General features: G+C 70.9%; 49 protein-coding genes (2 of these 49 only partly in view). 29 read left to right on the top strand and 20 right to left on the bottom strand.

The features are described from left to right. A protein-coding gene (locus OG959_RS07960) for an Lhr family helicase (RefSeq protein ID WP_326657495.1) crosses the window boundary here: on the bottom strand, positions 1-1,354 show its start. Its footprint begins 3,311 nt before the window's first position; 1,354 of the gene's 4,665 nt are visible here — the first part of the coding sequence; it begins with the start codon at positions 1,352-1,354; its stop codon lies beyond the left edge, outside the window. A gap of 144 nt (positions 1,355-1,498) precedes the next feature. Here OG959_RS07960 and OG959_RS07955 point away from each other — a divergent pair, with 144 nt between their 5' ends. From OG959_RS07955 to OG959_RS07945, 3 genes are read left to right on the top strand one after another with little or no spacing between them, the layout of a single operon-like run. Further along, positions 1,499-2,362 (top strand): AraC family transcriptional regulator, encoded by an 864-nt coding sequence (locus OG959_RS07955; RefSeq protein WP_326657494.1) that lies wholly within the window; start codon positions 1,499-1,501, stop codon positions 2,360-2,362. Positions 2,363-2,372: 10 nt separating this feature from the next. After that, positions 2,373-3,239: an AzlC family ABC transporter permease gene (locus OG959_RS07950; protein ID WP_326657493.1), complete on the top strand. Its 867-nt coding sequence runs from the start codon at positions 2,373-2,375 to the stop codon at positions 3,237-3,239. Next, positions 3,236-3,541 (top strand): AzlD domain-containing protein, encoded by a 306-nt coding sequence (locus tag OG959_RS07945; protein WP_326657492.1) that lies wholly within the window; start codon positions 3,236-3,238, stop codon positions 3,539-3,541. The genes OG959_RS07950 and OG959_RS07945 overlap by 4 nt, the downstream gene beginning before the upstream one ends. 121 nt (positions 3,542-3,662) lie before the next feature. Here the strand turns inward: OG959_RS07945 and OG959_RS07940 are convergent, their stop codons facing one another. Next, entirely contained in the window at positions 3,663-5,024 is a 1,362-nt protein-coding gene (locus OG959_RS07940; protein ID WP_326657491.1) for an MFS transporter, read from the bottom strand. Then, entirely contained in the window at positions 5,021-6,421 is a 1,401-nt protein-coding gene (locus OG959_RS07935) for an alkyl sulfatase dimerization domain-containing protein (RefSeq protein WP_326657490.1), read from the bottom strand. Before OG959_RS07935 ends, OG959_RS07940 begins: the two co-directional genes overlap by 4 nt. 150 nt (positions 6,422-6,571) lie before the next feature. Here OG959_RS07935 and OG959_RS07930 point away from each other — a divergent pair, with 150 nt between their 5' ends. After that, entirely contained in the window at positions 6,572-7,804 is a 1,233-nt protein-coding gene (locus OG959_RS07930) for a PucR family transcriptional regulator (RefSeq protein ID WP_326657489.1), read from the top strand. 45 nt (positions 7,805-7,849) lie between these two features. On the opposite strand, the gene OG959_RS07925 is transcribed toward OG959_RS07930, so the two are convergent. Then, positions 7,850-8,764 carry a hypothetical protein gene (locus OG959_RS07925; protein ID WP_326657488.1) on the bottom strand — a complete coding sequence of 305 codons (915 nt, stop codon included), beginning with the start codon at positions 8,762-8,764 and terminating at the stop codon, positions 7,850-7,852. Between the two features lie 79 nt (positions 8,765-8,843). Between OG959_RS07925 and OG959_RS07920 the strand changes: the two genes are divergently transcribed. The 4 genes from OG959_RS07920 (at position 8,844) to recX (ending at position 12,614) form a co-directional block, all read left to right on the top strand. Then, positions 8,844-9,038: a DUF3046 domain-containing protein gene (locus OG959_RS07920; protein ID WP_326657487.1), complete on the top strand. Its 195-nt coding sequence runs from the start codon at positions 8,844-8,846 to the stop codon at positions 9,036-9,038. Between the two features lie 184 nt (positions 9,039-9,222). Further along, a complete protein-coding gene (locus OG959_RS07915; RefSeq protein ID WP_326666272.1) occupies positions 9,223-10,410 on the top strand; it encodes an AI-2E family transporter in 1,188 nt (395 codons plus the stop codon). A 299-nt stretch (positions 10,411-10,709) separates the two neighbouring features. After that, the gene (recA, locus tag OG959_RS07910) at positions 10,710-11,843 is read left to right on the top strand and encodes a recombinase RecA (protein WP_326657486.1); all 1,134 of its coding nucleotides are present in this window, start codon (positions 10,710-10,712) and stop codon (positions 11,841-11,843) included. Positions 11,844-11,846: 3 nt separating this feature from the next. Beyond that, positions 11,847-12,614 carry a recombination regulator RecX gene (gene recX, locus OG959_RS07905; RefSeq protein WP_326657484.1) on the top strand — a complete coding sequence of 256 codons (768 nt, stop codon included), beginning with the start codon at positions 11,847-11,849 and terminating at the stop codon, positions 12,612-12,614. 198 nt (positions 12,615-12,812) lie between these two features. Here the strand turns inward: recX and OG959_RS07900 are convergent, their stop codons facing one another. Continuing rightward, complete coding sequence (locus tag OG959_RS07900) at positions 12,813-13,454, bottom strand: DUF6197 family protein (protein WP_326657483.1); 642 nt, start codon at positions 13,452-13,454, stop codon at positions 12,813-12,815. Positions 13,455-13,895: 441 nt separating this feature from the next. Here OG959_RS07900 and OG959_RS07895 point away from each other — a divergent pair, with 441 nt between their 5' ends. After that, complete coding sequence (locus OG959_RS07895) at positions 13,896-14,594, top strand: ArsR/SmtB family transcription factor (protein ID WP_326657482.1); 699 nt, start codon at positions 13,896-13,898, stop codon at positions 14,592-14,594. Then, complete coding sequence (locus tag OG959_RS07890) at positions 14,591-17,191, top strand: FtsX-like permease family protein (RefSeq protein ID WP_326657481.1); 2,601 nt, start codon at positions 14,591-14,593, stop codon at positions 17,189-17,191. The genes OG959_RS07895 and OG959_RS07890 overlap by 4 nt, the downstream gene beginning before the upstream one ends. Before the next feature lie 67 nt (positions 17,192-17,258). Here OG959_RS07890 and OG959_RS07885 read toward each other — a convergent pair whose 3' ends face one another. The 8 genes from OG959_RS07885 to OG959_RS07850 all read right to left on the bottom strand — a co-directional run bounded on the left by OG959_RS07885 (position 17,259) and on the right by OG959_RS07850 (position 23,595). After that, a complete protein-coding gene (locus OG959_RS07885) occupies positions 17,259-17,666 on the bottom strand; it encodes a rhodanese-like domain-containing protein (RefSeq protein ID WP_326657480.1) in 408 nt (135 codons plus the stop codon). After that, positions 17,663-18,175 (bottom strand): cysteine dioxygenase, encoded by a 513-nt coding sequence (locus tag OG959_RS07880; protein ID WP_326657479.1) that lies wholly within the window; start codon positions 18,173-18,175, stop codon positions 17,663-17,665. The genes OG959_RS07885 and OG959_RS07880 overlap by 4 nt, the downstream gene beginning before the upstream one ends. Positions 18,176-18,274: 99 nt before the next feature. Then, entirely contained in the window at positions 18,275-18,361 is an 87-nt protein-coding gene (locus OG959_RS07875) for a putative leader peptide (RefSeq protein ID WP_311307652.1), read from the bottom strand. Positions 18,362-18,393: 32 nt separating this feature from the next. Next, positions 18,394-20,007 (bottom strand): FAD-dependent monooxygenase, encoded by a 1,614-nt coding sequence (locus OG959_RS07870; protein WP_326657478.1) that lies wholly within the window; start codon positions 20,005-20,007, stop codon positions 18,394-18,396. A gap of 239 nt (positions 20,008-20,246) precedes the next feature. After that, positions 20,247-21,158 carry an amino acid ABC transporter permease gene (locus tag OG959_RS07865; RefSeq protein ID WP_326657477.1) on the bottom strand — a complete coding sequence of 304 codons (912 nt, stop codon included), beginning with the start codon at positions 21,156-21,158 and terminating at the stop codon, positions 20,247-20,249. Then, positions 21,155-21,820: an amino acid ABC transporter permease gene (locus tag OG959_RS07860; RefSeq protein ID WP_326657476.1), complete on the bottom strand. Its 666-nt coding sequence runs from the start codon at positions 21,818-21,820 to the stop codon at positions 21,155-21,157. The genes OG959_RS07865 and OG959_RS07860 overlap by 4 nt, the downstream gene beginning before the upstream one ends. 74 nt (positions 21,821-21,894) lie before the next feature. Continuing rightward, positions 21,895-22,737: a glutamate ABC transporter substrate-binding protein gene (locus OG959_RS07855; protein WP_326657474.1), complete on the bottom strand. Its 843-nt coding sequence runs from the start codon at positions 22,735-22,737 to the stop codon at positions 21,895-21,897. Between the two features lie 69 nt (positions 22,738-22,806). Beyond that, positions 22,807-23,595: an amino acid ABC transporter ATP-binding protein gene (locus tag OG959_RS07850; protein WP_326657473.1), complete on the bottom strand. Its 789-nt coding sequence runs from the start codon at positions 23,593-23,595 to the stop codon at positions 22,807-22,809. Positions 23,596-23,914: 319 nt separating this feature from the next. Here OG959_RS07850 and OG959_RS07845 point away from each other — a divergent pair, with 319 nt between their 5' ends. Both OG959_RS07845 and OG959_RS07840 read left to right on the top strand, forming a co-directional pair. Continuing rightward, complete coding sequence (locus OG959_RS07845) at positions 23,915-24,607, top strand: response regulator transcription factor (protein ID WP_326657471.1); 693 nt, start codon at positions 23,915-23,917, stop codon at positions 24,605-24,607. A gap of 16 nt (positions 24,608-24,623) precedes the next feature. Next, positions 24,624-26,018: a sensor histidine kinase gene (locus tag OG959_RS07840; protein ID WP_326657470.1), complete on the top strand. Its 1,395-nt coding sequence runs from the start codon at positions 24,624-24,626 to the stop codon at positions 26,016-26,018. 25 nt (positions 26,019-26,043) lie between these two features. Here OG959_RS07840 and OG959_RS07835 read toward each other — a convergent pair whose 3' ends face one another. Continuing rightward, positions 26,044-27,042 carry a TAXI family TRAP transporter solute-binding subunit gene (locus OG959_RS07835; RefSeq protein WP_326657468.1) on the bottom strand — a complete coding sequence of 333 codons (999 nt, stop codon included), beginning with the start codon at positions 27,040-27,042 and terminating at the stop codon, positions 26,044-26,046. A gap of 135 nt (positions 27,043-27,177) precedes the next feature. Here OG959_RS07835 and miaB point away from each other — a divergent pair, with 135 nt between their 5' ends. Continuing rightward, positions 27,178-28,698: a tRNA (N6-isopentenyl adenosine(37)-C2)-methylthiotransferase MiaB gene (gene miaB / locus OG959_RS07830; protein WP_326657467.1), complete on the top strand. Its 1,521-nt coding sequence runs from the start codon at positions 27,178-27,180 to the stop codon at positions 28,696-28,698. 96 nt (positions 28,699-28,794) lie between these two features. Continuing rightward, positions 28,795-29,514 carry a class III extradiol dioxygenase subunit B-like domain-containing protein gene (locus OG959_RS07825; RefSeq protein ID WP_326657466.1) on the top strand — a complete coding sequence of 240 codons (720 nt, stop codon included), beginning with the start codon at positions 28,795-28,797 and terminating at the stop codon, positions 29,512-29,514. 81 nt (positions 29,515-29,595) lie between these two features. Here OG959_RS07825 and OG959_RS07820 read toward each other — a convergent pair whose 3' ends face one another. After that, on the bottom strand, positions 29,596-29,856 hold the full coding sequence (locus OG959_RS07820) for an antitoxin (RefSeq protein WP_326657465.1): 261 nt from the start codon (positions 29,854-29,856) through the stop codon (positions 29,596-29,598). A 238-nt stretch (positions 29,857-30,094) separates the two neighbouring features. Here OG959_RS07820 and miaA point away from each other — a divergent pair, with 238 nt between their 5' ends. The 6 genes from miaA (at position 30,095) to hflX (ending at position 38,112) form a co-directional block, all read left to right on the top strand. After that, complete coding sequence (gene miaA / locus OG959_RS07815) at positions 30,095-31,033, top strand: tRNA (adenosine(37)-N6)-dimethylallyltransferase MiaA (protein ID WP_326657464.1); 939 nt, start codon at positions 30,095-30,097, stop codon at positions 31,031-31,033. 107 nt (positions 31,034-31,140) lie between these two features. Further along, entirely contained in the window at positions 31,141-31,581 is a 441-nt protein-coding gene (locus OG959_RS07810) for a hypothetical protein (protein WP_326657463.1), read from the top strand. Between the two features lie 76 nt (positions 31,582-31,657). Beyond that, positions 31,658-32,545: a diaminopimelate epimerase gene (gene dapF / locus OG959_RS07805; RefSeq protein WP_326657461.1), complete on the top strand. Its 888-nt coding sequence runs from the start codon at positions 31,658-31,660 to the stop codon at positions 32,543-32,545. A 171-nt stretch (positions 32,546-32,716) separates the two neighbouring features. Further along, entirely contained in the window at positions 32,717-34,870 is a 2,154-nt protein-coding gene (locus tag OG959_RS07800) for a RelA/SpoT family protein (RefSeq protein WP_326657460.1), read from the top strand. Positions 34,871-34,994: 124 nt separating this feature from the next. Beyond that, positions 34,995-36,458, top strand: a complete 1,464-nt coding sequence (locus tag OG959_RS07795; RefSeq protein ID WP_326657459.1) for a M1 family metallopeptidase — start codon at positions 34,995-34,997, stop codon at positions 36,456-36,458. A gap of 133 nt (positions 36,459-36,591) precedes the next feature. Then, on the top strand, positions 36,592-38,112 hold the full coding sequence (hflX, locus tag OG959_RS07790; protein WP_148021314.1) for a GTPase HflX: 1,521 nt from the start codon (positions 36,592-36,594) through the stop codon (positions 38,110-38,112). Positions 38,113-38,185: 73 nt separating this feature from the next. Here the strand turns inward: hflX and OG959_RS07785 are convergent, their stop codons facing one another. After that, a complete protein-coding gene (locus OG959_RS07785; protein WP_326657458.1) occupies positions 38,186-39,358 on the bottom strand; it encodes a trypsin-like serine peptidase in 1,173 nt (390 codons plus the stop codon). Positions 39,359-39,609: 251 nt separating this feature from the next. After that, positions 39,610-40,839 (bottom strand): trypsin-like serine peptidase, encoded by a 1,230-nt coding sequence (locus OG959_RS07780; RefSeq protein WP_326657457.1) that lies wholly within the window; start codon positions 40,837-40,839, stop codon positions 39,610-39,612. Positions 40,840-41,200: 361 nt separating this feature from the next. Between OG959_RS07780 and OG959_RS07775 the strand changes: the two genes are divergently transcribed. The 5 genes from OG959_RS07775 to OG959_RS07755 all read left to right on the top strand — a co-directional run bounded on the left by OG959_RS07775 (position 41,201) and on the right by OG959_RS07755 (position 49,281). Beyond that, positions 41,201-42,580: a diaminobutyrate--2-oxoglutarate transaminase family protein gene (locus tag OG959_RS07775; RefSeq protein WP_326657456.1), complete on the top strand. Its 1,380-nt coding sequence runs from the start codon at positions 41,201-41,203 to the stop codon at positions 42,578-42,580. Between the two features lie 29 nt (positions 42,581-42,609). Then, positions 42,610-44,502 (top strand): IucA/IucC family protein, encoded by a 1,893-nt coding sequence (locus OG959_RS07770; protein ID WP_326657455.1) that lies wholly within the window; start codon positions 42,610-42,612, stop codon positions 44,500-44,502. Between the two features lie 76 nt (positions 44,503-44,578). Beyond that, positions 44,579-45,286: a GNAT family N-acetyltransferase gene (locus tag OG959_RS07765; protein ID WP_326657454.1), complete on the top strand. Its 708-nt coding sequence runs from the start codon at positions 44,579-44,581 to the stop codon at positions 45,284-45,286. Between the two features lie 60 nt (positions 45,287-45,346). Then, on the top strand, positions 45,347-47,260 hold the full coding sequence (locus OG959_RS07760) for an IucA/IucC family protein (protein ID WP_326657453.1): 1,914 nt from the start codon (positions 45,347-45,349) through the stop codon (positions 47,258-47,260). 50 nt (positions 47,261-47,310) lie between these two features. Beyond that, positions 47,311-49,281 (top strand): ATP-dependent DNA helicase, encoded by a 1,971-nt coding sequence (locus tag OG959_RS07755; protein WP_326657451.1) that lies wholly within the window; start codon positions 47,311-47,313, stop codon positions 49,279-49,281. A gap of 82 nt (positions 49,282-49,363) precedes the next feature. Here the strand turns inward: OG959_RS07755 and lexA are convergent, their stop codons facing one another. Next, entirely contained in the window at positions 49,364-50,158 is a 795-nt protein-coding gene (lexA, locus tag OG959_RS07750) for a transcriptional repressor LexA (protein WP_326657450.1), read from the bottom strand. Positions 50,159-50,737: 579 nt separating this feature from the next. On the opposite strand from lexA, the gene nrdR reads away from it, so the two are divergent. Together nrdR and OG959_RS07740 are read left to right on the top strand one after the other, a co-directional pair. After that, complete coding sequence (gene nrdR, locus OG959_RS07745; RefSeq protein ID WP_148021323.1) at positions 50,738-51,250, top strand: transcriptional regulator NrdR; 513 nt, start codon at positions 50,738-50,740, stop codon at positions 51,248-51,250. Between the two features lie 165 nt (positions 51,251-51,415). Then, the gene (locus OG959_RS07740) at positions 51,416-54,322 is read left to right on the top strand and encodes a vitamin B12-dependent ribonucleotide reductase (protein ID WP_326657449.1); all 2,907 of its coding nucleotides are present in this window, start codon (positions 51,416-51,418) and stop codon (positions 54,320-54,322) included. Positions 54,323-54,435: 113 nt separating this feature from the next. On the opposite strand, the gene OG959_RS07735 is transcribed toward OG959_RS07740, so the two are convergent. Continuing rightward, the gene (locus OG959_RS07735) at positions 54,436-54,972 is read right to left on the bottom strand and encodes a TerD family protein (RefSeq protein ID WP_326657447.1); all 537 of its coding nucleotides are present in this window, start codon (positions 54,970-54,972) and stop codon (positions 54,436-54,438) included. A gap of 141 nt (positions 54,973-55,113) precedes the next feature. Then, positions 55,114-56,070: a DUF1152 domain-containing protein gene (locus tag OG959_RS07730; RefSeq protein WP_326657446.1), complete on the bottom strand. Its 957-nt coding sequence runs from the start codon at positions 56,068-56,070 to the stop codon at positions 55,114-55,116. 90 nt (positions 56,071-56,160) lie between these two features. Between OG959_RS07730 and OG959_RS07725 the strand changes: the two genes are divergently transcribed. Next, positions 56,161-56,766, top strand: a complete 606-nt coding sequence (locus OG959_RS07725) for a YdbC family protein (RefSeq protein WP_326657444.1) — start codon at positions 56,161-56,163, stop codon at positions 56,764-56,766. Positions 56,767-57,022: 256 nt separating this feature from the next. After that, positions 57,023-57,671: the 5' portion of a histidine phosphatase family protein gene (locus tag OG959_RS07720; RefSeq protein ID WP_326657443.1), read on the top strand. Its footprint extends 11 nt past the window's final position; the window shows 649 of its 660 coding nt (coding positions 1-649); it begins with the start codon at positions 57,023-57,025; its stop codon lies off the right edge, out of view.

Raw genomic sequence — 57,671 nt, 5'->3', positions numbered from 1 at the left:
GGGCCAGCACGTCCAGCGGATTGGAAGGGACCCGCAGCGCCTCGATGGATCCTTCACGCATGCGTTCGGTGACCACGGCCGCCTGCACCAGGTCGCCCCGGTACTTCGGGAAGACGACCCCGGTGGAGACCGCACCGACCTGATGCCCGGCACGGCCGACCCGCTGGAGTCCGGACGCGACCGACGGCGGCGACTCGACCTGGATGACCAGGTCGACCGCCCCCATGTCGATCCCCAGCTCCAGGCTGGAGGTGGCGACCACCGCGGGCAGCCGGCCCGCCTTGAGGTCCTCCTCCACCTGCGCGCGCTGCTCCTTGGAGACCGATCCGTGATGGGCCCGGGCGAGGAGCGGGGGCGCGCCCTTCGCCGCGCCGGACTCCGCCATGATCTCGGCGGGGGAGTGGGCCTCGGGCATCGTCTCGCCCGTGGCCCGTTCGTACGCGATCTCGTTGAGCCGGTTGCAGAGCCGCTCGGCGAGACGGCGGGAGTTGGCGAAGACGATCGTGGAGCGGTGGGCCTGGACGAGATCGGCGATCCGCTCCTCCACATGGGGCCAGATCGACGGCTTGTCCGTCTGGCCGGAGTCCGGGTCGGTGGCGGGGGAGCCGCCGAGCTCACCCAGATCCTCGACCGGCACGACCACCGACAGATCGAACTGCTTGGTGGACGGCGGCTGGACGATCTCCACCTTCCGCAACGGTGAGAGGAAACGCGCGACCTCGTCGACCGGGCGAACGGTGGCCGACAGACCGATGCGCCTGGCCGGGCGGGGCAGCAGCTCGTCGAGCCGCTCGAGCGACACGGCGAGATGGGCGCCCCGCTTGGTGCCCGCGACCGCGTGCACCTCGTCGAGGATCACCGTCTCGATTCCGGCCAGTGCCTCCCGCGCCGAGGACGTCAGCATCAGGAAGAGGGACTCGGGTGTGGTGATCAGGATGTCCGGCGGCCTCGTCGCCATCGAACGGCGCTCGGCGGGCGGGGTGTCGCCGGAGCGGATGCCCACGCGCACCTCGGGCTCGGGCAGCCCCAGGCGCGCCGATTCCTGGCGGATGCCGGTCAGCGGCGAGCGGAGATTGCGCTCCACGTCGACGGCGAGCGCCTTGAGCGGTGATACGTACAACACACGGCAGCGCTTCTTCGGCTCGGCGGGCGGCGGGACCGCGGTCAGCTGGTCCAGGGCGGCGAGGAAGGCGGCCAGGGTCTTTCCCGACCCGGTCGGCGCGACGACCAGGACGTCCGACCCCTCGCCGATCGCCCGCCAGGCGCCTTCCTGCGCGGCTGTCGGCGCGCTGAAGGCCCCCGTGAACCAGCTGCGGGTCGCGGGGGAGAACGCATCGAGTGCGGAGCCGGTCATGTCCCCCATCGTGCACCCCGCCACTGACAACGGCCCCGGAAACGGCCCCGCCAGGTCGCGGCCCCGCCCGCGGACGAGGCCGCGACGGCCGGGCCTGCCATCGCGCCGAGGCAGCAGCAGCCCGCGAGCTGCGAGAATTCGAGCATGGCAGGAGCGACGGGACCGGCGGAATGGGCGAGGCACTGGCAGTACGCCGAGCTGCCCGACCTCGACCTGCTGCGCGCCCGCTACATCCGCCACACCTTCCCGCGCCACAGCCACGAGGGCTACGTGTTCGGCGCCGTCACCCAGGGTGTCGAGGACGTCGAGCTGCCCGACGGCACCGTCCACGCGGGCCCCGGCTCCGTCGTCATGATCAATCCAGAGGTGCCGCACACCGCGAGGGCCGGTGTTCCCGAGGGCTGGGTGTACGCCACGCTCTACCCGTCCGCCCAGGCGGTCAACGCCATCGCGGCCGACACGACGAACCTGCGCGGCACCGTCGGCTTCACGGAGACCAGCGTGGCCGATCCCTACGCGGCGCGGCTCATCGGCGAGGTCCACCGGGCAGCGGAGGAGGGCAGCGCGCTGGCGGCGGACAGCGTGTTGCGGGTCCTGGTCACGCGTCTGCTCACCCGGCACGGCAGCGTCCTGCCCGCCCCGGAGCCCCGGGCGGCCGGCGCGCGGGACGCGGCGCGGGCCCGTGCCGTACTGGAGAGCAGGATGTCGCAGCCGCCCACCCTGGAGGCACTGGCCACCGAACTGGGCACGAGCCCGTTCGCCCTGCTCCGGGCCTTCAAGAAGCAGTACGGGATGCCGCCGCACACCTGGCTCACCGACGCGCGCGTCCGGCGTGCGCGACGGATGCTCGACGCTGGCACCGCTCCCGCCGCGGCTGCCGCCGCGGTCGGCTTCACCGACCAGCCGCATCTCAACCGTCATTTCACCCGGATCGTGGGGGTGCCACCCGGCGCCTACCAGCGGGAACGTGCAAGAACGTACAAGACCGGCCCCGGAGTGCCCGGGTAGCGTCCCGGGCGTGGCAGAACAGACAGCACCCCCTCAGACCGTCACCGGCCCGCCCGGCGGCAGTGCGATCACCGCCGAGGCCAAACCGGACGCGGCCGTCGTACGTGACGCACTCGGCGTCGGCATAGCCGTCGGCCTCTCCGGCTTCGCGTTCGGCGTCACCTCGGCCGGGGCCGGACTGAGCCTGCTGCAGACCTGCGTGCTGAGCCTCCTCGTCTTCACCGGCGCCTCCCAGTTCGCCCTGGTGGGCGCCCTTGCCGCCGGCGGCAACCCGTACACCGCAGCCGCCGGTGCCTTCTTCCTCGGCGTACGCAATTCCTTCTACGGCCTGCGGCTGTCGCAACTGCTCGCGCTGCCGCGTGCCCTGCGTCCCCTCGCGGCCCAGTGGGTCATCGACGAGACGACTGCCGTGACGCTGCCCCAGCCCACCCGGCGGGCCGCCCGGATCGGTTTCACCGTCACCGGACTCACGCTCTACGTGCTGTGGAACCTCACCACGCTGGTCGGCGCGCTCGGCGCGAAGGCGCTCGGCGACACCGCCGCCTGGGGGCTGGACGCGGCGAGCCCTGCCGTTTTCCTCGCCCTGCTCGCGCCGATGCTGAAGAGCACGACGGAGCGGGTCACCGCCGCACTCGCCGTCGTGCTGGCGCTCGGCCTGCTGCCCGTTCTGCCCGGAGGGGTGCCCGTACTGCTGGCCGCTCTCGCGGCGCCGGCCGTCCTCTTCCTGAGGGGGCGCGGCAGGGACGGGCTGACGGGGCGTGGCAAGGACGGAACCCCGGATGAACCGGCCGGGGTGGCCGGGCAGGGGCAGGAAACGGAGATGGCGTCCGCGAGGACCGGGTCGTCGCGCACCATCACGCAGGAGGACGGCCGATGAACGTCTGGATCGCCATCGCACTGACCGCCGTCGGCTGTTACCTCGCCAAGCTCCTGGGCCTTCTGGTGCCGGCAGACGCCCTGGAGCGCCCCGTCGTGCAGCGTCTGGCCGCGCTGCTTCCGGTGGCCCTGCTGGCTGCCCTGACCGCGCAGCAGGCCTTCGGCACCGGCCAGCACCTGGTGCTCGACGCCAGGGGAGCCGGGCTCGCCGCCGCTGCCCTCGCCCTCGTGCTGCGGGCGCCCTTCCTCGTTGTCGTGGGGGTGGCCGTGGCCGTCACCGCCGGAGTACGCGCACTCGGCTGACCGCGCCTGCGGCGGCGCGGGACGGGTAAGGGGCTCGGTCCATGGACCGAGCCCCTTACCCGTGGCCCTCTGCGGCCCCTTCCCTGTGGACTGTGGCCTGTGGCCTGTGGACGTATGCCTCTCAGTGCGCGGGCAACAGGCCTACCGCCGGCGCCTCGGGAACCTCCAGCCGCAGCGCGTCCTTCTCCGGCCGCAGGAAGCAGACGGCGAGCACACCGGCGACCGCGACCAGACCCGCCATCAGCAGGTACGCGGAGTGGTAACCCGCGGGCACCGATGCGGCCGCATCCACCATCCGGCCCGTGACCAGCGGGGACAGGACGCCTGCCAGGGCATAGACGAACGCCAGGGCACCCAGGGCCACCCCGCGCTGTCCGGCCGGGGTGATCCGCGCGACGGCCGTCTGCGACACCGTGAGGATCACGTTCGTCAGTGCCATCGGGCCGACCATCAGCGCGATCTTCACGCCGACCACGTCCACCTCCGCGAACGCGGCGATCGACACGGCGGCCACACACATCACCAGCCCTCCGCCGAGCCCCGCCGGCAGCCGGGGCACCGTTTCCTTCGACGAGGCACGCCGGGCGAGCAGACCATGGGCCAGCAGCACCACCGCGTTGCCCACCGCGGTCGCCGTGACCACGGCACCCGATTGCTTCAGGCTCAGGCCGGACACCTCGTGCAGATAGTCCGGCGCCCAGGTCAGCCCCGCCGAGAGCAGCCAGTAGGCGGCAAACGCCCCGAAGGCGGCCGTCAGCCAGGTGCCGGAGAGCAGCAGCCGCCGGTAGGGAACGGACGGAGCGATTGCGTCGGCGCCCGAAGTACCGGCATCCGAGGACCGCCGGACGAGCGGCGGGGCAAGAGGCCCCTCCTCGCCCCGGGCGTACCAGCACATCGCCCAGACCAGACCGACGAGTCCCACCGAACCGAAGGCCCAGCGCCACCCCCAGACGTCGATCACCACAGTGAGGAGCGGGGCGGACACGGCCACGCCGCCCGCCGCGCCGACCATCAGCACCGCGGTCGGCAGCGTCCGCTCCCGCTGCCCGAACCAGCCGTGCAGATGGTGCACCGCAACCGGCGCCGCCGGACCCTCCGCCGCCCCGAGCAGCACCCGGGTCGCCAGCAGCGTTCCGAAGCCCGCGGCGCCCAGCAGCATCGGCAGCTGCGCCGCCGACCACAGCAGCGCCATGCCGAGCAGCAGCACGGTCGTCCGGACGCGGCGGGTCAGGAAGGACACCCCGAGCGCGGCCAGGCTGAACAGGGCGAAGAACGCCGCCTGCGCCGTACCGAACTCACCACGGGTCAGTCCCAGCTCCGCGCGGATCGGATCGGCTGCCAGCCCCATCACGGTCTTGTCGGCGAAGTTCACCAGCATGAAGGTGAGCAGCAGCCAGGTGGTGCCCCAGGCGCTCCGCCGCAGGCGCCGCGCCCCCTCCGTTCCCGCGGCCGGCGCGGTCGCTTCCCCTGCTCCGGCGCTCATCCGGCCTCCCCGGGCACCCCGCCGCAGCCGCACGCGTCGTCGTCCGCGACGCCGACGCTGATCATCCCGGCCGCGCGCCTGCGGCCCTCGGGCGAGCGCGTCAGTTCCGTCTCCAGGTCGGTGCCCTCGGCCACCGCCGCCGACTCGGCGGCCGCCCAGCTGAACACGCCTCGGGCCATCGTCGACGTCTCGGCCGCCGCCCTCTGCGTGTAGACCCGGGCCCGTATCCGCGCCACGTCCCCCTCGGCCGGGGCCGCCAGCGCGGCGGTCTCCGCCAGATGCGAGGCCAGCCGCAGCTCGCCCTTCTCCAGCAGTTCGGCCGCGCGCGCCGCCAGCGCGGACGCCCCGCCCGCCGCAGCGGCGAACTCGGCCGCGACCGCCGCGTCCGGAGCCGGCTTGAGGTGCGCCGGGTTCTGGTCGTACCAGCCGCCCCACAGCCGCCACAGATTCCGTACGACGAACTCCGGCTCGTCGTAGGCCGGATGCAGATAGGGCTTCGCCAGCAGCTCCTGCGGCACCCGTACCCCGTGCACCACCGCGTCGAGGCGGTGGCCCGCGTTCATCAGGGCCCTGGTCTGCTCGCACAGCGTCTCCAGAAGACGCGCGGTGTCGTCGAGCGCCTGGTGGACCCGGTCCCTGCCCACGATCGGCACGCCGTGCCCCGGGAGCAGCAGTTCGGCACCCAGCTCCTGCATGGCGCGCAGCGCCCGCGCCCAGTCCTCCGGATACCGCTGCACCTTCTGGGGGTTGCCCGCGTTCGGGGTGTTCCAGATGAACAGGTCGCCGGTGCACAGCGTCCTGAGCTCGGGGACCCACACATAGGTGCTGTCGTCGGTCTCGCCCTTGGCATGCACCAGCTCGAAGGTCAGATCACCGCGCCGCACGGTCATCCGCTCCCGGTAGGTGGTGTCGGGGTAGCGGTAGGTGGACGGCCAGTTCAGCGTCGGCACACCGAACTGCCTGCGATTGATCCAGGTGTTGTACCCCGCGGTGCTGATGTAGCGGTCGAAACGGGCGGCGACGGCTTCGTGCGCGATGACCTCGGGCCGCTCCCGGCCCTCGCTGTCCGCCTGCGCGTCGAAGGGCGCCACCCCGAAGACGTGGTCGACATGACCGTGCGTGTAGACGACCGTGTTGACGGGCTGCGCGCTGAACGCCTGGACCGCCGTGTGCAGCGGCGTGGCCGTACGGATGTCGCCGGAGTCCACCAGGACCAGGCCGTCGCCGGTGTCGAAGACCGCCACATTGGCGAAGGCGGGCAGGAAGCCGACCCGCTCGCGCACGGTCACCAGCTCCGTACCGGAGTACGCCCCCGACAGATGGGCCAGCAGGGTGTCCTCGCCCCGCCATACCCGGTCGGCATAGCTGAGATAGTCCGTCGGCTTGTGCTCGGTCATAGCTGAGGCTCCTTCGGTCCTGTGCGGCGGATCGCCGGAACCCCGAGTCTCGGGCTCCTCGCTGAGCTCCGACACCAGCCCTCATCACACCGCCGTGCGCTGAGTACTGTGATGCGTCACAAGCACCACCGGAATGTCGGGAGAACCGCCGTGCCCCTGTCCGACGAGGCGAGAGCCCTCGCTCTGCGCTGCGAGCCCCGGGTCAACGGGCTGGCCCGGCACATGGCCAGGGAGTCCTTCGAGCAGCTTCCGGGGTACGCGGAGCTCCCCGGCGACGTGAAGGACCTGGAGATCGCGGCCACCGCCCGGCACGGAGTGCGTCTCTTCCTGCGACGGGTCAGTGATCCGCATCCCGGCTCCGGCGGGCTGCGGCTGTTTCGCGAGCGGGCCGCGCAGCGCGCCGAGGAGGGTATGCCCCTGCACCTCCTGCTGCGTACCCACGCCCTCGGCGTGTACGTCCTGTGGCAGGCGCTCCGCGAGGCGGCGGAGCCCGGCGAGGAAGGGGCCCTCATCGAACTCGTCGACCTGCTGCTCCAGTCGCACCACTCGCTCCTCGGCGCTGTGGCCGAGACCTATATGGACGAGCGGTCCGCGCTGGAGGCCGAGCAGCGGGAGCGCCGCCGCTCCCTGGTGCGCGGCTTCCTGGAAGGGACGCTGGAACCGGGCCCGGCGCTGCTGGAGGAGCTCGGGCTGGACGGGCCGGTGCTGGTGCTCGCCGTCGCCCTGGAACCGGCGGACGGGCCGGACGAGCCGCGCGACGGGCGGCCGGACGCCTCCGGCCCGGTGACGGTGCGGCGCCGTATGCGGCGGATCCAGACGGTCCTCGACCAGACCTTCGGTACGGAACTGCTCTTCCTGTTCGACGCGGGGGCCGGCCGGGCCGTCGTCCCGCGGGACTGCGAGCCGCCGGACGATCTCGCCCGGCGGCTGTCCCGCGCCTGCGGGGTCGGCGTGCGGATCGCCGCGGCGCGGGCGGCGTCGCCCGCCGCGGTGCCCGAGGCATCCCGCACGGCGGCGGAGATCCTGCGGATCGCGCGGGTGTGCGGCCTGCCGCCGGGAGTGCACGGCCTCGACGACGTACTCCTCGAATTCCATCTGTCGCGTCCCGGCCCCAGCGGCCGGCGCATCGCCGCCCTGCTGGGCCCGGTCGCCGCCCGCCCCGAACTCCTGCGGACCCTGCGGACGTACCTGGCGCAGCAGCAGGACCGGCGCCTCACCGCCGTACTCCTCGGGCTGCACCCCAACACCGTCGACAACCGGCTCGCCCGGCTCGCGGAGCTGACCGGGCTCGACCTGGGCTCCCCGCGCGGTACCGCGCTGGCCATCGCGGCTCTGCTCCTGCGCGACACCGGGCAGGCGGAGGACGGCCACGGCAGCGTGTGAGAGCCCCGGGCGGCGGGCCGCCGCCCGGGCCCCGGTGCCGGGTGGTCAGTCCAGACCGCGCCCGTACGCCCGGAGCGTCTGCAGGGCTCTGAGCGTGACCAGGGGGCGCCCCTCCAGAGCGGTTCCCGGGGCCCACTGTCGCCAGGTCACGGGCCAGCCGCCGTCCGCCTGCTGCCCGGCCGCCAGGTGGTCCAGCGCGCGATCCATCTCCGCGTCGGTGAACCAGCGCCGGGCGAGCGACTCGGGCGCGCGGGCGTAGTCGTACGGAAAGTGCTGCTCACCCGGCGCGTAGCCGGGCGCCACGGGGTACTCCGCGCGCCGCTCCGGGTCCAGCGCGACAAGCCGCTGGTCGCGCACCAGACGTCCGAGCCGGTCGGCCGCGGCCTCGGCCCGCGGCCGGTCCGGCGCGCCGTCGAGGAAGGCGACCGCGGCCTCGATCTCGTAGGGATGCGACACCTCCAGGGCATCGACGGCCGCCCAGCAGAAGTCCGTTGCCCGGAACAGCCAGGCGTGCCACACCGAATTGCGGTGGAGCAGCCCGACGACGGGCCCGGTGACCAGCAGTTCGGCCGGTGGGTCGTCGACGACCGGGATGAACGGCGCGGCCGGGTAGCCGCGTTGCGAGGGGAGCAGAGCAGGTAAGGCGCCCTCCTTGGTGGACACGGCGGTCAGGAATCGGCAGATCCGCTCCACTCGGAGCCCGCCGCAGCGATCGATGGAGTCGAGGACGCTCAGCGCGTGCGCCGTGTGGAGCGGCTGACTCACAGGGCCTCGCAGATCGGGTTCGAGCGCGTGACCGTATCCGCCGTCCTCGTTGAGGAAGGCGGCGAGAGCTGTTTCCACGGCGTCCGCACTTCCTTTCAGGAAGTGATGGGCGAACCGCCGCTGTTCCAGGACGCGGGCCGTGAGCCAGATGAACTGCTCGGCACGGTTGAGGGGACTTGTTTCGGTTCCAGCCATGCACCGACCGTAGGACGGCAAGCGCTCTCGGCAAGGCCGGGCGGCCAGGCTGCACTCTCAGGAGCGGGATACTGGTGGCATGCGGTTGACGATTTTCTGGGAACGGATGGCGGACCACTTCGGCGCGGGGTACGCCGATTCCTTCGCGCGCGACCATGTGATGGCCGAGCTCGGCGGGCGCACCGTGTGGCAGGCACTGGACGCGGGGTGGGAGGCCAAGGACGTCTGGCGTGGGGTGTGCACAGCCGTGGACGTCCCCGCGGACAAGCGCTGAACCGCGATTCGCGGCGGTACGGCGGCCGGGACGGAGCCGGGGTGCGCGACCGCGTGTCCGTGCAGTAGGCGAGACTTGCTCCGTGGCACCGACAGACGAGACCGCTCAGACCCAGCCGCCCCTCGACCCGCCCGTCCCGCCGGCCGCGCCACCGCCCCCGCAGTCCGGCGCCGGGCGCGCCCGCATGCCCGGCTGGCTGCCGCGTGCCATGGTGCTGGCACTGGCGCTCTACGCCTGCTTCCGGCTCGGCAGCTGGGCCTTCGACCAGCTCATCGGTCTGTTGATCAATGTGCTGATCGCCTTCTTCCTGGCGCTCGCGATCGAACCCGCGGTGAGCCGGATGTCGGCCCGCGGCGTACGACGGGGCTTCGCCACCTTCCTGGTCTTCCTCGGCGTGCTGATCGCCGGTGCCGGCTTCGTCGTGCTGCTCAGCTCGATGCTCGCGGGCCAGATCGTCGACATGGTGGAGGACTTCCCGAAGTACCTCGACTCGGTGATCAACTGGGTCAACCAGACCTTCCGCACCGAGCTCTCCCGTGTCGAGGTGCAGGACAGCCTGCTGCACTCCGACTGGTTGCAGAAGTACGTCCAGAACAGTGCGAGCGGTGTCCTCGACGTGTCCACCACGGTCCTCGGCGGGCTGTTCCGGCTGCTGACGATCTTCCTGTTCTCGTTCTACTTCGCGGCCGACGGACCCCGGCTGCGCCGCGCGCTGTGCTCCGTCCTCCCCCCGTCCCGCCAGGCCGAGGTGCTGCGGGCCTGGGAGATCGCGGTCGACAAGACGGGCGGGTACCTCTACTCGCGCGGGTTGATGGCGCTCATCTCCGGAGTCGCGCACTACATCCTGCTGCTGGCCCTGGGAGTGCCGTACGCACCGGTGCTCGCGGTGTGGGTGGGGCTCGTCTCTCAGTTCATCCCCACGATCGGTACGTATCTGGCGGGCGCCCTGCCGATGCTGATCGCGTTCACCGTCGACCCCTGGTACGCGCTGTGGGTCCTCGGATTCGTCGTGGTGTACCAGCAGTTCGAGAACTACGTGCTGCAGCCCAAGCTGACCTCGAAGACCGTGGACATCCATCCGGCGGTCGCCTTCGGCTCGGTCATCGCCGGCACGGCCCTGATGGGCGCGGTCGGTGCGCTGATCGCCATCCCGGCCGTCGCCACGCTGCAGGCTTTCCTGGGGGCCTACGTGAAGCGGTACGACGTCACGGACGACCCCCGGGTGCACGGACGTCATCAGTGGCGGCGCGGTGAACCGGTGGCCGTGCGGCTGCGCCGGATCTGGCACGCCCCCGAGGCCGACGGCGGCCAGGACGGCCAAGGTGGCCGGGGGGAGGGCGACGAGCCTCAGGATCCGCAGCCGCGCTCCTGAGGCACGACGTTTCTTCGGCCCGCGTTTCCCTGTATATCCCAGTTCGTGCGTGACGCCGCATAGATGATCCTCACCCCTTAATGCCCGACTTCGGGGCGCTATCCTGGGGGCGAGCCGGTGCGGCGTGGTGCGCTTGACACCAAAATCGAACATCCATTCTCATGGGGTTCCGGCCGGGTTTTCCCGGGCTCGACCGTGGAGTTGTCCACAGGCCGGGAGGACGTCGAGGCCCATTGTCAGTGGCAGGGGTTAGCGTCTTTGACGTGAAGCGATCGACTCAAGCAAATCGGGTGGAACCCATGGCAGGAACCGACCGCGAGAAGGCGCTGGACGCCGCACTCGCACAGATTGAACGGCAATTCGGCAAGGGCGCGGTGATGCGCCTCGGTGAGCGGCCGAACGAGCCCATCGAGGTGATTCCCACCGGGTCCACCGCGCTGGACGTGGCGCTCGGCGTCGGCGGTCTGCCGCGCGGCCGCGTGGTGGAGGTGTACGGGCCGGAGTCCTCCGGTAAGACGACGCTGACGCTGCACGCCGTGGCGAACGCGCAGAAGCTCGGCGGCCAGGTGGCCTTCATCGACGCGGAGCACGCGCTCGACCCGGAGTACGCCAAGAAGCTCGGCGTCGACATCGACAACCTCATCCTGTCCCAGCCGGACAACGGTGAGCAGGCCCTCGAGATCGTGGACATGCTGGTCCGCTCGGGTGCGCTCGACCTGATCGTCATCGACTCCGTCGCGGCGCTCGTGCCGCGCGCGGAGATCGAGGGCGAGATGGGTGACTCGCACGTGGGTCTGCAGGCCCGTCTGATGAGCCAGGCGCTGCGGAAGATCACCAGCGCGCTCAACCAGTCCAAGACCACAGCGATCTTCATCAACCAGCTCCGCGAGAAGATCGGTGTGATGTTCGGCTCGCCGGAGACCACGACCGGTGGCCGGGCGCTGAAGTTCTACGCCTCGGTGCGTCTGGACATCCGGCGTATCGAGACGCTCAAGGACGGTACCGACGCGGTCGGTAACCGCACCCGCGTCAAGGTCGTCAAGAACAAGGTCGCGCCGCCGTTCAAGCAGGCCGAGTTCGACATCCTCTACGGCCAGGGCATCAGCCGTGAGGGCGGCCTGATCGACATGGGCGTGGAACACGGCTTCGTCCGCAAGGCCGGCGCCTGGTACACGTACGAGGGTGACCAGCTCGGCCAGGGCAAGGAGAACGCCCGCAACTTCCTCAAGGACAACCCCGACCTCGCCGACGAGATCGAGAAGAAGATCCTCGAGAAGCTGGGCGTCGGAGTCCGGCCCGAGACCGAGCCCGCCGCCGAACCCGGCGCGGACGCGGCAGGCGCTGCGGCGGCTCCGGCCGACGGTGCGGCGAAGTCGGTGCCCGCGCCGGCCGGCAAGACCAAGCCGGCCAAGACAGCGGCGGCCAAGAGCTAGACCGTGACGCGTCGTACGGAGTGGCCGGGCAGCGCCGCCGATTCCGGCGCGGGCCCCGGTCCCGAATTCGCCGCCGGGCAAGAATTCGACGCCGGGCAAACCGACGGATCCGACCACGAGTCCGATGTCTCCCACGGGCCGGCCGTCAGAGCCGGCCGTGGGAGAAACGCGGGCTCGGGCGCCGGATTCGGCGAGGGGGCGGGGCGCCGTTCCCGCTCCCGTTCCAGGGACGGCGGTTCCCCCTCCTCGTCGAGGGCCGAGAAGGGGGAACCGCTGGACCCGGTCGAGCAGGCGCGCAATATCTGCCTGCGCCTGCTCACCGGGACCCCGCGCACGCGCAAGCAACTCGCGGACGCCCTGCGCAAGCGGGAGATCCCGGACGAGGCGGCCGAAGAGGTGCTGTCGCGCTTCGAGGACGTCGGGCTGATCGATGATGCCGCGTTCGCCGGCGCCTGGGTGGAATCCCGGCACCACGGACGCGGCCTGGCCCGCCGCGCGCTCGTCCGTGAGCTGCGGACCAAGGGTGTGGACTCCGCCGTGATCGACGAGGCCGTCGGACAGCTCGACTCCGAGCAGGAGGAGGAGACGGCGCGGGAGCTCGTTGCGCGCAAGCTCCGGTCGACCCGGGGCCTGGAGCGCGACAAGCGGCTTCGCCGCCTTGCGGGCATGCTCGCCCGCAAGGGGTACGGGGAGGGCATGGCCCTGCGCGTGGTGCGCCGGGCCCTGGAGGAAGAGGGCGAGGACACGGAAGGGCTGGACGAACCCTTCTGAACGGCAACGGCAACGGCATCGGCGGCGTCAACGGCAACGGCAACGGCAACGGCAACGGCGGCGTCAACGGCATCGGCATCGGCATCGGCATCGGCGGCGCCAACGGCAACAGAGCTGTCCGCGGCGGTGGCATCGGCGCCAACGGCAAGAGCAGCACCAGGAACCCGTTGATCCTGTGGGCCATCGTCTCCAGTGCTGTTACTGCCCGGCGCGGGCCGCGCGGCTGATGGTGGCGTCGATCAGGGCGAGGGCGTCCGCGGCGGTGCGCCCCGGGTAGCGGTTCCAGGGCCCGATCAGGCCGGTCCACCCCTGGGTGCGGAGCTCGGAGATGAGCCAGGCGCCGGCCCGGTCGACGGTGTGCGCCGACCCGTAGCCCAGCCGGTGCGCCGTGAGCATGGCGCCGCAGACGCATCGGGCGCCCCGGGCGTTGCGGAGCCGGTACGGGGTGTTCTGCCAGCCCCATTCGGTCAGGATCTGACGGGCATGGGCGAGATGGACGGAGGGCCGCACCTCCGGCTGTCCGATGCGCCGCCAGGCGTGGAGCCGGTCGGGCAGCACCGCACCGAGGCGCCCGGGGAGGGGTCGCTCGCGCGGCAGGGACGAGGGCAGTGCGCGCACCGTATCGGCGATGAGCTGGTCCACCGGTACGGACAGCAGATCGCGCCAGTCGCCCGACGGCGCGGGACGGTTCTGCTCGGTAGCGGGTGAGACGGGTCCCGGAGGTTCGGGGACGGTGAGGTCCCAGCCCCTGACGATCTGCTGCCAGGCCTCCGTGTCATGGAGGCGAGCGGCCTGGGCGTCGAGTTCGTCGGGCGTGAGGGCGGTGGCGGTGGTCGGCATGGGTGCGGGCTCCCCGTCGTAGCGGTGGTGAAGCGATGCCGTGACGGCGTGATGGCGATGCCGTGGCGGACCTCGCCATTGAGGCGAATGTCCGTCCGGTCCGCGGTTCGCTCCACCGGAGCGAGGCCATACGGGTGTGTCGCCACGCATTTCGGGGATGGCGAGCGGCCGGCATGGCCCAGTCGGGGTGCGCCTGGGCACGGTGGGACGGGGGAGGCCTTGAACGGAGGAGTCCGGCACAAGGAAGCCCGGCAAGGAGGAAGCCCGGCACAAGGAAGCCCGGCAAGGAGGAAGCCCGGCAAGGAGGAAGCCCGGCAAGGAGGAAGCCCGGCAAGGAGGAAGCCCGGCAAGGAGGAAGCCCGGCACGGGGGAAAACCCCCCTGCGAAGACGCCGGAACGCTCCAGTGCACAGACATCTGTGCACAGAGCAGTGTGTGACGCATGCCAGAGAAGCCCGGCGGTACCGAGATCACCGAGCTGGCCGCCCTCAAGGCCCTCGCCCAACCGCGACGCCAGCAGATCCTTCAGCACCTCACCCTGTACGGCCCCGCGACATCGGCGATCCTCGCCCGCGCCCTGGGCCTGAACACCGGGGCCACCAGCTACCACCTGCGCGAGCTGGCCCGGTACGGCTTCGTCGCCGACACCGTGCCGCAGGCGCCGGGCGGGGGCCGGGCGCGATGGTGGCGGGCCGTGCCCGGTGACCGCCGCTTCCCGCCTCCGTCCCGCCGGACACCCGGGATGCGGCTCGTCATGGACGAGCTGAACCGTCACGCGTACGCCGCGGACCTCGCACTGTTCGAGCGGCTCCAGCGCCAGAGCGGGGCAGTCGGGGGCGGCGGGGCTGCCGGAGACGGCGCGGGGGCCGACGAGTGGGCCGACGCGCACGCGTACTCACGTGGCTCGCTGCGACTCACCCTCCCCGAGCTCCAGCAGTTCTTCGAGGAGTACATCGCCCTCATGAACCGCTACAAGCGCCCGGAAGCGGAGACGCCGCCGGGCGCCCGCACGGTCCACACCCGGCTGCTGGCCTTCCCGGGGCCGGGCGAAGACGCCCATGACCCTCATCACCCCTGCGACCCCCAAGACCTCCGTGGCGCCCGCACGGACGACAACGGAAGAGAGACGGACGCGTCATGATGCTGCGCTATGCCCTGCGAACGGTCCGCGACCGCAAAGAAGGATTCCTCGGCGCCCTGTTGGCCCTCATGTGCGCCGCCGCCCTCGTCACCGCCTGCGGCACTCTTCTGGAGACCGGCCTGCGCGGACGGATCGCCACCGAGCGCTACGCCGGGACCCCGGTCGTCGTCTCCGCCGACCAGAACGTCCACCGGACCACCGTCAAGCACAAGGGCAACGGGAAGACGAAGATCAAGCACAAGGCCAAGCCCGTCGCCGAGCGTGCCTGGCTGCCCGCCACCACCGTCGACCGGCTCCGCACCCTGGAGGGTGTACGAGCGGTCGTTCCCGAACTTACCTTCCTCGCCGAGCCGTTGTCGGTCCGGCCTGCGCGTGCGGGGAGCGGCAGGGGCGCCACGTCCTCCCTGCCTGCGCGTGCGGGAAGCGGCGACACGCCCTCGTACGGGCACTCCTGGGAGTCCGCCCCGCTCACCCCGTTCGCACTCACCGCCGGCCGCGCACCCGCCTCGTCCGGCGACGTGGTGATCGACCGGGGCCTCGCCGAACGGACCGGCCTGACCACCGGGGACCGGCTCACCGTGCAGTCCACGCAGGCTCCTCGCACGTACCGCGTCAGCGGCATCGCTGCCCCGCGCGGAACCGGCGAACTGCGGCAGCAGACCTCACTGTTCTTCTCCGGGGCGGAGGCCGAACGCCTCGCCGCCCGCCCGGGCCAGGTCTCCGCCGTGGGCGTGCTGCCCGCAGCCGGTACGGACACCGGCCGGCTGAAGCAGCGGGTCGAGCAGGCACTCAAGGGCACCGGCGCCCAGGTCTCGACGGGGGACGAACGCGGTCCGGTCGAGTTCCTGGATGCCGCAGGCGCGAGGGTCAAACTGGTCTCGATGGGCGGTGCCATGGGTGGAACCTCGCTGTTGGTCGCGGTACTCGTGGTCGTCGGGACCTTCGCGCTCTCCATCCAGCAACGCCACCGTGAACTCGCGCTGCTGCGTACGATCGCCGCCACGTCGCGGCAGATCCGCCGCCTGCTCGGCCGGGAGGCGCTGCTGGTGGGTGCCGTCGCCGGAGTGATGGGGGCCCTTGCCGGACTGCCGCTGGCCGCCTGGCTGCACAGTCGATTCATCGACATGGGCGTGGTCCCGGCGACGCTGGAGCGGACAGCCGGAATCCTTCCCGCCTGTGCCGCGCTCGCCGTCACCCTCCTCGGCGCCTGGGCCGCCGCCCGTATCTCCGGCCGTCGTATCGCCCGCCTCCGCCCCGCCGAGGCCATGGCCGAGTCCGCGGTCGAGCGCCGCCGCCCGGCCCGGGGCCGGATCGCCGCGGGTCTGGTCCTGCTCGTCGGCGGCGGGGTGCTCGTCGCGGTGCTGAGCATCCTGCACACCGAAGCCGCCTCGACCCCGGTCACCTTCCTGGCCGTGGTGGTGCTGGCCACGGCGGTGTCGCTGCTCGGCCCGCTCCTGGTCCGGGCGGCGGCGTTCCTCCTGTCGGGCGTGAACCGGGTGGCCGGACACGTCGGCATCCTGGCCACGGCGAACGTGCGCGGGAACTCCACCCGGATGGCCTCCGTCGTCACCCCCCTCACCCTGCTCATCGGCATGACCTGCACGGTTCTCTTCGTCCAGCCGACCCTCGGCGACGCCGCCCTGGCCCAGGCCCGTGAGGGCACCCGCGCCACTTGGGTGCTGGGCGCGCAGGGCCCCGGAGTGCCGTCGGAAGCCGCCGAGGCCGTGCGCGGGACGCGTGGAGTCACCGCCGTCACGGAGGTGGTCCGCACCACCGTCCGGGTCGGCCTCGCCAAGTACCAGGCCCAGGGAGTCACCGCGGCGGGTCTCGCCCGCACCTGGGACCTCGGCGTGACGAGCGGTTCGATCACCGCGTTCAGCGCGGACTCCCGCTCCGCAGCCATCAGTGAACTGGCCGCCGATCAACTGGGTCTGCGCCCCGGCAGCGAACTGAAGCTGCACCTGGGCGACGGCACCCCCGCCACCCTCAGGGTCGCGGCCGTCTACCGCCGCGGGCTGGGCTTCGGCGACCTGACGCTGCCGCACGACCTGCTCGCCCGGCACATGGACAATCCCCTCGCCGCGACCGTTCTGGTCGCAGGGGATGCGAGCCGTAGCGAACTGACGGCCGCTCTGGGGAGGTTCCCGGGTGTCGCCGTCGTCGCCCCCGAGACCGCCGACCGGCTCCAGGCGGACCGTCAGCAGGAGAACGCCGAGGTCAACCTGCTGGCCATGGGACTCGTCCTGGCCTTCACTGCCATCGCCGTCGTCAACACGCTCGCCATGTCGGTCTCCGAGCGGCTCAAGGAGTTCGCGCTCCTGAGACTGGCCGGGGCGACCCGCCGCCAGGTGCTGCGGATGCTGCGTATCGAGACGCTTTCGGTCCTGGCCGTCGCCACAGCCCTCGGCACCGGTATCGCGCTCGCCGTACTGACCGCCTTCAGTATCGGCATGACGGGCGGTGCGGCGCCCACCGTGGTGCCGCTGGTGTACGCGACGGTGGTGGGCGCCGCAGCCGTGCTCGCCCTGATCGCCACGGCGTTGCCCGGCAGGCTGACGCTGAAGGCCCGCCCGGTGGAGGCCGTCACGAGCCGGTGACCGACGACTTTTGAGTCGGCGGGAGCCGCGGTCTCCTACGGGGCTTCCGGTTCGGCGGGGCTTCCGGTCACGCCTCGACCGGGAGCCCCGCCGCGCGCCAGGCCTGGAAGCCGCCGACCAGGTCCGTCGCGCGGTACAGCCCCAGCCGGTGCAGCGATTCGGCGGCGAGGCTCGACGCGTACCCCTCGTTGCAGATCACCACCACACGCAGACCGTGGCTCACGGCCTCGGCCGCGCGATGGCTTCCCTGCGGGTCCAGCCGCCATTCCAGTTCGTTGCGTTCGACGACCAGGGCCCCTGGGATCAGCCCGTCCCGCGCCCGCAGCTCCGCGTAGCGGATGTCCACGAGCAGCGCGCCGTCCTCGGCGGCCGTCTTCGCCTCCTGCGGTCCGAGCCGCTCGTATCCGGCCCGCACCCGCTCCAGGAGCTGATCGATGCCGAGCGGGGCGTCGCCGTCGTGCTGTTCGTCGCTCACTGCCAGTCCTCCGGGCGTTCGGTCTGCTCAAGACGGAGCACCGCGCCGGTGCGGCTGTAGCGCCGGATCTGCGGCAGCGGCGGGTAGTACGCGTGGACGGAGACGGCGTGCTCCGTGGCGGACTCGTTCAGCACCTCGTGGACGTGGTGCCGGCCGAACGCCTTGCCCTGACCCGCAGTCAACTGCCTCGACCGGTCGATGTCCTCGGCCAGTTCCAGGGTCTTCCAGCCGTCGGTGGGCAGCCGCGCCGCGAGCGAGTGCTCCTTCAGCGTGCCGGCTGCGGTGAGGAAGGCACCGATCGAGTCGGCGTGGTCGTGCCAGCCGGTGCCGGTGCCGGGCGGCCAGCCGATCAGCCAGGCCTCGCTGCCACCGGGCCCGTCGAGCCGGATCCAGGTGCGGCCCTCGGGATCGAGGGGGAGCGAGGCGATGAGCGCGGTGTCGGCGGCGGTACGGCGGACGAAGTCGAGCAGTTCCGCGGCGGTCGGGCCGGAGGACGTGCGCACGGGCACGACAGGGGAGGGAGAGGCAGACACAGGGACCGTCCTGAGAGTTCGCGTGGATGCTCCTGCCGCACGTCACCGCGCGCGGCAGGAGCAGGAGAAGGCGATTCAGCAGGACGGGCGACACACGCAGCCCGCATAGCGGAGCAGGTCCATATGGACCCTCCGCCACAGGCGCACATCGGTGTCGGTCATGTTCCGGAGTAGACCATGTGCGCCTGCGTCGGTCAATTGACGTCTGCGGTCCGGTCGGAGCGTACGGAGGCGAGGGCCGCGCCGCCGCGCGCCGCGTCCGCCGCCGCGAGGAGCTCCTCCGGCCGGACACCGCCGAACGACTCCACGAGATGGCCGTCCGGCCTGATGAGCAGCACGGTGTGCGCGGAGGCCCCCGGGTAACTCTCGGCGACCAGCAGCTCGGCCTTCACCGGGAGGCCGTCGACCGTCTCGACGAGCCGGGGCATGACCCCGGCCCGCATCCAGTGCCGCCGGTCCCAGACCCCGGTGCCCGGTGCGACGAGCAGCACGAGCAGATGCCCCTGCCCCAGCCGCTCCCGGAGCCGAACGGGCGTTCCGTCCGGCGCGGTGACCCGCACATCGGCGACCGGCGCACCGGGGGGCGTACCCACCGAGGTGTGCGCCTCGGCGCGTGGGGGCGCAAGGGGGGAGTGGGAGTAGGACGGGGGCGCACCGAGTGGCCCGCACCCCAGATGTCCGTCGGTGAGCAGCGAGTCGTGCCCCCGTGCGCTCCCCGGGACCAGGGTCCGCAGACCCCCGCCGCCCCGCAGTATCGGCAGCGACTGGTCGGCGGCGCGCAGCCGCGAGGCGACCGCGGCCCGCCGCTCCGCCTGGTAGCTGTCGAGCAGGACGTCACTGGCGCCGTGATGCCAGGCCAGTGCCAGCTTCCACGCCAGGTTCTCGGCGTCCCGCAGCCCCTCGTCGAGTCCCTGGGTGCCGAGGGCACCCAGCAGATGCGCGGCGTCCCCGGCCAGGAACGCCCGCTTCACCCGCCACCGCCGGGCGAGCCGGTGATGGAGCGTGTAGACCCCGGTGTCCAGCAGCTCGTACGGAGGTGTCTCGCCGCACCAGCCCTCCAGGGTGTCCCGGACCCGGGTGACCAGGGCGTCCGGCGTGACGAGCTCACCGCGCGGCGGCAGCAGCCAGTCCAGCCGCCAGACCCCGTCCGGCAGCGGCCGCGCGGTGACCTCGGCCCCGCCGGTGCGCCAGGGCGGCAACCGGTGCAGTACCGCTTCGCCGGGCCAGGGCAGCTCGGTGCGCAGCGCCGCGACGGCATGCCGCTCCACCGCCGTACGCCCGGGGAACCGGATGTCGAGGAGCTTGCGGACGGTGGACCGGGCCCCGTCGCAGCCGACCAGATAACTCCCTCGCCACCAGGTCGAACCGGGCTCCCTGGTGTGCACCGTGACGCCGTCGGCGTCCTGCTCCAGCGTGTCGACCCGGCTGAGCCGCGCCGTCTGCACGAGCTCCTGCGCGGCGACCGCGTCCCGCAGCCCCCGCACCAGCGCGTGCTGCGGGACATGGACGGGGGCGGCAGGCAGCTCGCCGACCGGTGCGCCCTCGCCGAGCGGCAGCTTCCGTACGAGCTGCCTGCGCCGCACGGACCGCCAGCCGGTCCAGCGAAGGCCCTCGTCCTGGAGCGTCTTGCATCCCAGCCGTTCCACCAGGCCGGCGGTGTCCTCACGCAGCACGACCGTCCGGGCCGGACGTGTCTCGTCCTTGCCCGGGTCCTCGTCGAGGAGCACGCAGGGCACACCCTGCGCCGCGAGGGCGAGCGACAGCACCAGGCCTACCGGCCCGGCACCGACGACGATCACCGGGTCCACGGCGCGGCCCCCGGAACACCTGTGGTCGGACGCGGGGAGGCGCACGGAAGGAGGGAGGAGGCCGGGACGGCTCCTGAGGCGGAGGGCGGCGTCGAAGGAGATGCGGCGGCGGAGGCTCGGGGCGCGATCACAGAACGTATGCAACCTACTGGGGGTGCGTGCGTCAAGTGACACCGGGACGCGGCGAGGGGCGGTGGCAGATGTGCCACCGCCCCTCGTGGGCATTCGCCGACGTACCGTCAGACGGCGCGTTCTCCATCGATTTTGAGCGACGGCGCATCGATCGTCTCCAGGTCGCCCCCGGGGCCGGTGCCCACGATGGCGCCCGTGCTCTTCTTCGCGCGCCGGAGCCGCTGCTCCAGCCAGCTCGCGAACGAGGTGAGGGCGAAGTTCACCGCGAGGTAGATCACGGCGATGATCGTGAAGCACGCGATGGTGTTCGCGCCGTAGTTGGCGGCCATCGGCCGGACCGAGGCCAGCAGCTCCGGGAAGCTGAGCACCGCGCCACCGAGGGCGGTGTCCTTCACGATCACCACGATCTGGCTGACGATCGCGGGCAGCATGGCGGTCACCGCCTGAGGGAGCAGCACGAAGACCATCGTCTGGCCCTTGCGCATGCCGATCGCCTTGGCCGCGTCCGTCTGCCCCGAGGGGAGCGTCAGGATGCCGGCCCGAACGATCTCGGCGAGCACCGAGGCGTTGTAGAGCACCAGTCCCGTGATCACGGCGTACAACAGGCGGGTGTCCGGGGCGAGCTCGGTGTACTCGAAGTACGCCTGGTTCGCGATGAGCATCAGGATCAGTACCGGAATGGCGCGGAAGAACTCCACGACCACGCCCGACGGCCCCCGCACCCACCGGTGGTCCGAAAGCCGTCCGATCCCGAACAGCGCGCCCAGCGGCAGCGCGATGATCAGCGCGAAGAACGCCGCCTTGAGCGTGTTCTGGAGCCCGGGCCAGATGTACGTCTCCCACGGCTGGGAGCTGGTGAAGAAGGGCTTCCACTTGATCCAGTCGAGCTGGTGCTTGGAGGCGAGACCGTCGTACACCCACCACACCACGGCTGCCGCGGCCAGCACGAACAGGACGGTGTAGAGGACGTTCCGACGCTTGGCGCGCGGCCCCTGGGCGTCGTAGAGGACCGAGGTCATCGCTTCACCGCCACCTTCTTGCTCACCCAGCCGAGGATGAGGCCGGTCGGGAGGGTCAGAACGATGAAGCCGAAGGCGAAGACAGCCGAGATCAGAAGCAGCTGCGCTTCGTTCTCGATCATCTTCTTCATCAGGTAGGAGGCCTCCGCCACCCCGATCGCGGAAGCGACGGTGGTGTTCTTCGTCAGCGCGATCAGCACGTTGGAGAGCGGATTGACGACCGAGCGGAAGGCCTGCGGAAGGATGATCAGCCGCAGTACCTGGGTGAAGCTCAGGCCGAGTGCGCGCGCCGCCTCTGCCTGACCGACCGGCACCGTGTTGATGCCGGACCGCAGGGCTTCGCACACGAAGGCGGCGGTGTAGGCGCTCAGAGCGAGTACCGCGAGCCGGAAGTTGATACCCGTGAACCCGTCGGCGCCGAGCTTGACGCCGAGTGTGGAGAACAGGCCCAGCGACGCGAAGAGAATGATCACGGTCAACGGAATGTTCCGGACCACGTTCACATAGCCGGTCGAGAAACCGCGCATCAGGGGGACCGGGCTGACCTTCATGCCGGCCAGCAGCGTTCCCCATATGAGGGAGCCGAGGGCGGAGTACACGGTGAGCTGCACCGTTACCCAGAACGCCCCAAGCAGGTCGTAACCATCAAGAAAGTCGAACACGATCTCCCGCGCTTCCGCGTGTAGGAGGGCACGGCGCGCCGCCCTCAGTGGCGGCGCGCCCGGTCAGCCCTGCTTCACTTGACGACGTTGCCGATCTTCGGGGCGGGCTCGTTCTTGTAGTTCGCCGGGCCGAAGTTGTCCTTCACGGCCTTGTCCCACGAACCGTCCGAGACCATCTTGGTCAGCGCATCGTTGATCTTCTTCTTGAGGTCGGCGTCGCCCTTCTTCAGGCCGATGCCGTAGTTCTCGTTGGTCATCTTGAAGCCGGCCAGCTTGAACTTGCCCTTGTTGGTGTCCTGCGAGGCATAGCCGGCCAGGATGCTGTCATCCGTGGTCAGCGCGTCAACAGCCTCGTTCTCCAGGCCGGTCAGGCACTCCGAGTAGCCGCCGTACTCCTGGAGGTCCGCCTTCGGGGCCAGCTTGTCGTGGACGTTCTGCGCCGAGGTCGAGCCGGTGACCGAGCAGAGCTTCTTGTTGTTCAGGTCCTCGGGCGCCTTGATGGAGGTGTCGTCCGCGCGGACCAGGATGTCCTGGTGGGCGAGGAGGTACGGACCCGCGAAGTCGACCTTCTTCAGCCGCTCGTCGTTGATCGAGTAGGACGCGGCGATGAACTTCACGTCACCGCGCTCGATCGACGTCTCGCGGTCGGCGCTCTTCGTTTCCTTGAACTCGATGTTCGCGGCGTCGTAGCCCAGTTCCTTGGCGACGTACGTGGCGACGTCGACGTCGAAGCCGGTGTACTTGCCGTCCGGGGTCTTCAGACCGATACCCGGCTGGTCGATCTTGATGCCGATGGTGATCTTCTTGCCGCCGCCCGAACCGGACGCGTCGTCCTTGTCGTCGGAACCACAGGCGGTGGCGGTCAGGGCGAGGGCGAGCACGGCGGCCGAGGCGGCGGTGACCTTACGAAGCTGCATGGTGAAATTCCCTAGAGTTGACGCGATGTGAGTGATCGGCCGGTCCGGAGACCGGCGCCGAAGGCTCCATCAGTGGTGAAGGATCTTCGACAGGAAGTCCTTGGCCCGGTCACTGCGCGGGTTGCTGAAGAACTGGTCGGGCGTGGCCTCTTCGACGATCTTTCCGTCCGCCATGAAGACGACCCGGTTCGCCGCGGAGCGGGCGAAGCCCATCTCGTGGGTGACGACGACCATGGTCATGCCGTCGCGGGCGAGCTGCTGCATGACCTCCAGCACCTCGTTGATCATCTCCGGGTCGAGCGCGGAGGTCGGCTCGTCGAAGAGCATGACCTTCGGGTCCATCGCCAACGCCCGCGCGATCGCCACACGTTGCTGCTGGCCACCGGAGAGCTGGGAGGGGTACTTGTCGGCCTGGGTTCCGACGCCCACCCGGTCGAGCAGTGAACGCGCCTTGTCCTCGGCAGCCTTCTTGTCCGTCTTACGGACCTTGAGCTGGCCGAGCGTCACGTTCTCGAGCACCGTCTTGTGCGCGAAGAGATTGAACGACTGGAAGACCATGCCGACGTCGGCACGCAGCCTCGCCAGCTCCTTGCCCTCCGCGGGCAACGGCTTTCCGTCGATCGAGATCGCGCCCGAGTCGATCGTCTCCAAGCGGTTGATCGTGCGGCACAGCGTGGACTTCCCGGACCCGGAGGGCCCGATGACGACCACGACCTCGCCACGGGCGATCGTCAGGTCGATGTCCTGGAGCACATGCAGCGCGCCGAAGTGCTTGTTGACGTTGCTCAGCACAACCAGGTCGTCGCCGGGCGCGGGTGCAGCGTCCTCGGCGCCCTTGGTCACTGAAACTCCGCTCATCGGCTTCTTGCTCCGTCCTCCTCGGTTGGGAAGGACCTTAGTGACGCAGTGCTACCAGCGTCATTACATCTGAGCGGAAATTGAGCATAACGATCCGGCCGCAACCGGACACTCCGTGTGAACGGGGCGCCTTTCAGTGCCGCGGGGCGTACCGGGTGCATAACGGAAACCTGGATGCAACAGGCGGGCACTTGACTGGCCCCCCGTCATCGGAGTGGATGCTCTGGTACACCCTGACGTGAAACGCCCCGGTACGGGGAAGTAACGGGAGGGGTACGCGACCGTACCGACACCACGCATGGGAAAAAAGGGGGGGGCCATGAGACTGCTGCTCGTCGAGGACGACAACCACGTCGCCGCCGCCCTGTCCGCGATCCTCGCCCGGCACGGCTTCCAGGTCGTCCACGCCCGCAGCGGCGAGGAGGCCCTCCAGGCACTGCTGCCCACCGAGACCGAACCCTTCGGTGTCGTGCTCCTCGACCTCGGCCTGCCCGACCAGGACGGCTACGAGGTGTGCGGGAAGATCCGCAAGCGCAGCTCCGTACCCGTGATCATGGTGACCGCGCGGGCCGACGTCCGCTCACGGATCCACGGGCTCAACCTCGGCGCCGACGACTACGTGACCAAGCCGTACGACACCGGTGAGCTCCTCGCCCGTATCCACGCCGTCAGCCGGCGCAAGACGGGCCCCGAGGACACCGCGCCCACGCCCGCCGCCGCGCTGCGCCTGGGGCATGTGCACATCGAGCTGCCGACCCGCCGCGTCAGCGTCGACGGGAGCGAGGTCCAGCTCACCCGCAAGGAGTTCGACCTGCTCGCGCTGCTCGCCCAGCGGCCCGGCGTGGTGTTCCGCCGGGAACAGATCATCAGCGAGGTGTGGCGTACGAGCTGGGAGGGCACGGGCCGCACCCTGGAGGTGCATGTCGCCTCCCTGCGCTCGAAGCTGCGGCTGCCCGCCCTGATCGAGACCGTGCGCGGGGTCGGCTACCGCCTCGTCGCGCCGGCCGCGTAGAGGGCGCTCGTTCCCGTTGCGTACCCGGCTGCTTCCGCTGCTCATCGTCCTCATGGCGGGCGTCCTGCTCGCCCTCGGCTTCCCGCTGGCCGTCAGCGTGGCGGCGGCCCGGCAACAGGGCGTCGTGATCGACCGCATCGACGACACGGCACGCTTCGCCGCACTCGCCCAGTTCATCACCGAACGCACCAGCGGCTACGACGAGCGGCGCCGCACGCTCCAGGGCGAGCTGGAGACGTACGACTCCGTGTACGGCATCAGGGCCGGTGTCTTCTACCGCGACGACACCGCCATGGCCAAGGCGCCGGCTTCCTGGCGGCTGCCCGACGAGGGTGAGGGCCGTGAGGCGTTCAAGGAGGCGCTGCTCGGCCGTCGCAGCCACGACCCGCCCCAGGTCTGGCCCTGGCAGGACGGCCGGGTGGTCGTCGCCTCGCCCGTCGTGCGGGACGGCGATGTGATCGCCGTCGTCGTCATCGACTCGCCCACCGACCAGATGCGCGCCGCCACACTCCGCGGCTGGCTGGTGATCGCCGCGGGGGAGGTCATCGCGATGCTGGTGGCCGTCGGCGCCGCGAACCGGCTCACCGGCTGGGTGCTGCTCCCCGTGCGGACGTTGGACGCCGCCGCCCACGACATCGCCATCGGGCGCATGCGGTCCCGGGTGGCGGCCTCCGGCGGACCCCCGGAACTCAGGCGCCTGGCCCGTTCGTTCAACGAGATGGCCGACAACGTCGAGGACGTGCTGGAGCAGCAGCGCGCCTTCGTGGCCGACGCCTCGCACCAGTTGCGCAATCCCTTGGCCGCTCTGCTGCTGCGGATCGAGCTGCTCGCTCTCGAACTCCCCGAGGGCAACGAGGAGATCGCCTCGGTGCGTACGGAGGGCAAGCGCCTCGGCCAGGTTCTCGACGACCTGCTCGACCTGGCGCTGGCCGAGCACGCCGACGCAGATCTTCAGCTCACGGACATCGGCGCCCTCAGCGCCGAACGGATCGCCTCCTGGCGGCCGGTGGCCGAGGAGAGGGGCGTACGGCTGCGGGCGGACGGCATGGGGGCCGTCACCGCCTGGGCGGACCCCATCGCCCTGTCCAGCGCACTCGACGCGATCATCGACAACGCCCTCAAGTTCACCCCGCGGGACGAGGAGGTCCGGGTCACCGTCGCCTCCGACAGCGCGTGTGTCACCGTCGTCGTCGCGGACGGCGGACCGGGGCTGACCGAGCAGGAGATGGAGCGCGTGGGCGACCGGTTCTGGCGCAGTTCCCAGCATCAGAACGTACGAGGTTCGGGGCTCGGCCTCTCCATTTCCAAGGCGCTCCTCGCCGCGAGCGACGGCTCGCTGTCCTGTGCGCGGAACGAACCGCACGGGCTGCGGGTGACGGTCTCGGTCCCGCGGAACGACCCGCAGGGCTGAGAGGCCGGGCCGGCGGCGCCCGGCCTCAGGGCTTGACCGATCGGTAGTAGCGCTTGGCCCCTTCGTGCAGCGGCAGCGGATCCGTGTAGATCGCCGTCCGCAGGTCCACCAGCTGCGCGGCGTGCACCTCACGGCCGATCCGGTCCCTGCTGTCGATCACGGTGCGGGTGAACGCCTCCGTCATCGCGGCGCTGGTGCGGTCCGTGGTCACCAGCACATTGGCTACCGCCACCGTGGGAACGGCCTGTCCCTGCTGGGCGTCGCGGTAGGCGTCGGCCGGCATCACGGCCGAGCGGTAGAAGCGGGTGGACCCGCCGGCCGCCTGGAGCTGCCTGATGAGCGGGTCCTCCAGCGGAACCAGGCGGATCGAGAACCGGGCGGAGAGATCCGCGACCGCGGTGGTCGGCAGTCCGCCGGACCAGAAGAACGCGTCCAGCCGCCCGTCCTCCAGCAGCTTCGGCATCGTGTCGATGCCCGCGGGCACGGCCGTCACGTCGGCGACGGGATCCAGGCCCGCAGCCGTCATCAGCCGGTCGGCGACCAACCGCACACCCGAGCCCGGCTGTCCGACCGCGACCGTCTTGCCCCGCAGATCCGCCACCTTGCGGATGTCCGAGCCCCGCTCCACGACCAGCTGTATGTAGTCGTCGTACAGGCGGACACAGCCGCGCAGCCGGTCGGCACCCGGCTTGCGGTCCCGGAGGTAGGTGGCGACGGCGTCGGTGGTCGCGATGGTGAAGTCGGCCTTGCCCGTCGCCACCCGGGCGATGTTCTGCTGCGAGCCCTCGCTGGTCTGGAGCCGTATCGACACCTCGGGAAGGTCCTTGGCGAGTGCGCCCTCCAGCCGCTCGCCGTAGCGCTGGTAGACGCCGCTGCGCACCCCGGTGCTGAACGTCAGCGTCCCGTTCGGCGCCGGATCCCCGAGGGGGAGCAGCCACCAGAGCAGCAGTCCGAGCACGACGGCGGCGGCGGCGCCCGCCCGCAGCGAGCGACGCCGGCCGATTCGGGACAAAGCCGGGAGCATGGCGGCGATCCTGCCAGGTGGTTCCCGGCCCTGGCCAGGGGTGCCGTCGGATCTCACAGCCCGCTGCGGCGGCCGATCCGCGGTCCGCACACTGCCCGCGGCGGGAGGCGTCCGTGCAGCGCCTACCCTTGTGGCATGAGCAGCGGCAACCGGAGCGAAGCAGTGGACGTCAGAAAAAGCTACGAGGTGCGCACCTACGGGTGCCAGATGAACGTCCACGACTCCGAGCGGCTGTCGGGACTCCTGGAGGACGCCGGCTACGTACGGGCGCCCGAAGGATCCGACGGTGACGCCGACGTCGTCGTCTTCAACACCTGCGCGGTGCGGGAGAACGCCGACAACAAGCTCTACGGCAACCTCGGCCGGCTCGCCCCGATGAAGACGAAGCGCCCCGGGATGCAGATCGCGGTCGGCGGCTGCCTCGCGCAGAAGGACCGCGACACCATCGTCCGGCGGGCGCCCTGGGTCGACGTGGTCTTCGGTACGCACAACATCGGCAAACTGCCCGTGCTGCTGGAGCGCGCCCGGATCCAGGAGGAGGCGCAGATCGAGATCGCCGAGTCCCTGGAGGCGTTCCCCTCGACGCTTCCCACCCGCCGCGAGTCCGCGTACGCCGCGTGGGTCTCGATCTCCGTCGGCTGCAACAACACCTGCACCTTCTGCATCGTCCCGGCGCTGCGCGGCAAGGAGAAGGACCGCCGGACCGGCGACATCCTGGCCGAGATCGAGGCCCTGGTCGCCGAAGGCGTCTCCGAGATCACCCTGCTCGGCCAGAACGTCAACGCGTACGGCTCCGACATCGGTGACCGGGAGGCCTTCTCCAAGCTGCTGCGCGCCTGCGGGCGGATCGAGGGCCTGGAGCGGGTCCGCTTCACCTCGCCGCACCCGCGCGACTTCACCGACGACGTGATCGCGGCCATGGCCGAGACACCGAACGTGATGCCGCAGCTGCACATGCCCATGCAGTCGGGCTCGGACACGATCCTGAAGGCGATGCGGCGCTCGTACCGGCAGGAACGCTTCCTCGGCATCATCGACAAGGTGCGGGCCGCGATGCCGGACGCCGCGATCTCCACCGACATCATCGTCGGATTCCCCGGGGAGACCGAGGAGGACTTCGAGCAGACCATGCACGCGGTCCGCGAGGCACGCTTCGCCAACGCCTTCACCTTCCAGTACTCCAAGCGCCCCGGAACCCCCGCTGCCGACATGGAGGGGCAGATCCCCAAGGAGGTCGTCCAGGAGCGGTACATGCGCCTGTCCGCCCTCCAGGAGGAGATCTCCTGGTCGGAGAACAAGAAGCAGGTCGGCCGCACCCTGGACGTCATGGTCGCGGAGGGCGAGGGCCGTAAGGACGGCGCGACCCACCGCCTGTCCGGCCGCGCCCCCGACAACCGCCTGGTCCACTTCACCAAGCCGGACCAGGAGGTCCGGCCCGGCGACGTGGTGACCGTCGAGATCAGCTACGCCGCCCCGCACCACCTGCTGGCCGAGGGCGCGCCCCTCGGGGTCCGGCGGACCCGCTCGGGGGACGCCTGGGAGAAGCGCACCGCCGCCGCGGCCGCCAAGCCCGCCGGCGTCATGCTGGGCCTGCCCGGGATCGGCGCCCCGGCGCCGCTGCCCGCCGCCTCGGCACCGGGCTGCGGCTGCGACTGACGGCACGGTACGGACCTGCCGGCGCTGCGGACGGGGCTGCCGCTTCGGCGCGCTCCCCGCGCGGTATGCCCGCGGCGGGCCAGTACGCTGCCCCTCATGCTTGTCGCCGCCGCTGTCTGCCCCTGCCCGCCGCTGCTGGTCCCCGAGGTCGCCGCCGGTGCCGCGCCCGAGCTCGATGGAGCGAGGACCGCGTGCACCGACGCCCTGGGGGTGCTCGCGGCCTCCCGGCCCGATCTGCTGATCGTGATCGGGCCGGCGGACCTCGCGGGCCGCGGCCCGCACCCCGAAGGGGCCACGGGCGGCTTCCAGGAGTTCGGAGTGGACCTCGACGTACGGCTGGGGCGAGCCGTTGGCACGGCCACGGCCGCCGAGCGCCCTCTCGCGCCGTCGCTCGCGGTCGGCGCGTGGCTCCTGTCCGGGACCGGATGGGCGGGCACTCCGGTCGAGGCGCTCGGTGTCGGGGAGCCGCTGGAGACCGCCCGTTGCACCGAGACGGGGCGCTCCCTGGCCGCTCGCGCGGACCGGGTCGCGCTGCTGGTGATGGGCGACGGCAGCGCCTGCCGCACCGTGAAGTCGCCCGGCTACCTGGACGAGCGCGCCGCCGGGTTCGACGCGGAGGCCTCGCGGGCGCTGGGGGCGGCGGACACGGCTGCGCTGATCGCGCTGGACGAGGCGCTGGCGTACGAGCTCAAGGCCGCGGGCCGCGCGCCCTGGCAGGTGCTCGCGGGGGCGGCCGAGGGGGCCGGGCTGGACGGGCGGCTGCTCTACGACGACGCGCCGTACGGCGTGGGCTACATGGTCGCGGCCTGGGCCTGACGTTCTCTCTGAGCCAGGACAGCACGAGGGCCGCGGAGCGACATCGCTCCGCGGCCCTCGTGCTGTCCTGGCTGCCCGGTGTCAGGAAGCCGGCGGCGGGGTGCTGCCCGGGGTGGGCGGCGTACCGCCCCCGTCCTTCTGGGCCAGCTTGTCCACCGCTCCCTTGGCCTTCTGCGTACCCGACACGATCTTGTCGCTGTACTTGCCCTTGGTCTTCGCGTCCACTGTGCGCGCGGCCTTGTCGAGCCCCTGGTCGATCTTGTCCCCGTGCTGCTGCGCGAGGTCGCTCACCTTGTCCTTCGCCGGGCTCAGCTTCGCCTTCAAATTGTCCATGAAGCCCATCGGACACCTTCTCTGCTGGGGGCTGCGTGCGCGTGCTCTCTCCGGTCCCGATACCCGCCGCGCCGCCCCGTACTCTCCCGGCCGCGGTATCGGCGGCCCCGGGGGACAAACGGTAGAACCATGAGAAACCACCCATATGGAGACACCATTTTACTCGGCGGTGCGTAACGACGCGCATACCCCACGGTCTGTTCATCGCCCATTCGGGAACGGCCCCGGGGTTTGCGAGACTGTGGCAGTGAGAAGTCCAGCTCCCGCACCGCGGGTCATCGCCGTCGTCGGTCCCACCGCAGCCGGAAAGTCCGACCTGGGGGTGTTCCTCGCTCAGCAGCTCGGGGGCGAAGTGGTCAATGCCGACTCCATGCAGCTCTACCGGGGGATGGACATCGGCACCGCCAAGCTGACACCCGCCGAGCGCGGCGCCGTGCCCCACCGGCTGCTCGACATCTGGGACGTCACCGAGACGGCAAGCGTGGCGGAGTACCAGCGCCTGGCCCGCGCCGAGATCGACCGGCTGCTCGCCGAGGGCCGCACGCCCGTCCTGGTCGGCGGCTCCGGTCTGTACGTGAAGGGCGCGATCGACGCCCTGGAGTTCCCCGGTACGGATCCCGGCGTCCGCGCCGCCCTGGAGGCGGAGCTGGCCGAGCACGGCTCGGGCGCGCTGCACGAGCGGCTGGCCGAGGCCGACCCGGAGGCGGGCCGCGCCATCCTGCCGAGCAACGGCCGGCGCATCGTGCGGGCCCTGGAGGTCATCGAGATCACCGGCAAGCCGTTCACCGCCAACCTCCCCGGTAACGATGCGGTCTACGACGCCGTCCAGATCGGCGTCGACGTGGCCCGCCCCGAACTCGACGAGCGCATCGCCGTACGCGTCGACAGGATGTGGGAGGCCGGGCTCGTGGACGAGGTACGCGACCTGGAGGCGCGGGGGCTGCGCGAGGGACGCACCGCCTCCCGGGCGCTCGGCTACCAGCAGGTGCTCACCGCCCTGGCCGGGGAATGCACGGAGGACGAGGCGCGCACCGAGACCGTGCGCGCCACCAAACGCTTCGCGCGCCGCCAGGACTCCTGGTTCCGCCGGGACCCGCGTGTCCAGTGGCTGAACGGTGCCGCGGAGCACCGGGGGGAACTCCCGGGCCGGGCGCTGGCGTTGGTCGAACGAGCGGTTACAGCCTGATCACGTGATGGCATCGGGAAGCTCTGCCCGTCATTTCGGCGACCTGCGGCGTGCCATCATCGAGCATCGATCGACCAGTGGAGTCCGAGTTGGGAGGGCGCGTGGCGATGGAGGCCGGCCCTCGCGACACAGAACAAGACGCACCGGACACGCAGCACGAGGCAGGACGTCTGAGCCCCGACGGGCCCGATGAGCTCGCGGTGACCCCCGAGGTCGAGGTGGAGCTGCGCCCCGCCCGGCGGATGCGTATCTGGCAGCTCGCGCCGATCGTCATGCTGGCCGCGCTGGGATCGCTGATGTTCGCCTTCCCGCTCGCCTTCGAGGTGGGTGACGGCGGCCCTGTGGTCGCCATGCTGGGGCTGCTGATCAGCTGCTGCGCCGCGGGCTGGGGCATGATGGCCGCCCGCCGCGTCGGGCACACCTGGCCCGGACTGCCGTCCAGGGGTTCCGGGGAGCGGGCCGACTGGCGGGTGATCGCGCTGTACGTGGCGGTGTGCGCCGTACTGGTCGCGCTGGCCGTCTGGCGCGTCGCCCGGCTTCGGGGCTGAGGGGGCGGACCCGGCGCCGCTGCCGTCCGGCGGGCCGGTTCGCCGCGCTGTCGGTGCGGGCTCGTACAGTTGTCCTGTGACCACCTCGCAGATCGCCTTCCTCAAGGGCCACGGCACCGAGAACGACTTCGTGATCGTTCCGGACCCGGACAACGCCATCGACCTGCTGGCGTCCCTCGTCGCGGGGCTGTGCGACCGGCGCGCCGGTATCGGCGGTGACGGCGTGCTGCACGTCGTGCGCTCCGCCGCCCACCCGGAGGCCCGGGCCATGGCGGACGAGGCCGAGTGGTTCATGGACTACCGCAACGCGGACGGCTCGGTCGCCGAGATGTGCGGCAACGGCGTGCGGGTCTTCGCCCGCTACCTGCAGCACGTCGGTGCCGTGGAGGAGGGCGACCTCGCGGTTGCCACCCGCGGCGGCGTGAAGAAGGTGCACCTCGCCAAGAACGGCGACGTCACGGTCTCGATGGGCCGCGCCCTGCTTCCCGGCGACGGGGTCACCGTCACCGTCGGCAGCCGCAGCTGGGACACCCGCAACGTGAACATGGGCAACCCGCACGCCATCGCGTTCGTCGACGACCTGGCGCATGCCGGCGACCTGTTCGGTGAGCCGTCGTTCGCGCCCGCCGCCGTCTACCCCGACGGGGTCAACATCGAGTTCGTCGTGGACCGCGGGCCCCGCCACGTCGCGATGCGGGTCCACGAGCGCGGCTCGGGCGAGACCCGCTCCTGCGGCACCGGCGCCTGCGCCGTGGCCGTCGCCGCGGCCCGCCGGGACGCCGCGGACCCGGCGCAGACCGGGGCACCGGTCACGTACACCGTCGATCTGCCGGGCGGCACCCTGGTGATCACCGAGCACCCGGACGGCGAGATCGAGATGACCGGAGCGGCCGTGATCGTCGCCGAGGGCGTGATCGATCCGGCCTGGCTCGACACGCTGAACGGACAGCGCCCGAAGCGCTGAGCGGAGAAAGATCGAAACGCTGAGCGAACAGAGCTTCGCTCGAATGGGTGATCCGTTTCACGCTGGGCGAGAGCCGGACTCCGCCACGTGGTGGGGTCGGTAGCATCAAGCACCGGCCCGGAGGCGCGACCGCGCCTCCCCACCGCCGGTCGACGTTGCCGGAGGTGCCCCATGAGCGCAGAGGCCACCAACCCAGGTGCTCCCATCCGCAGGCGGGGCCGTCCCCGGATCGATCTCCGCAGGCTCGGCCGGGTCGCCCTGCTCGGCCCGGTCTCCCGGGACCGGCTGCCGGACGCCATCGGGCACGTCGCCGAGGCGCACCGGGCCCACCACCCCGACGCCGACCTCTCCGTACTGCACCGGGCCTACGTCCTCGCGGAGAGCTCGCACCGCGGACAGATGCGCAAGAGCGGCGAGCCGTACATCACACACCCGCTCGCGGTCACGCTCATCCTCGCCCAGCTCGGCGCCGAGACCACGACCCTGACCGCGTCCCTCCTCCACGACACCGTCGAGGACACCGAGGTGACCCTCGACCAGGTGCGGGAGCAGTTCGGCGAGGAGGTCTGCTACCTCGTCGACGGTGTCACCAAGCTGGAGAAGGTCGACTACGGTGCCGCCGCCGAGCCCGAGACGTTCCGCAAGATGCTCGTCGCCACCGGCGACGACGTCCGGGTGATGTCGATCAAGCTCGCCGACCGGCTGCACAACATGCGCACGCTCGGCGTGATGCGCCCCGAGAAACAGGCCAGGATCGCCCACGTCACCCGTGACGTCCTGATCCCCCTCGCGGAACGGCTCGGTGTGCAGGCGCTCAAGACCGAGCTGGAGGACCTCGTCTTCGCCATCCTCCACCCAGAGGAGTACGCGCACACCCGCGCCGTGATCTCCGCCGCGACCGCGACGGCGGACCCGCTCACCGCCATCGCGGACAACGTGGCCTCGGTGCTCCGGGAGGCCGGCATCACCGCCGAAGTGGCCGTCAGACCACGCCACTTCGTCTCCGTGCACCGTGTCCGGATCAAACGCGGTGAACTGCGCGGCAGCGACTTCGGACGCCTGCTGGTACTCGTCGGTGAGGACGCCGACTGCTATGCCGTCCTCGGTGAGCTCCACACCTGTTTCACCCCGGTGATCTCGGAGTTCAAGGACTTCATCGCCGCACCCAAGTTCAACCTGTACCAGTCCCTCCACACCGCGGTGGTGGGCCCGGACGGCGAGGTCGCCGAAGTCCTCATCCGCACCCACCGCATGCACAAGGTCGCCGAGGCCGGCGTCATCGCGCTCGGCAATCCGTACGCCGCGGACGGCACGGCACCGAGCGCCGAACCCGTCGACGGCACGGCGCCCGGCGCCGAACCCGTCGACGGCGAACGGGCCGACCCCACCCGCCCCGGCTGGCTCTCCCGGCTGCTCCAGTGGCAGCAGTCCGCGCCCGACCCCGACACCTTCTGGACCACCCTGCGTGCCGACCTCGCCCAGGACCGTGAGATCACCGTCTTCCGCACCGATGGCGGCACGCTCGGCCTGCCCGCGGGCGCCAGCTGCGTGGATGCCGCCTACGCGCAGTACGGGGACGCCGCCCACAGCTGCATCGGCGCCCGGGTGAACGGCCGGCTCGCCACCCTCAGCACCGTGCTCGGCGACGGCGACACGGTCCAGCCGCTCCTCGCCGAGGACGCCGCGTCCGGGCCCTCGCCCGACTGGCTCGACCACGCCAGGACACCCGCCGCCCGCATCGCCATCACCGGCTGGCTCGACGCCCACCCCCAGGACACGGCGACCGCCGCCGGAGGCCCGGCCGACGCCACCGGGCCCGGTCCGCAGCCGGACCGGGCCGCCCGGCCCGCACGGTCCGGATCCGCCGGCCGCACCGTGAACGCCGTGGTCGAGCGGCCCGACACCACCGTGCGCCTCGCGGGCTGCTGCACCCCCGTACCCCCCGACGAGGTCACCGGCTTCACGGTGCGCGGCGGCGCCGTCACCGTGCACCGGCTGGAGTGTCCGGTCGTGACCAGGATGGAGGCCGTCGGCCGGGTGCCGGTCGTCGTGAGCTGGGGCGACGCGGCCGAATGCCGGGTGACCCTGGTGGCGGAGTCCTTCGGAAGGCCCCGCCTCCTCGCCGACCTCACCGAGGCGATCGCCGGTGCGGACGCGGCGGTCATCTCCGCCACCGTCGAACCCCCCAGCGAACAGCGCGTACGCCACACGTACACCCTGCGACTGCCCGACGCCGCGGGACTGCCCGCGCTGATGCGCGCCATGCGTGACGTACCGGGGGTGTACGACGTGAGCCGTGCCCAGCACCCGGCCGCCGCACTCTGACGGACCGCCGCACGCCGGCGCGTCCTGACCGCCCGCCGCGCACTTCCGCCACGGCGGATCTCGTTCGGGTGGCGCGGTGCGCGCCGTCCCGGTACGGGGGGCGCGGCGCTGGTAGCCGTAGTCCATGCCGTTCCTCTCCCGCCGTCTGCGGGCCGCCCTGCTGGCCACCGCATCGGCCACCCTCGTCGCCGCCACCCTGCCCGCCCCGGTGCCCCTCGGCATCGGGGACCCGCTCTTCCCGCATCTCGGCAACCCCGGATACGACGTACTCGCCTACGACATCGGCCTCAACTACCGGGGCCGCAACAGCGAACCCCTCAATGCCGTCACCACGATCGACGTGCGGACGACCGAGCCGCTGGACCGGATCAACCTCGACTTCACCCGCGGAACCGTCCGTTCCGTCGACGTCAACGGCCTGCGCGCGGACTTCGCGGCCGAGGACGAGGACCTGATCATCGAGGTGCCGGGCCGCCTCCCGGCGGGCGTGCCGCTGCGCATCACCGTCCGCCACACCAGCGATCCCTCGGGCGAGCGGGACAGCGGGGGATGGGTGCGGACCGCCGACGGGCTCGCCATGGCCAACCAGGCCGACGCCGGGCACCGGGTCTTCCCGGGCAACGACCACCCCGCGGACAAGGCGTACTTCACCTTCCGCGTCACCGCCCCGCAGGAGCTCACCGTGGTGGCCAACGGGGAGCGGACCGGGCGGGTCCGGCACGGCGACCGCACCACCTGGACGTACCGCACCGGTCACCCCATGGCCACCGAACTGGCCCAGGTCAGCATCGGCCGGTCCACCGTCGTCGAGCGCACCGGCCCGCACGGTCTGCCCGTGCGCGATGTCGTACCGGCCGCCGACCGGGAGAGGCTGGAAACCTGGCTGAAGAAGACACCCGGCCAGCTGGAGTGGATGGAACAGCAGGTCGGCCGCTACCCGTTCGAGAACTACGGCGTGCTCGTCGCCGACACCGAGACCGGGTTCGAGCTGGAGACCCAGACCCTCTCCCTCTTCGAGCGCCGTCTGTTCACCGACGGCGGTTACCCCGAGTGGTACGTCGACTCGGTCATGGTCCACGAGCTGGCCCATCAGTGGTTCGGCGACAGCGTCTCCCCGCTGACCTGGTCCGATCTCTGGCTCAACGAGGGACACGCCAGCTGGTACGAGGCGCGCTACGCCGAGGAACACGCAGACAAGCCGCTGGAGCGCAGGATGCGCGAGGCCTACGCCCGCTCGGACGGATGGCGTGCCGAGGGCGGCCCGCCTGCCCGCCCCGCCGCGCCGGCACCCGGCGAGAAGATCAGCCTGTTCCGGCCGGTGGTGTACGACGGCAGCGCCTTGGTCCTGTACGCGCTCCGCCAGGAGATCGGCGAGCGTGCCTTCGACCGGCTGGAGCGGCTCTGGGTGCGAAAGCACCGCGACTCCAACGCCGCCACGGCCGACTTCACCGCCCTGGCGTCCCGGGTGGCAGGACGCGACCTGACCGCGTTCTTCGACGGCTGGCTGTACGGGACGAAGACACCGCCCATGCCGGGGCACCCGGACTGGGCGAGCGCGACACCCGCGGGCAGCGGTAAACCCGCGTGACGGGCCGGGCCCGCCGTGCCACTATCGACGAGTCGCCACCGCGGCCGGACCGGAGAAATCCCCCTGCGGGAATCATCCCGGGAGGTCACGCGTTGTGACTGATGTATCCCACTCCTCTCGACGTAAGGATCCAATGACCTCCTCTTCTTCCCTTCCCCAGGACGCGCAGGACGCGCAGAGTGCCACGGAGAACGTCACCGAGAGCCTCACCGAAAGCCTTCGGGCCGACGCCCTGATGGAAGAGGACGTCGCCTGGAGCCACGAGATCGACGGAGCGCGGGACGGCGACCAGCTGGACCGCTCCGACCGCGCCGCACTGCGGCGCGTGGCGGGCCTCTCCACCGAACTCGAGGACGTCACCGAGGTCGAATACCGGCAGCTGCGCCTGGAGCGCGTGGTGCTCGTCGGTGTCTGGACCTCGGGCACGGTGCACGATGCGGAGATTTCCCTCGCCGAGCTGGCGGCCCTGGCCGAGACGGCCGGAGCCCAGGTGCTCGACGCCGTCTTCCAGCGGCGTGACAAGCCCGACCCGGCCACCTACATCGGTTCAGGCAAGGCGCTCGAACTGCGCGACATCGTTCTCGAAACAGGGGCCGACACCGTCGTCTGCGACGGTGAGCTCAGCCCCGGCCAGCTCATCCACCTGGAAGACGTCGTCAAGGTCAAGGTGGTCGACCGGACCGCTCTGATCCTCGACATCTTCGCCCAGCACGCCAAGTCCCGTGAGGGCAAGGCGCAGGTCTCGCTGGCACAGATGCAGTACATGCTGCCGCGCCTGCGCGGCTGGGGTCAGTCGCTCTCCCGTCAGATGGGCGGCGGCGGTTCCAGCGGCGGTGGCGGCATGGCCACCCGTGGTCCCGGTGAGACCAAGATCGAGACGGACCGGCGACGGATCCGCGAGAAGATGGCGAAGATGCGCCGGGAGATCGCGGAGATGAAGACCGGCCGCGAGATCAAGCGGCAGGAACGCAAGCGCAACAAGGTGCCTTCGGTCGCCATCGCGGGCTACACCAACGCGGGTAAGTCCTCGCTGCTCAACCGGCTGACCGGTGCGGGGGTTCTGGTGGAGAACGCACTGTTCGCCACCCTCGACCCGACCGTGCGCCGGGCCGAGACGCCGAGCGGGCGGATCTACACCCTCGCCGACACCGTCGGGTTCGTACGGCACCTGCCGCACCACCTGGTCGAGGCGTTCCGCTCCACCATGGAGGAGGTCGGCGAGTCCGATCTCATCCTGCACGTGGTGGACGGCTCGCATCCGGTGCCGGAGGAGCAGCTCGCCGCGGTGCGCGAGGTGATCCGCGAGGTGGGCGCGGTCGACGTGCCCGAGATCGTGGTGATCAACAAGGCGGACGCGGCCGACCCGCTGGTACTCCAGCGGCTGCTGCGCAACGAGAAGCACGCGATCGCGGTGTCGGCACGGACCGGCGCCGGCATCGACGAGCTGCTCGCCCTCGTCGACAGCGAGCTGCCGAGGCCCTCGGTCGAGATCGAGGCACTCGTGCCGTACACCCAGGGCGGACTCGTCTCCCGGGTGCACGCCGAGGGCGAGGTGATCTCCGAGGAGCACACGTCGGAGGGCACCCTGCTCAAGGCGCGGGTGCACGAGGAGCTCGCTTCGGACCTCGCCGCTTTCGTACCCGCGGTGAGCTGAGCACAGCGATCACGGCGGAGGGCCCGCACCCCATGGGGTGCGGGCCCTCCGCCGTTGCCGGGCGCGGGTGCTGCTACCGGGCTCCGAACTTGTCGCTCATCATGGTGAAGATCTGCTGGGCGCCCTCGCCGAGGTGGGGTCCGGCGAGCCAGCCGGCCGTCACCGGTCCGATGGACGTGTTGGAGACCAGGGACAGCTTGCCGTCGGTCGTCTCGCTGAACCAGCCGCCACCGGACGAGCCACCGGTCATCGTGCAGCCGATGCGGTACATCGTGGGGGTGGCGGGGCTGAGCGAGAGCCGGCCGGGACGATCGACACACTTGTGCATGATCAGACCGTCGTACGGCGGGGCGGCGGGGTAACCCCAGGCCCCCATCGCGCTGATCTGCGCGACCTGAGGAGCGTCGAAGTCGACCGGCAGGGCGTTGCCCACGGTCTCCTCCAGGGACTTGGTGCCCTGCTCGGGCTTCACGTGCAGGACCGCGTAGTCGTACGGGGCGCCCTCGCCGCCGGTGGGGCCGCCGTCGGCCATCCACTCGCCCGAGGTGCTGGCCCAGTCCGCCCAGTAGGCGCCGTACGGGGCGATCTCCTGCGGCTGCGCGTTCTCCAGCGAAGCGGCGTCCTTGCCCTGGTCGTTGTAGGCGGGCACGAAGACGATATTGCGGTACCAGCCGCCCTTCGCGCCGGCGTGGACGCAGTGACCGGCCGTCCACACCAGGTTGGACCTGCCCGGGTTCTTCGGGTCCTTGACGACGGTGCCCGAGCAGACCATGGAGCCCTCGGGGGAGTCGAAGAACACCTTGCCGACCGGGGCCGCGTAGTCGTGGTACGGCGTCTTCTCGCGCTCGGCCGTGACCGGCGCCGGCTCCGGGTCGCTGACGCCCTGGTCACCGGAGAGGTCCCCCGCGGACATCGTCTTGGCCGGGTCCTTCGCCGTCTTCATCCGGTCGGGCTTCCACAGCCCGTCGATGACCGGGTTGACGAAGTCCTTGGCCTCGTGCAGCCACTTGTCCTTGTCCCAGTTCTTCCAGTCGCCGCTCTTCCACTTGTCCAGGTCGACACCGTGCTTCTTCAGGGTGTCGGCCAGGTCGGCGGATATGCCGCCGCCGGAGTCCTTGCCTTCGGCGGAGGTGGTGGCCGCGGGCTTGTCGGCAGCGGCGTCCTCGCTCGGACCGCAGGCCGTCGCCGTCAACGCGAGTGCGGCGACGAGGCCGGTCGCGCTCAGCAGCGGACGTATGAATCGCATGGAAAGATTCCCCCTGAAACCTTTGGAAATGGCATGAACGTGTCACACCGTGCACCGGACTGACCGGCTGTCGGTGATGTGCGGGGACCACCCTATGACGGCCCGGACGGCGGCTCTTGCCACCGGAGGGCCGCGCGGCCGCGGGCCTGTGCGCCACGCAGAGGATCAGGGGCCTGCGGCGAGACGCGTCCCGCCGCAGGCCCCTGCCGGGCCGTCATCCGCCCCTGGGCGAAGGGTGATCCGATCCCGCCCTACTGTCCTGCGTACTTCTTGCTGACCGAGTCGTAGACGCCCTTGGCTTCCTTGCCGAGGCGCGGACCGGCGAGCCAGCCCGCCGACACCGGACCGATCGAGGTGTTGGAGACCAGTGCGGGCTTGCCGTCCTGACCCGCCGCGACCCAGCCGCCACCGGAGGAACCGCCGGTCATCGAGCAGCCGATGCGGTACATCGTCGGGTCGTCCTTGGTGAGCGACAGCCGGCCCGGCTTGTCCTTGCACTGGTAGAGCTTCTGGCCGTCGTACGGCGGAGCGGCCGGGAAGCCGGTGGCCGTCATGTCGGCGATCTTGGGCACCGCCGGGGCGTTGAACTCGACGGGCAGCGCCGAACCGACCGTCTCCTCCAGGGACTTACCCGTAGAACCCTTCTCCGGCGTCACGTGCAGCACGGCGAAGTCGTACGGGGCGCCCAGGCCGCCGACCGAAGCGCCCTGGTCGATCCACTGCTCGGAGGTCTGCGCCCACGAGCCCCACCACACGCCGTACGGGGCGACCTTCTCCTTGGGCGGGTTGTTCCGCAGCTCGTCGGTCGACAGCCCGCTGTTGTTGTACGACGGCACGAAGGCGATGTTGCGGTACCAGCCGCCCTTCTTGCCCGCGTGCACACAATGGCCGGCGGTCCACACCATGTTGGACTTTCCGGGGTGCGCCGGGTCCTTCACCACGGTTGCCGAGCAGACCATCGAACCCTCGGGGCCGTCGAAGAACAGCTTCCCGGACTCGGCGGCGTTGTCGTGGAAGGGCGTCTGCACGCCAACGGCGCGGACCGGGACGGGTGTCGGGTCCGTCACGCCGGCGTCGCCGGAGATGTCGTTGTCGACCGGCTGCTCGGGGGCCTTGTCGGCGTCCCGCATCCGGTCCGGGTCCCAGAGGCCCTCGATGATGGGGTTGATGTAGTCCTTGGCCTCACGCAGCCACTTGTCCTTGTCCCAGTTCTTCCAGTCGCCGCCCTTCCACTGGTCGAGGTCGATCCCGTGTTCCTTGAGCCGGTCCTTCAGATCATCCGGAATGGTGATCTTGCCGTCCGACGTCTGGCCCGCGGAACTGCTGCTCGGCTCGGTGCTCGCGTCGTCCTCGCCGGGCCCGCAGGCCGTCGCGGTGAGGGCGAGGACGGCGGTGACCGCCGCCGTCGCGAGCACGGTGGAGGGGGTGCGGCGAGCGCTTCCCCCACGGCGTGCGGTGAATCCTGGTCGAATGAGTCGCATCTCGTGATCCCCCTGGGACTTCGTAACCCAACGCTTCTGTACTGCACTTCCGCACTGCCCGACGCCCACGGGCCGGCTCCACCGGACGGCGCTCCGGGTGCCTTTCCGGGCAGGCCACGGCGCCCGGGAGGCTGTCCCGGAGCCGCGGCACGGTCCCCCACTATGCCGGTGCGGCCGTGGACGGAGTGCGGCAGGGCCCTGGTTGGGGTCCGCAAGGATCTTCGGATTTACCCGTGATCCGCCGCGCCCGGCGTCGTTGGTACGTACGGGGGACACGGAGACAGCGTTCACCCCCGCAGTCCGTCCTTGCGGAATCGTGCTGACGTGCAACGCAACTGTTACAGCGGGAGGATCAACAGCCGTGGCCGTGACCGAACCAGCTCCGGCACCACCACTCGCGCCGCACGAGGGCATCCTGCGCCGTCAGTCGCTGCGTGAATCGGCCGCCCGTACCTATGCGCGCTCACTGCCGATCGTGCCGGTACGGGCACGGGGCCTCACCATCGAGGGAGCGGACGGGCGGCGCTATCTCGACTGCCTGTCCGGAGCGGGGACCCTGGCCCTCGGGCACAACCACCCGGTCGTCCTGGAGGCGATCAAGAAGGTCCTCGACTCCGGCGCGCCCCTGCATGTGCTCGATCTGGCCACGCCGGTCAAGGACGCCTTCACCACGGAGCTCTTCGCCACGCTGCCGCGGGAGTTCGCGGACAACGCCCGCATCCAGTTCTGCGGACCGGCCGGCACCGACGCGGTCGAGGCGGCTTTCACCCTGGTCCGTGCCGCCACCGGCCGCAGCGGCCTGCTCGCCTTCACCGGTGCGTACCACGGCATGACGGCGGGTGCCCTCGCGGCGTCCGGCGGCGCCGAGGACGTACGGGTGACCCGGCTCCCGTTCCCGCAGGACTACCGCTGCCCCTTCGGCACCGGAGGCGAACACGGCGCGGAACTCGCCGCGCGGTGGACCGAGAGCGTGCTCGACGACCCCAAGAGCGGAACACCCGCACCGGCCGGCATGATCCTCGAACCCGTCCAGGGCGAAGGCGGGGTCAACCCGGCCCCCGACGCCTGGACGCGCCGGATGCGGGAGATCACCGCGGCCCGGTCCATCCCTCTGATCGCCGACGAGGTCCAGACCGGCGTCGGCCGGACCGGAGCCTTCTGGGCCGTCGAGCACAGCGGCATCGTGCCCGACGTGATGGTGCTGTCCAAGGCCATCGGAGGCTCCCTGCCGCTCGCCGTGATCGTCTACCGCTCCGAACTCGACACCTGGCAGCCGGGCGCGCACGCCGGTACCTTCCGCGGCAACCAACTCGCCATGGCCGCCGGCACCGCCACCCTCGCGTACGTGCGGGAGAACCGGCTCGCCGATCGGGCCGCCGACCTCGGCGCCCGGATGCTCGCGAGCCTGCGGGCCCTGGCCTCCCACCACCCGTGCATCGGCGACGTCCGCGGGCGGGGCCTGATGATCGGCGTGGAACTCGTCGACCCCGAGGCCGCCCCGGTCGGCACGGGCGGCGAGGCGCCACCGGATCCCGTGCTGGCCACGGCCGTCCAGCAGGAGTGTCTGCGCCGCGGGCTCATCGTCGAGCTCGGCGGCCGCCACTCCACCGTCGTACGCCTGCTCCCGCCCCTCACGCTCACCGACGAACAGGCGACAGCGGTCGTCGACCGCCTCGCCGACGCCCTGGCAGCCGCCGAACGCTCACCGTATCGACGGGCCGCGACCGCGTCGGTCCGCTGACCCCGGAAACCATCACAGGAAAGACCGCCGTGAACCCCACCCCCGCGCCCGAGGCCGACGGCCCTCCCTCCAGCCACCATCGGGGAGAGGCCGGGACCCCCGGTCACCTCGCCGTCGAGACGTCGACCGTGCCGCGCCAGAAGGAGGTGCCGCACGGTCCGTGGCAGAGCCACCGGACGACGGCCGCCTGTGCCGCACCGGCAACGGACCCCCTGGACCACCCGGACCCGCTGCGCGCCGCCGATGCGGCGGGCATCGAGAACCTGCTCCGCTGCTGGGTCCGCGAATGCGATCTGCCCCGCCCGGAAGGGGACACCCTCCGCATCCCGCTCCCCGCCAGCGGCACCGCTCTGCTCGTCCCCGTCCGCCACTGGTCCGCCACCGGCTGGCACCGCTTCGGCCCGCCCCTCCTGGAACAGGCACCCGAAGGCGCGCCCACCGCCGACGCCGTCACCGTCGCCGCACTCCTGGGCAGGGAGGCGGACCACAACGAAGGCGCCGACATGGTGGCCAGGGTGGCCGACTCGGTACGGCGGACCGCCGGATTCATCGACGTACAACGGCGCCGCCCCACCGCACCCGCCGAAGCGGACCTCTTCCTCACCGCGGAGCAGTCCCTCCTCCTCGGCCACCCGCTCCATCCCTCGCCCAAGAGCAGGGAAGGCCTCTCCGACTCCGAGTCCCGCCTCTACTCGCCCGAGACACACGGCTCCTTCGCGCTCCACTGGATGGCCGTCGACCGGTCCGTCCTGGCCACCGACTCGGCCTGGACCGACCACGGCCGGCCGGTACCGGCCGCGGAACTCGTGGCCCGCCACGCCGAGGGGCTGCGCATCCCCGCACACACCACGCCGATCCCGCTCCACCCCTGGCAGGCCCGCGACCTGGCGATGCGGCCCGAAGTCGCCGCCCTCGCCGACTCCGGCCTGCTGCACGACCTCGGCCCGCACGGCGAGCGCTGGCACCCCACCTCATCGGTGCGCACCGTGCAACGGCCCGGCGTCGACCTCATGCTGAAGCTCTCCCTCGGTGTGCGCATCACCAACTCCCGCCGGGAGAACCTCCGCAAGGAACTCCACCGCGGCGTGGAGGTCCACCGGCTGCTGCGCACCGGACTCGCCCGGCAGTGGCACGCCGTCCACCCCGGGTTCGACATCGTCAGGGACCCCGCCTGGCTGGCGGTCGACACCCCCGAGGGCGAACACGTCCCCGGCCTCGACGTCATGCTGCGCCACAACCCGTTCGACCGGTACGACGACGCCGTCTGCATCGCCGGGCTGACCGCCCCGCGCCCCTGGCCGGACCGGCCGGAGATGCGTTCCCGCCTCGCCGACATCGTCCGCCGCCTCGCCGCCGCCACCGGCCGGACCACGACCGCCGTCGCCGCCGAGTGGTTCCTGCGCTACCTGGACCGCGTGGTGCAGCCGGTCCTCTGGCTCGACGGCAACGCCGGAGTCGCCCTCGAAGCGCACCAGCAGAACACCCTGGTCCTCCTCGACGCCGAGGGCTGGCCGGTCGGCGGCCGCTACCGCGACAATCAGGGCTACTACTTCCGTGAGTCCCACCGCGCCGTGCTCGACCGCAGGCTCCCCGGCATCGGAGCGGTCAGCGACACCTTCGTCTCCGACGCCGTCACCGACGAACGCTTCGCGTACTACCTCGGCATCAACAACGTGTTCGGGCTGATCGGGGCGTTCGGCGCCCAGCAGCTCGCCGACGAACAGGTGCTCCTCGCCGCCTTCCGGCGGTTCCTGGGCACGGCCACCGCACTGGGATCCCCACTGCCCGCACAACTGCTGGAAACCCCCCGCCTGCGCTGCAAGGCCAACATGCTCACGCGCCTGAGGGGCCTCGACGAACTCGTCGGACCCGTGGACACCCAGTCCGTCTACGTCACTGTCGCCAACCCCCTGTGCGGCTGAGGGAACCACCCCGTCCCCGCCGGGACGCCGACCATCGAGAGACGGACGCCAACCGTCGAGAGAGGAGAGCGTCACCGTGCCTCCCGCCGATGCGCCCACCGACCCCCAGGCCGGTCCGGGCGCCGAGGACACGCTGGACCTGCGGCTCACCGCCGAACTGCTCGCGCTCCTGGGCGAGGAGATCCCCGCGGACGGGTACGGACCGCAGGACTCCGGTCTGCTCGACCGGCCGGCGCAGTGGAAGCCCGTCATGACTCCGGCCGGCGTGTTCCAGCTCGTTCCCGTGCGACTGGAACGCGACCTCGCGGCGATCAGCCGCTGGATGAACGACCCCGCCGTCGCGGCCTTCTGGGAGCTCGCCGGAACCGAGGCCGTCACCGCCGCTCACCTGATGCCCCAACTCGACGGCGACGGACGCAGCGTTCCCTGTCTGGGGGTGCTCTCGGGCGTCCCCATGAGCTACTGGGAGATCTACCGTGCCGACCTCGATCCCCTGGCCCGGCACTGCCCGGTCCGGCCGCACGACACCGGGATCCACCTCCTCATCGGCGAGGTGGGCCGGCGGGGCCACGGGGTCGGGAGCACCCTGCTGCGGGCCGTCGCCGACCTCGTACTCGACAACCGCCCACGGTGCACACGCGTCGTCGCCGAGCCCGACGTCCGCAACACCCCGTCCGTCTCCGCCTTCCTGAGTGCCGGATTCCGCTACTCCGCCGAGGTCGAACTCCCGGAGAAGCGGGCCGCGCTGATGGTCCGCGACCGAGCCCACCGCGACCGGCTGTGAACGATCCGCTGCCCTGTCCCCGCCGCTCGAACCCCGTCGGTTCCCACCCGAGGAGTCCCCGTGCAGAAATATCCCGCGAGCCGTGACGCAGCCCCTTCGCCCGCGCTGCTCAGCACCCCGGAACTGAACCGTGCGGTCTGGGACCGGGCCGCCGCCCGGCTGCTCGCCAAGATGCTCGGCGAATTCGCCTACGAGGAGGTGATCCGGCCGGTCCCACGCTCCGCAGGCGGTGACACGTACACCCTCGGGCTCGACGACGGCGGCAGCCTGAGCTTCACCGCCCGGCGGGGGGTCTACGGCAGCTGGCGCGTCGCCCCCGACTCGATCCGGGAGGCGAGCAGCGAGGCGACGGAGGCCGACGCCGCAGCCGGGGCGGGCGGCGAGCCGGGAACCGGGTCCGGGTCCGGGGCGCCGGGCCGGGACCAGGTCGCGGACAGTGTCCCCTTCCGGGATCCGCTGCTGTTTCTCGCCCGCGCCCGTCGGCTCCTCGATCTGGACGGTGCCACCCTCGGCCATCTCGTGCGCGAACTCACGACCACGCTCACCGCCGACGCCCGCCTCGACCACGGCGCACTCGGCGCCGCCGAGCTGGCCGACCTCGGCTACGCCGAGCTCGAAGGCCATCAGACGGGCCACCCCTGGATCGTCGCCAACAAGGGGCGGCTCGGCTTCTCCGCCACCGACGCGGCCCGTTACACCCCGGAGGCCCGCACACCGGTCACTCTGCCCTGGATCGCCGTCTCCTCCCGGATCGCCGCCTACCGGGGCGTGAGCGAGCTCGCCGACCCCGGCCGCCTCTACGCCCAGGAGCTGGACCCCGCGGTCCGGGAGTCGTTCTCCGCCGTCCTGCGCGGCCGTGGTCTCGACCCGGACGGCTACTACTGCCTGCCCGTTCACCCCTGGCAGTGGGACGAGTGGATCGTGCCCCTGTTCGCCCCCGCCATCGCCGCCGGCGACATCGTCCCGCTGCACGCCGACCCGGACCTGCGGCTGCCGCAGCAGTCCATCCGCACCTTCGCCAACCTGGACCGGCCCGACCGGCACACGGTCAAGCTCCCGCTGTCCATCCTCAACACGCTGGTCTGGCGCGGCCTGCCGACCGAACGGACCCTTGCCGCGCCCGCCGTCACCGGCTGGGTACAGGGGCTGCGCGACAACGATCCGTTCCTGCGCGACACCTGTGGTGTCATCCTCCTCGGCGAGGTCGCCTCGGTCACGGTCGAGCACCCGCTCTACGACCACCTCCCCGAGACGCCGTACCAGTTCAAGGAGATCCTCGGTGCGATCTGGCGCGAGCCGCTCCTGCCGCGCCTCGCACCCGGTGAGCGGGCCCGCACCCTCGCCTCGCTGCTGCACATCGACCCCCGGGGCCGCGCCTTCACCGCCGAGCTCGTGGCCCGCTCCGGTCTGACACCGACCGTCTGGCTCACGCGGCTCTTCGCCGCGCTGCTCCCGCCCCTGCTGCACTTCCTGTACCGCTACGGCACGGTGTTCTCCCCGCACGGCGAGAACGCCATCGTCGTCTTCGACGACCACGAGGTCCCGGTACGCCTGGCGATCAAGGACTTCGTCGACGATGTGAACGTCAGCGCCCGGCCGCTGCCCGAGCACGACACGATGCCGCCCGACGTGCGCCGCGTCCTGCTCACGGAGGAACCCGTCTTCCTCACCCAGTTCATCCACTCCGGTCTCTTCACCGGGGTCTTCCGCTTCCTGTCCCCGCTCTGCGAGGAACAGCTGGGGGTCCCGGAGAGCGTGTTCTGGTCACTCGTCCGGGCGGAGATCCTGCGCCACCAGGCCCGTTTCCCCGAGCTGAAGGAGAGGTTCGAGATGTTCGACATGCTGACGCCCCGCATCGAACGTCTCTGTCTGAACCGCAACCGCCTGCACCTGGACGGCTACCGCGACCGGCCCGAGCGCCCGCACGCCGCGGTCCACGGCACGGTGCCCAACCCGCTCCACCCCTCCACGTGAGTCCGGGAGTGACCGTTGTTGTCAGCGGCGCCCCGTAGGCTGGCCGGGCTATGACGAAGCCATCTCTCCCCGAGCTCCTGCACGCCGCCGTGACCGCCGTCGGCGGTACGGAGCGACCCGGCCAGGCCGCCATGGCCGAGGCCGTCGCCGAGGCAGTGGACGACCAATCCCACCTGCTCGTCCAGGCGGGCACCGGCACGGGCAAATCGCTCGGCTATCTGGTGCCCGCCCTGGCGCACGGCGAGCGCGTCGTGGTGGCCACGGCGACGCTGGCCCTGCAGCGCCAGCTCGTGGAGCGCGATCTTCCGCGTACGGTCGACGCCCTGCACCCGCTGCTGCGCCGCCGCCCGCAGTTCGCCATGCTCAAGGGCCGGTCGAACTACCTCTGTCTGCACCGCCTCCACGAGGGAGTGCCCCAGGAGGAGGAAGAAGGGCTCTTCGACCAGTTCGAGGCGGCGGCCCCGTCGAGCAAGCTCGGCCAGGACCTGCTGCGCATGCGGGACTGGGCGGACGAGACGGAGACGGGCGACCGGGACGACCTGACCCCCGGTGTCTCGGACCGGGCCTGGGCGCAGATCTCCGTCTCCTCCCGGGAGTGCCTGGGCGCCACCAAGTGCGCGTACGGGGCCGAGTGCTTCGCCGAGCAGGCCCGCGAGCGCGCCAAACTCGCCGATGTGGTGGTGACGAACCATGCGCTGCTGGCCATTGATGCCATCGAGGGCGCCCCGGTGCTTCCGAGCCACGAGGTACTGATCGTCGACGAGGCCCACGAGCTGGTCTCCCGGGTCACCGGAGTGGCCACCGGCGAGCTCACCCCCGGCCAGGTCAACCGGGCGGTGCGCCGGGCGGCGAAGCTGGTCAACGAGAAGGCCGCCGACGCGCTGCAGACGGCTTCGGAGGGCTTCGAGCGGGTCATGGAGCTGGCCCTGCCCGGCCGGCTCGAGGAAGTGCCCGAGGACCTCGGATACGCGCTGATGGCGCTGCGGGACGCCGCTCGTACGGTGATCACCGCGCTCGGCTCCACCCGTGACAAGTCGGTCGCGGACGAGGACGCGGTCCGCAAGCAGGCGCTCGCCTCGGTCGAGACCATCCATGGCGTGGCCGAGCGCATCACGCAGGGCTCCGAGTACGACGTCGTCTGGTTCGAGCGCCACGACCGCTTCGGTGCCTCCGTGCGGGTCGCCCCGCTCTCCGTCTCCGGGCTGCTGCGCGAGAAGCTCTTCAACGAGCGCTCCGTGGTCCTCACCTCGGCCACGCTCAAGCTGGGCGGGGACTTCAACGGGGTGGGCGCGTCCCTCGGGCTCTCCCCGGAGGGCACCGCGAGCGATGACATCCCTCAGTGGAAGGGCCTCGACGTCGGCTCGCCCTTCGACTACCCGAAGCAGGGGATCCTGTACGTCGCCCGGCATCTGGCGACCCCCGGCCGGGAGGGATCCCGTACCGACATGCTGGACGAGCTCGCCGAACTGGTCGAAGCCGCAGGCGGGCGCACGCTCGGACTGTTCTCCTCGATGCGGGCGGCCCAGGCTGCCGCCGAGGAGCTGCGGGGCCGGCTGGAGAAGCCGATCCTGCTCCAGGGCGAGGAGACCCTGGGGGAGCTGATCAAGAACTTCGCCGCCGACCCCGAGACCTGTCTCTTCGGCACGCTCTCGCTCTGGCAGGGTGTCGACGTCCCCGGTGCGAGCTGTCAGCTGGTGGTCATGGACCGGATTCCGTTCCCCCGGCCCGACGATCCGCTGATGAGCGCCCGCCAGAAGGCCGTCGAGGAGGCGGGGGGCAACGGCTTCATGGCCGTGGCCGCCACGCACGCGGCGTTGCTGATGGCCCAGGGCGCCGGCCGTCTGGTCCGGGCCACCGGGGACAAGGGTGTCGTCGCCGTGCTCGACCCGCGCCTGGCCAACGCCAGGTACGGCAGCTATCTGCGCGCCTCGCTCCCCGACTTCTGGTACACGACCGACCCGAACCAGGCACGCCGCTCGCTCGCCGCGATCGACGCGGCGGCCAAGGCCGGCGGGAAGTAGCCCGCGCGGGCCGTGCAGACATGGCCAGGGCCCCTGGATCCGTACAGCGGATCGAGGGGCCCTCGCGGATGACGACGGGGCTTCACACCCGCCGCAGCACCGCCACGACCTTGCCGAGGATCGTCGCCTCGTCGCCGGGAATCGGCTGGTACGCGGAGTTGTGCGGGAGCAGCCACACATGGCCGTCCTCGCGCTTGAAGCGCTTGACGGTGGCCTCACCGTCAAGCATGGCGGCCACGATGTCGCCGTTCTCCGCCACGGGCTGGCGTCGTACGGTGACCCAGTCCCCGTCGCAGATCGCCGCTTCGATCATCGAGTCACCGACGACCTTCAGCACGAACAGTTCTCCGTCCCCGACCAGCTGGCGGGGGAGGGGGAACACGTCCTCCACCGATTCCTCGGCGAGGATCGGCCCACCGGCCGCGATCCGGCCGACCAGCGGCACGTACGACGCCGCGGGCTTCCCGGTGGTGTCCGTGGGCTGGGTGCTGGGCTGGTCGGAGCCGCGCACCTCGTACGCCCTCGGGCGGTGGGGGTCGCGGCGCAGGAAGCCCTTGCGCTCCAGAGCCATCAGCTGGTGTGCGACGGAGGACGTGCTGGACAGGCCCACCGCCTGACCGATCTCCCGCATCGACGGGGGGTAGCCCCGCCGTTGTACGGAGTCCCGGATGACTTCGATCACTCGCCGCTGCCGGTCCGTGAGCCCCGAGCTGTCCGCCCGGATTCCAGGAGGTCGTCCGGGCAGCGAGCGCGCTGGGCGCGCGGGCTCCGGCCCCTCCGTGTTCGTGCCTGAGTCATTCATGGCATGCACCGGCTCGAGTCGGCTCTGGGAGCGGTCCTGGGCAGTGATGATGGCACTGTCTGCGGTGGTGGTCACGTCGGCCCCTCTCGAATGGTCTCCCTAGCTGGACAACGGTAGTAGCTTTCGAAAGGTTGCGCCAAACACACGTTCGAGTGAAAAACGAATAAAAGTGGGCCGAGTGTTCAGTGCCGGGTGTATGAGCGAAGCCGGGAGAGGCGTTGCGCCGTCGGGCCGGAAGGTATTTCCGCGTGTGCGGACGTTCCGGCATTTCGGACCATTACGCTACCGTCCGTGCCCGCGGCGTGCGCGCGCGGGGTCGCGGTCCGGGTTGTTCGAGGCGGGGTGAGGGGACGGGCGGACCTGTGCTGGCGCGGCCCCGGGGGCATTGCCCCGCACGCGGTCGCGCCGCGCGCTTCCCGTACCCTCGTGGTCGGTCGTACGCTGCCTTCCGGCCACGTCGGACGCGCGACACGCGCCAGGGCCAAATGCGCGACCAAACCCAAGATCTAGTGGTTGGATTGCTACAGCCACCCAGAAGTTGTGGTCCCCGTCCGTCGGGGGTGTGGTCATCGCCTATGCTTGAGACCGCTTCGAAGGCCCCTCACCGGGCCTGAAGAGGCTATTCAGTCGTGCTGTGAAGGAGGGTTGGGAGCCATGCACTGCCCCTTCTGCAGGCACCCCGACAGCCGGGTCGTCGACAGTCGCACCACCGACGACGGGACCTCGATCCGCCGGCGTCGCCAGTGCCCCGACTGCTCCCGCCGTTTCACGACGGTGGAGACCTGCTCGCTCATGGTGGTCAAGCGCAGCGGCGTCACTGAGCCCTTCAGCCGTACCAAGGTCATCTCCGGCGTGCGCAAGGCGTGCCAGGGGCGGCCGGTCACCGAGGACGCCCTCGCCAAACTCGGCCAGCGGGTCGAGGAGGCGGTGCGCGCCACCGGCAGCGCCGAGCTGACCACTCACGACGTGGGCCTGGCCATCCTCGGCCCCCTGCAGGAACTCGACCTCGTCGCTTACCTGCGGTTCGCGTCCGTCTACCGGGCGTTCGACAGCCTCGAAGACTTCGAGGCCGCCATCGTGGAACTCCGCGAGCGGCGGCCTCCCGTACAAGGATGCGGGACCGGCGAGACCCTCGAGGTCCCCGTTCCCGCCGTCGCCGCCGACTGAGCGGCACCCGCCGGCGCGGCTGATCCGAGGATCGGCCGCGGCCCGGCACCTGGACCTGTTCCGGGCGGCGCATGACCCACGCGGCGTCCGAAGCATCAGACACACACTGTGCCCGGGGAAGTTCTCGGCACTTCAGGGCGTTTTTGCCCACATATGGGAGGCGGCATGACAGAGACGGCGAGCGGCCCGGCACGAGGTTCCCGGAACAAGGGAGCCAAGTCGACTGCGACCAAGCAGGGCCTGCGTATCGAGCGCATCCACACCACTCCCGGCGTGCATCCGTACGACGAGGTGGCGTGGGAGCGCCGTGACGTCGTCATGACCAACTGGCGCGACGGCTCGATCAACTTCGAGCAGCGTGGCGTCGAGTTCCCCGACTTCTGGTCGGTGAACGCGGTCAACATCGTCACCAGCAAGTACTTCCGCGGGGCCGTCGGCACCCCCCAGCGCGAGACCGGTCTGCGACAGCTGATCGACCGGATCGTGAAGACGTACCGGAAGGCCGGCGAGGACTACAACTACTTCGCCTCTCCCGCGGACGCCGAGATCTTCGAGCACGAGCTGGCGTACGCCCTCCTGCACCAGATCTTCAGCTTCAACTCGCCGGTCTGGTTCAACGTCGGCACGCCCCAGCCGCAGCAGGTCTCCGCCTGCTTCATCCTGGCCGTCGACGACTCCATGGAGTCGATCCTCGACTGGTACAAGGAAGAGGGGATGATCTTCAAGGGCGGCTCCGGCGCCGGCCTGAACCTCTCCCGTATCCGTTCCTCCAAGGAGCTCCTCTCCTCGGGCGGCAACGCCTCCGGACCGGTCTCCTTCATGCGTGGCGCCGACGCGTCCGCCGGAACGATCAAGTCCGGTGGTGCCACCCGTCGCGCGGCCAAGATGGTCATCCTCGACGTCGACCACCCCGACATCGAGAACTTCATCGAGACCAAGGTGAAGGAGGAGGAGAAGATCCGCGCCCTGCGTGACGCGGGCTTCGACATGGACCTGGGCGGCGACGACATCACGTCCGTCCAGTACCAGAACGCCAACAACTCGGTCCGCGTGAACGACGAGTTCATGAAGGCCGTCGAGTCCGGTGGGAAGTTCGGGCTGCGCGCCCGGATGACCGGCGACGTCATCGAAGAGGTCGAGGCCAAGTCCCTCTTCCGCAAGATGGCCGAGGCCGCCTGGGCCTGCGCCGACCCGGGCATCCAGTACGACGACACCATCAACGCCTGGCACACCTGCCCGGAGTCCGGCCGGATCAACGGCTCGAACCCGTGCAGCGAGTACATGCACCTGGACAACACCTCGTGCAACCTCGCCTCGCTGAACCTGATGAAGTTCCTCAAGGACGACGGCCTGGGCAACCAGTCCTTCGAGTCGGAGCGCTTCGCCAAGGTCGTCGAGCTGGTCATCACCGCGATGGACATCTCCATCTGCTTCGCGGACTTCCCCACCGAGAAGATCGGTGAGAACACCCGCGCCTTCCGTCAGCTGGGCATCGGCTACGCCAACCTCGGCGCGCTGCTGATGGCGACCGGCCACGCGTACGACAGCGACGGCGGCCGCGCGCTCGCCGGCGCCATCACGTCGCTGATGACCGGCACCTCGTACAAGCGCTCCGCCGAACTGGCCGCGGTCGTCGGCCCGTACGACGGCTACGCCCGCAACGCCGAGCCGCACCAGCGCGTCATGAAGCAGCACGCCGACGCCAACGCCGTGGCCGTGCACGCCGACGACCTGGACAACCCGATCTGGGCCGCCGCGACTGAGGCCTGGCAGGACGTCATCCGTCTCGGCGCGAAGAACGGTTTCCGTAACGCGCAGGCGTCGGTCATCGCCCCGACCGGCACCATCGGTCTCGCGATGTCCTGCGACACCACCGGTCTCGAGCCCGACCTCGCCCTGGTCAAGTTCAAGAAGCTGGTCGGCGGCGGCTCGATGCAGATCGTCAACGGCACCGTCCCGCAGGCCCTGCGCCGCCTGGGTTACCAGGAGGAGCAGATCGAGGCGGTCGTCGCCCACATCGCCGAGAACGGCAACGTGATCGACGCCCCCGGCCTGAAGACCGAGCACTACGAGGTCTTCGACTGCGCGATGGGCGAGCGTTCCATCTCCGCGATGGGCCACGTGCGCATGATGGCGGCCATCCAGCCGTGGATCTCCGGCGCACTCTCCAAGACGGTGAACCTGCCGGAGACGGCCACCGTCGAGGACGTCGAAGAGGTCTACTTCGAGGCGTGGAAGCTGGGCGTCAAGGCGCTCGCGATCTACCGCGACAACTGCAAGGTCGGCCAGCCCCTCTCCGCGAAGACCAAGGAGAAGGAGAAGGAGGCGGTCACCGCCAAGGCCGAGGACACGATCCGCACCGCGGTCGAGAAGGTCGTCGAGTACCGCCCGGTCCGCAAGCGTCTGCCCAAGGGCCGTCCCGGCATCACCACCTCCTTCACCGTGGGTGGCGCCGAGGGGTACATGACCGCCAACTCCTACCCGGACGACGGTCTCGGCGAGGTCTTCCTGAAGATGTCCAAGCAGGGTTCGACCCTCGCGGGCATGATGGACGCCTTCTCCATCGCCGTCTCGGTCGGTCTGCAGTACGGCGTTCCGCTGGAGACGTACGTCTCGAAGTTCACCAACATGCGCTTCGAGCCGGCCGGCATGACGGACGACCCGGACGTGCGGATGGCGCAGTCGATCGTCGACTACATCTTCCGCCGCCTGGCGCTGGACTTCCTGCCCTTCGAGACCCGCTCGGCCCTCGGCATCCACTCCGCCGAGGAGCGTCAGCGCCACCTGGACACCGGCTCCTACGAGCCGTCGTTCGAGGAGGAGCAGCTGGAGGCCGAGAACCTGGTCCGCTCCGCTCCGGCCGCCCGGCCGGAGCCGCTGAAGGCGGTCGCCACCGTCGAGGAGGCCGGCACGCCGGCCCCGAAGACGGCGCACACCTCGGCGGAGCTCGTCGAGATGCAGCTCGGTATCAGCGCGGACGCCCCGCTCTGCTTCTCGTGCGGTACGAAGATGCAGCGCGCCGGTTCCTGCTACATCTGCGAGGGCTGCGGCTCGACCAGCGGCTGCAGCTGACCGGACCGGACGCCCCGGGAGGGGCTACGGCACGTGCCGAAGGGGGCGGGCAGGACTCCGATCGTGGAGTTCCTGCCCGCCCCCTTCGCTGTGTCACGCCCTGAACGGCCGGGTCAGGCCCCGGACGGACGGCTTCCCATCGCCGCGGCGAACGAGTCGGCGTCCCCGTCGAATCCCCGTACCGTGTCATGGAACAGCCAGACCCCCGAGGAGTCCCGCACGAACTCGGCGACGACGGCCGCCGTCGCCGTGGGGACCGTCGAGAAGTCGTCCTCGGCGAGGCTGGTGTATCCCTCACGGATCTGCACGCCGGTGTTCTCTATCGCCCCGAACGTCTTCCGGCCGTCGCGCTGCTGGATGGCGACACCGACGACGACTCGGGAGTACGCCTCCGAGAGCCGGTCCAGCTCCAGCGTCATGACCTCGTCGTACCCCAGGCCCTGACCGGTCCTGCTGTCGCGGTTCAGCGTGATCGTGCCGTCGGGCGCGCGGCTGTCGAAGTGCACGAGGTACGCGGGGTCGCCGTACGGCTCCTCGGCCGGATAGGTCGCCGCGATGATGTCGAGGTCGTTGGCGGGCTCGCCGTGGGGGCTGGGATCCCACTTGACCCTGACCTCGACCTTCTCGATGTCCTTGTTGGGAGTGCTCATCGGGCTTCGCTCCTTCACGCGGGGCCGTCGCTCGGGGCCGTCGCTCCGGTTCTATCACTCGATCATGTCCGTAACGGCCCCTGGAACCAACCGCCTTGGGGACGAGGGGCGTAATCGGGCCACGACGGGGGCGCAGGTGTCTCAATGCGGGATCCGCCTCGGTGGGCGTGTGCGCACCTCGTCCCGGAAGGCCGCGATGGCGCTGCTGACCTGACGTAGGAGGTGGGTGTGCTCGATGCGGTCGAGATAGAGGCAGTTGCGGGCGACTCCCTCCAGCTCGAAGGCGAAGTACAGCGACATCAGCGGATTGATGAAGAGCTCGCTGTTGCTCGTGCGCGAGGTGAACCGGACATCCCCGAACTCTCCCCTGACCGCCGCGGCGATGGATCCGTTGACGATGCTCGGATGATCGGGTGTGTGCTCCTGGGCATGGGCGACCGCGTCGACGAACAGCGCGCCCTCGCGGCTCGTGCGGGGTACGGAGAACGCGCCCAGATACGCGCCGTCGCGGTCGAGCGCGGCGATGTTCTCCAGGACGAGGCCGTGGCTCACGCCGTGGTAGGCGTCGACGCCGAACCCGATGGAGACGACCAGGCGGTCCGGTCCCTCGATCGCGGCGAGCGCCGCGACGCTGGTCAGGTCCTCCTCCGGAGTGCCCAGACCGGATTCGTCGCCCCGCATCAGGATGTCCGTACCGCCGTCGACGAGAACGACGGCGTCGATGTCGTACCGCTCGATCAGCACACGGTAGGCATCGCGCAGCGGCTGGACGCCCGTACGGGACAGGGCGTGGACGCGGCCCGGGTAGCCGTGCAGGGTGAGCCACTGGGCGAGGGTCCGCTCCGGGAAGTACACCTGGTGGAGAGAGGTTTCGGGGGTGACGACGGCGAGGTCGGGGGCGAGCCAGGAGTCGAGGTGGAGCCCTTCGAGTGCGCTGAAGGACAGATTGGCGAACTGCACCTGCTTGTTCCGGTGGATCAAGGAGAGCGCGAGGGGAAGCCCGGCGTAGATGTCGAAGCCGCCGCCCGCACCGGCGACGAGGATCCGTTCCGCCGAATCGAGGCGGTCGAACAGGGGGTTGGTGTGCAGCGACGTCATGGCGATCATTGTGCGATCACCCGTGACCGGTTCTGGTGTACTCCGTCGGAGCGTGACCCACGCCACGTCCATCACCCGTACGATGATGCGGTGCTGGTCAAGTGGATTCGCTGCAGTGTGGGAGACCGTCGCGGTTTCGAGCGGGGGCAGCGGAAGTGGGCGGGGCTGCTGGGTGAGCCGGGGTTCAGGGGGCAGGGCGGCGGCTGGAGCCGCAGCCGGCCGGAGGTGGCCCATGTCTTCGCGTTCTGGGAGAACAGGGTCTTCTACGACTCCTTCATGGCGCGCGGACACGACGCACTGGCCGCGGCGCAGGTCGGTACGTGCAACGACATCCAGGTCAAACTGTTCGAGTACCGCTTCGACGTGAAGACCGGCTTCGAGCCCCACTTCACGGACGCGGACGTGGTCAGGGTGGCGCACAGCAGGGTGCACGAGGACCGTGTCGAGCACTTCGCGCTGATGCAGCAGCGGGTGTGGAATCCGGCGATGGCCGGATCGCCCGGAATGCTGCGCGGTGTGTTCGGGGAGGCGCCGGGGCACGAGTTCCTGGTCCTGTCGATGTGGCAGTCGAGCGCGGAGCGCGGCAAGTACCGGCCGGCGAGTGCCGAACGGCTCTCGCAGCGTGCACAGACCGAGGACGACGTGGTCTCGCTCGCCGGTGACGTCGTGCAGCTCGAAACGGCGTGGACCGTGTGACGGGCCGCTGCGGCCACGGGTTCGTGCACGACATGCACCGTCGGCTTCCGGACAATTGCTCGAACGGCCGCGACTCGATCTAAGGGCTGTCCCGCAATTCCTGGTGGATCAGCGCGCGGCGTCAGATGCGGTGCATCGCAAGGCGGAGAGGCGCCCGCATACTGGATGTATTCGGGCGTTTCGACAACGCGGCGAGGTGCCGTAGCTGTCGTCGTGCGCCCGCCAGGAATTGCGGGACAGCCCTTAGGGTCGGTACATGGCAAGACCGCAACGCATTGTCCTCGTCAGGCACGGCGAGTCCGAGGGCAACGCCGACGACACCGTGTACGAGCGCGAGCCCGACCACGCGCTGAGGCTCACCCCGACCGGACTGCGGCAGTCCCGCGAGACCGGGGTGCGGCTGCGCGAGCTCTTCGACGGGGAGCGGGTCAGCGTGTACGTCTCGCCCTACCGCCGGACGCACGAGACCTTCAGATCCCTCGGGCTGGATCTGGAACGCGTCCGGGTGCGTGAGGAGCCCCGGCTGCGCGAGCAGGACTGGGGGAACTGGCAGGACCGGGACGATGTGCGCCTCCAGAAGGCGTACCGGGACGCCTACGGACACTTCTTCTACCGCTTCGCGCAGGGCGAGTCCGGCGCGGACGTGTACGACCGGGTGGGCGCCTTCCTGGAAAGCCTGTACCGGAGCTTCGAGGACCCCGACCATCCGCAGAACGTCCTGCTGGTCACGCACGGACTGACCATGCGGCTGTTCTGCATGCGCTGGTTCCACTGGTCCGTGGCCGAATTCGAATCCCTGTCCAATCCGGACAACGGCGAATCCCGGACCCTGGTCCTCGGCAAGGACGGCCGCTACACGCTGGACAGGCCGTTCGAGCGCTGGCGCACCCCTGAGCCGTACGGCA

The organism is Streptomyces sp. NBC_00385 (assembly GCF_035917155.1).
In the GTDB taxonomy this organism is placed as follows: domain Bacteria; phylum Actinomycetota; class Actinomycetes; order Streptomycetales; family Streptomycetaceae; genus Streptomyces; species Streptomyces poriferorum.
The sequence above is the reverse complement of the archived record's forward strand: the minus strand, read 5'-3'. Positions and strand labels throughout refer to the sequence as shown.

What these genes read in the sequence shown, in the direction of transcription:
- OG959_RS07955 (WP_326657494.1), top strand. Translation starts at nt 1,499, where the DNA reads ATGGCAGGAGCGACGGGACCGGCGGAATGGGCGAGGCACTGGCAGTAC.
- OG959_RS07945 (WP_326657492.1), top strand. Translation starts at nt 3,236, where the DNA reads ATGAACGTCTGGATCGCCATCGCACTGACCGCCGTCGGCTGTTACCTC.
- OG959_RS07940 (WP_326657491.1), bottom strand. Translation starts at nt 5,024, where the DNA reads ATGAGCGCCGGAGCAGGGGAAGCGACCGCGCCGGCCGCGGGAACGGAG.
- OG959_RS07935 (WP_326657490.1), bottom strand. Translation starts at nt 6,421, where the DNA reads ATGACCGAGCACAAGCCGACGGACTATCTCAGCTATGCCGACCGGGTA.
- OG959_RS07925 (WP_326657488.1), bottom strand. Translation starts at nt 8,764, where the DNA reads ATGGCTGGAACCGAAACAAGTCCCCTCAACCGTGCCGAGCAGTTCATC.
- OG959_RS07920 (WP_326657487.1), top strand. Translation starts at nt 8,844, where the DNA reads ATGCGGTTGACGATTTTCTGGGAACGGATGGCGGACCACTTCGGCGCG.
- OG959_RS07915 (WP_326666272.1), top strand. Translation starts at nt 9,223, where the DNA reads ATGCCCGGCTGGCTGCCGCGTGCCATGGTGCTGGCACTGGCGCTCTAC.
- recA (WP_326657486.1), top strand. Translation starts at nt 10,710, where the DNA reads ATGGCAGGAACCGACCGCGAGAAGGCGCTGGACGCCGCACTCGCACAG.
- OG959_RS07900 (WP_326657483.1), bottom strand. Translation starts at nt 13,454, where the DNA reads ATGCCGACCACCGCCACCGCCCTCACGCCCGACGAACTCGACGCCCAG.
- OG959_RS07895 (WP_326657482.1), top strand. Translation starts at nt 13,896, where the DNA reads ATGCCAGAGAAGCCCGGCGGTACCGAGATCACCGAGCTGGCCGCCCTC.
- OG959_RS07890 (WP_326657481.1), top strand. Translation starts at nt 14,591, where the DNA reads ATGATGCTGCGCTATGCCCTGCGAACGGTCCGCGACCGCAAAGAAGGA.
- OG959_RS07875 (WP_311307652.1), bottom strand. Translation starts at nt 18,361, where the DNA reads ATGACCGACACCGATGTGCGCCTGTGGCGGAGGGTCCATATGGACCTG.
- OG959_RS07865 (WP_326657477.1), bottom strand. Translation starts at nt 21,158, where the DNA reads ATGACCTCGGTCCTCTACGACGCCCAGGGGCCGCGCGCCAAGCGTCGG.
- OG959_RS07855 (WP_326657474.1), bottom strand. Translation starts at nt 22,737, where the DNA reads ATGCAGCTTCGTAAGGTCACCGCCGCCTCGGCCGCCGTGCTCGCCCTC.
- OG959_RS07850 (WP_326657473.1), bottom strand. Translation starts at nt 23,595, where the DNA reads ATGAGCGGAGTTTCAGTGACCAAGGGCGCCGAGGACGCTGCACCCGCG.
- OG959_RS07845 (WP_326657471.1), top strand. Translation starts at nt 23,915, where the DNA reads ATGAGACTGCTGCTCGTCGAGGACGACAACCACGTCGCCGCCGCCCTG.
- OG959_RS07835 (WP_326657468.1), bottom strand. Translation starts at nt 27,042, where the DNA reads ATGCTCCCGGCTTTGTCCCGAATCGGCCGGCGTCGCTCGCTGCGGGCG.
- miaB (WP_326657467.1), top strand. Translation starts at nt 27,178, where the DNA reads ATGAGCAGCGGCAACCGGAGCGAAGCAGTGGACGTCAGAAAAAGCTAC.
- OG959_RS07825 (WP_326657466.1), top strand. Translation starts at nt 28,795, where the DNA reads ATGCTTGTCGCCGCCGCTGTCTGCCCCTGCCCGCCGCTGCTGGTCCCC.
- OG959_RS07820 (WP_326657465.1), bottom strand. Translation starts at nt 29,856, where the DNA reads ATGGGCTTCATGGACAATTTGAAGGCGAAGCTGAGCCCGGCGAAGGAC.
- OG959_RS07810 (WP_326657463.1), top strand. Translation starts at nt 31,141, where the DNA reads ATGGAGGCCGGCCCTCGCGACACAGAACAAGACGCACCGGACACGCAG.
- OG959_RS07800 (WP_326657460.1), top strand. Translation starts at nt 32,717, where the DNA reads ATGAGCGCAGAGGCCACCAACCCAGGTGCTCCCATCCGCAGGCGGGGC.
- OG959_RS07795 (WP_326657459.1), top strand. Translation starts at nt 34,995, where the DNA reads ATGCCGTTCCTCTCCCGCCGTCTGCGGGCCGCCCTGCTGGCCACCGCA.
- hflX (WP_148021314.1), top strand. Translation starts at nt 36,592, where the DNA reads ATGACCTCCTCTTCTTCCCTTCCCCAGGACGCGCAGGACGCGCAGAGT.
- OG959_RS07785 (WP_326657458.1), bottom strand. Translation starts at nt 39,358, where the DNA reads ATGCGATTCATACGTCCGCTGCTGAGCGCGACCGGCCTCGTCGCCGCA.
- OG959_RS07780 (WP_326657457.1), bottom strand. Translation starts at nt 40,839, where the DNA reads ATGCGACTCATTCGACCAGGATTCACCGCACGCCGTGGGGGAAGCGCT.
- OG959_RS07755 (WP_326657451.1), top strand. Translation starts at nt 47,311, where the DNA reads ATGACGAAGCCATCTCTCCCCGAGCTCCTGCACGCCGCCGTGACCGCC.
- nrdR (WP_148021323.1), top strand. Translation starts at nt 50,738, where the DNA reads ATGCACTGCCCCTTCTGCAGGCACCCCGACAGCCGGGTCGTCGACAGT.
- OG959_RS07740 (WP_326657449.1), top strand. Translation starts at nt 51,416, where the DNA reads ATGACAGAGACGGCGAGCGGCCCGGCACGAGGTTCCCGGAACAAGGGA.
- OG959_RS07735 (WP_326657447.1), bottom strand. Translation starts at nt 54,972, where the DNA reads ATGAGCACTCCCAACAAGGACATCGAGAAGGTCGAGGTCAGGGTCAAG.
- OG959_RS07730 (WP_326657446.1), bottom strand. Translation starts at nt 56,070, where the DNA reads ATGACGTCGCTGCACACCAACCCCCTGTTCGACCGCCTCGATTCGGCG.